This is a genomic window from Nocardia arizonensis (assembly GCF_001310275.1).
GTDB lineage: Bacteria > Actinomycetota > Actinomycetes > Mycobacteriales > Mycobacteriaceae > Nocardia > Nocardia arizonensis.
Map to the genome: position 1 here is coordinate 1 of NZ_LGYZ01000132.1, position 57,206 is coordinate 57,206.

Here is a 57,206-nt window from a genome sequence, read left to right on the forward strand (position 1 = left end):
CGATCGCATTCCTTTCCCGAAGCGCACGGTTTCCCGCGAATGGTAGGCCGCTACCTTCCGATATCACCACCACCCGACCCGAACACCTGCACGGCCACGGTTCCGTTCAACTGTGAAATTCTCCGGTCGAACTGTTCAACTGCGACATTCTTCACTCGGACGGTACCGATCCCGCATCGACGTATTGTTCGGGAATGCTCGCCGGCGATTGCTTGACGGTGGCCCTCCGGTTGTCAGATTCTGTGATCACGGAGCTGTCGCCGCCGACGGCTTACGTCATATTCTCCGACGCATCGTCGATGACCGCTGAATGCGCCGCCCGAAATAGTTGAGAATCGCGCGCCAGGGAGACCGGAATTGTCCAATCCGCCGAAAGATTTTCCCGAATCCACTGCTCTTCGATCGGAACGAATCGAATCGAGGTCGAGGAATTCCGCGTGGAAGAAACCGCCACGGCGGATCGAGTCCGCGGAATGCATCACCTGCGACAGTTGCGTGCGTAGCTGTCCCGCCGAGTTCGGCGCGATATTCGACAGTGGTCTGCGGGTCGTGATCGTGCCCGAACTCTGCTCGGGCTGCCCGAAATGCGTCGCTGTCTGCCCGGTCGACTGCATCTACCTCGACGAGGACTACGAACAGACCGGCCAGGACATGTGGGACTTCGTCGCCGCGAGCAGCGGGACCGCGCGATGAGCGAGGACACCCACGACGGGCTGTCGCGACGCGAGGCGATGGCGCTGGCCCGCCGCAGTCGCCGCCCAAGCCGTCTGCAACGCCAAGCGGGCGTCACGCCGGTCCCCGACCGTGTCCTGGACCGTTCGGCGGGGTTCCCGACCTTGCTGGCGTCGGTGTGGAAGTCCGCCGCCGCGGCGGCCGATGTCGACGCCGCGGTATCGACGTTGTTGACTCTGGACCGTCGGGTTCCCGCCGACATCGGGCTGCGGGCGCTGCCGGCCGCGGAGCGGGCGGCGTTGCAGGTGACACGCGGACTGGGCTGGGACATCGCCGATCGACAGCGATCGGCACAGGCATCGGGGTTTCTCGGTGCGCTCGGGCTGACGACGACGGGTCGGGTCGTGGTCGGGGTTCCCGACGGCCCCGGCGTCGCCGAGCGCGACGACCTCGTCGACGGCGTGTTCCATCTGCGGTGGGCCGCCGCCGATGTCGAGGCATACCGAGACCTCGCCGAGCGCGCCGCGATCGAGGACCGCGAGTCGGTGAGTGAATGTCGAGCCTGGTTGGCGGCCGCAGGCTCGCACGGCCGCGAGCAACTGCTCGACGAACTCATCGACGCCGCCCGCCGCACCGCGCCGTTCGTGCTGTACCGAGAAGATCAGCTTTACACCAATTTCCGTGAACGCAACAACCTCGCGGGCAAGACGCTGTTCGCCGGCCACCCCGACTGCGTGCTCAGCGCTCTTCGCGCGACCCCGCTTCCGGACTGGTCCGACGCCGAGGCGATGGTGGTGGTCTGCCTGAGCCTGCTGATCGGATCCGGTGGCTACGCACGGATCGAGGAAGTCAACGGAACCCAGATCGACGCGGGCAACCTCGCGGAGCTGCTCGACCGGACCCGCCGCAGCTACAACGCGGTGCCCGGCGCCACCCCGATCCCGGCGGTGACGGCCCCGCGGATCGCAGCATTGCACACCTTGGCACAGCAATTGCGCACCCGCCGTGGCGAACTGACCGGATCGGTGCAGCTCTACCGCGAGATCTACGGGCCCTTGATGCACAAGATCGAACGCGTGGCCGCCGCGCCCACCACACGCACCCGAGACCTCGAAGCGGCGCTGTGCTCACGCCTGCGCGAATGTCTGCCTCTCGAGGGCGAGACGTTCATCGAACTCGGTCACAGCCTCGCCGCCGCCCCGCAGTGGCTGATCCAGCCGCACGGTGATTTCGGCACCGGACTGGAATCGTTGATCTACGAAACCGTCGCCGCGGCCCGCGAGGGTTTCGCGGTCGACTTCGCCATGAGCCGCGGACTGCGCGGACTGAGCGCTCTGATCGAGGCCATGCGGGTCCAGGACTGGCCCACGATCGTCGGGTGGGAGCTGCCGGAGTACTTCTGCTGTGTCGTGCCCGACCCCCGCGCGCGCCGCTTCTTCGGCGACGACTCCGCGGCGTTGGCCGACATCGCCTGGTCGATGTCGGCGCGCATGCAGTACAACTCCTGGCACTTCCTGGCCGGCAACCTACCCAAGACCGACGAAGTGCTCGCGCGCGACTACTTCGTCGCGCCGGGCGTCCCCGACATCGCCTACTACTCCGACCAACACCACCACGGCCACGTCGCCGCGCGGGTGCGTTTCAGCATCCGCAGCCCCCAACCGGTCACGATCGACGGGCACCGTTTCGGCGGATTCGTCGACCTGCGACTGCTGCGCTGTGAAAGCGACCCCTTCACCGAACCCGAACTGCTGGCAGCGCACCGCACCTCGGGATTCATCGCCGCCGCCACCGGCCACGCCGCGAGTCTGTCGGCGCGCCGGCAGATTCGGGTCGCCGCCTTCGATCCGGCCTGGCACTGGGCCACGATCGCCACCCCCGCCGTCGCCTCCTTCCCCCGCTAGTCCGAGCAAAGGAACCTCATGCTGCGCCGACTCTCCGATCACGTCGAGGTCAGCACCGCCACGGGCCCGGCGGCCGCACGTCTGGCCGGGCTGGCGAATCTGCCCGCCGAACACCAGCCGCCCTGGGACCCTCGCAGCGATATCGGTGCGGTGCGAACCGATCTCGCGCAACTGCCGCCCCTGGTTCGGCCCGCCGGGATCGACGCGCTGTGCGGGGAGCTGGCTCGCGCCCAAGCCGGGCACGCGCATGTGCTGCACATCGGGGAATGCGCCGAGACCTTCGACATGGCCGGTACCGGACATATCGCACGACGCTGGGAACTGTATCGCAGTCTGGCCGATCGCCTCGCCGAACGAACCGGCCGCGAGGTGGTACTCGTGACGAGAATGGCGGGACAATACGCCAAACCGCGCAGTCAGGCAGTCGAAGCGGCCGACGACGGCACCCAGATGCTGACCTACCGCGGCGACGCCGTCAACGACCGCGACCCCGACGCGATAGCGCGACGACCCGATCCCCATCGCCTGCTGTCGGCCTATCGCCACTCCCTGGACACCCTCGCCGACCTCGAGGCACTCACCGCCGAGGGTGACCGGACGGCGTTCGTCTCCCACGAGGCGCTGCTACGCGACTACGAAGCGCCGTTGACCCAGTGCGGGGCCACGGCCTACGCCGGTACCGGGCATCTGGTGTGGATCGGGGATCGGACACGGCGACTGTGGAATTGGCACATCCAGTGGGCCGCCTCGATCACGAACCCGGTCGCGGTGAAGATCGGTCCCACCGCCACCGGATACGACGTATTCGATCTGGCCCGCGCGCTGGACCCCCGCCACCAGCCGGGGCGGCTGAGCCTGATCACCCGGTTGGGCGCCGACACGATCGCGGCACGGCTCGATCCGCTGCTGCGTATCGTCACCGAGTCCCGCGCCCCGGTGTTGTGGCAGTGCGATCCCATGCACGCCAACACCCGCGTCATCGGGGGCCGTAAAACCCGTCTGCTGCCGGATCTGCGCGCCGAGATCACCGGATTCGCGCACACGCTGCGCGCCGCGGGCGCCCACCCCGCGGGCCTGCACCTCGAGGTCAGCCCCGACGACGTCGCCGAATGCCACGAGACCCCGGAATCGAGCAGTGCGTCCAGTCCCGCGCCGCCGTGCGACCCCCGGCTCAATCCCGCCCAGGCCGCACAGATCATCGACCACTTCGCCGAGGCCGTCACCGCCTGACACCCGGCGACAAGGACTCCCCGTCTGCGACAAGGACTCTCCGATATGACGAGCACACCCGCGCGCCCCTACCTCGAACGACACTTCACCCTGGCAGTCGATCCGCTCACCGCCGTGACGAGTCTGGCCGCCGCCGGCTTGCATCGCGAGCACATCGTCTACGAACGGCCCCACCAGTGGTGCTACGCAGGCGGCGCCCGCGCCGAGATACACCTGGACCGATCCGGCGCCCACCTGACCAGCGGCACCACCCGGGTGCATTTGGAGTGGGACGGGCGGCCCCTCGACGCGGTCCGTGCTCTGCTGGCCCGGATAGAGGTGGCGGGGTGGCGCGCTTACGGGTGGGCGGCGTTCGAGCTCGCCTACGCCAAGGACGGCGACCTCTCGTCGATCCAGGACCAGCGCCTGCTGCACCTGGTCGTGCCGCACACCGAGGTCCGCATCGATGAGCGCGGTGTGCTGGTGCGCAGCGCCGACGAAGCGGGCGTGGAGGCGGTGGCCGCGTGCTTGAGCGCCGCGAGCGAACCGGTCGCCGCCCCCACCCGCCCGCTCGATGTCCGTGCCGACGGAGCCCACTACCGTCGGGCCGTCGCCGAGGCCGTGGCCGCGATCGGCGCCGAGGAATTGCAGAAGGTGATCCTCTCGCGCACCTTCGAGGTGGACGGCGACATCGACTTCGTCGCGACCTATCACCGCGGACGCCGCGGCAACACTCCGGCCCGCTCGTTTCTGCTGTGCCTGGGAGGAATCGAGGCGGCGGGATTCAGCCCGGAGGTCGTCGTGGCGGTGGACGCGAAGGGCAGAGTCATCAGCCAACCCCTGGCCGGTACTCGCGCCTTGACCGAGGATCCCGCCCGCAACCGGCGTCTGCGCGCTGAGTTGTTGTCCAATCCGAAGGAGATCTACGAACACGCCATCTCGGTGAAGATCGCCCACGACGAACTGCGCGACGTCTGCGACCACGACACGTTGACCGTCGAGGAATTCATGGCCGTGCGCGAACGCGGCACCGTCCAACACCTGGCCTCCCGGGTAGCCGGGCATCTGGCTCCCGGACGCCACGCCTGGGACGCCTTCGCCGCGGTATTCCCCGCGGTCACCGCCTCCGGTGTCCCCAAGCCCGCCGCCTACGCCGGTATCCGCGCCCACGAGTCGCATCCGCGGGGACTCTACAGCGGTGCGATCCTCACCGTCGACGACGACGGCGGCATGGACGCGGCCCTGGTCCTGCGCGCGGTCTATCGACGCGGCGGTCGGACCTGGCTCCAGGCCGGCGCCGGCATCGTGGGCGAGTCCCGGCCCGAGCGCGAGTTCGAGGAAACCTGCGAAAAGCTCGACAGCGTCGCCCGTTTCCTGGTCCCCGCCGCCGCCCCGGTCCCCGCCACCGCCGGCTGAGCGCCGACCACACCCGCCCACCGATCGAACGGAGCAAACCTCTCATGCTCGACGGCTGCACCCCGTGGCCCGCCGACGTCGCGACCCGCTACCGCGACCACGGCCACTGGAGCGGTGAGACCTTGGCCGATCTTCCCGGCGACTGGGCGCGACGCCATCGTGAGCGCACCGCGCTGGTCCACGGCGATCACCGAATCTCCTACACCGAAATGGATCTGCTCGTTCGCCGCCGCGCGGCGGGCCTGCGAGCACACGGGCTCGTCGCGGGGGATCGGGTGGTGCTCCAGCTACCGAACATCCCCGAATTCGTGATCACCTTCTTCGCCCTGATCAGCATCGACGTCAAACCGGTCTTCGCGCTGGCGGCGCATCGGGCCACCGAGATCCGCCATCTGCTCGCGATGACCGACGCGGTCGCCTACATCGTGGCCGACCACAGCCACGGATTCGACTACACCCACCTGGCTGCCACGATGGCCGCCGAACACCCCGGCCTGCGCCTGTTCGTCCACGGCGAGGACATCCCCGACGGCGCTGTCGAACTGGCACGCCTCGAGGCCGAACCGGCGGCGAGCCCGGCGCTCGACCCCGGCGATGTCGCGTTCTTCCTGCTGTCGGGAGGCACCACCGCCCTGCCGAAACTGATCCCCCGCACCCACCACGACTACGCCTACCAGACCCGGGCCGCGGCCGCGGTGACCGGGCTGAGCAGAACCGATGTCTATCTCACGGCACTGCCGGTGGCGTTCAACTTCACCTGGGGCTGCCCGGGAGTCCTGGGCACGCTCCGAGTCGGCGGCACGGTGGTGTTCGCGCAGGATCCGGTCCCCGCCGACTGCTTCGAACTCATCGAAGCCGAACACGTCACCGTCACCGCCCTGGTCCCGGCCGTGGCCAAGATGTGGCTGGACACCGTCACCGACGACACCTCGGACCTGAGCAGTCTGCGCACGATCCAGATCGGCGGAGCGCCGCTGCACCACGACCTCGCCGCCGCCGTCGGCCCCGCGTTCGGAGCGCGACTCCAACAAGTATTCGGCATGGCCGAGGGCCTGATCACCATGACCCGCGACACCGACCCCGACGACATCGTCGTGGGTACCCAAGGGCGCGCGCTCTCCCCCGACGACGAGATCCGCATCGTCGACGACAACGGAGCCGACCTCGACCCGGGAATGACCGGGGAACTGTGGACCCGAGGCCCCTACACTCTGCGCGGCTACTACCGCGCCGCCGAGCACAACGCCACCGCGTTCACCGCCGACGGCTTCTACCGCACCGGAGACCTCGCACGCCTCACCTTCACCCGAGAGCTGATCGTGCAGGGCCGCCGCAAGGACGTGATCATACGCGGCGGCAACAAGGTCTCGGCCGCCGAGATCGAGGGCTATCTTCTCGACCATCCCCTCGTCGACCAGGTCGCGGTGATACCGATCCCCGACCCCTATGTGGGAGAACGCATCTGCGCCTACATCCGAGCCACCGACACCGCACCCACGCTGTCACAGCTGCGGAAAGCGTTGCAGGAGCGCGGTATCGCCGACTACAAACTGCCTGATCGCCTCGAGGTGGTCACCGAACTGCCTCTGACCGGTCTGGGCAAGGTCGACAAGAAGGCATTGATCGCCGCGGCCGCATCCTCTTGAAATCCCGCCCTCTTCGAGCAGATCCGAGAAAACCATGTCGCTACGTCCACCCGGCCGACCACCCACCCTCGACGAAGTGCGCGCCACCCTCGCCGCCGTCCTGCAACGCGAACCCGAGCAGATTCCCGAGAACGCCGATCTGCTCGATCTCGGTCTGGATTCGCTGGGGATGCTGCGGGTGATCAATCTGTGGCGCCGTGCCGGGATCCGCATGGCGCTCGAGGATTTCACCGCCGAACCCACCCTGGCCGCGTGGGCCCGCCATACCCGCACATCCACCGACGGTCCCGCACACGAACTCGAAACGAGGACACCATGACACCGCACGAGATCCTGCGCAGCGAATACGATGCCATCGTCATCGGCGGCGGCCCCGCCGGGGCCGCTTACGCGATCACCATGTCGCAGGGCGGGCGCTCGGTTCTGCTGCTGGAGAAGGACCGTTTCCCGCGCTTCCACATCGGTGAATCGCTGCTGCCCTACACCGCCGACATGCTGGAGCTGCTCGGTGTGCTGGATCGGATGTCCGGCCACGGATTCCCGGTCAAGCGCGGCTTGGATCTGATCCTGCCCGAGGGCAACCGCTTGGTCGATCTCGAGGTCACCGGCGCCGACGGCTACCGGACCTGGACCTATCAGGTCGAGCGCGCCCGATTCGATCAGATCCTGCTCGACGCCGCCGCCGAATCGCCCGGCGTCACCGTCCTGCAAGAGACCCCGGTCAAGGAACTGCTGTTCACCGGCGAACGCATCAGCGGCGTCCGATTCGAACACGACGGCGTCACCGAGACCGCCACCGCGCGCTTCGTCGTCGACGCCAGCGGCCGCGCGGGGGTCATCCCCCGACAGTTGGGCCTGCGCTCCACCGACAACACCCTCAAGATGGCCGCGGTGTTCAAGCACTTCGAAGGGCTCGACGAACGCTACAACCCGACCCGTGAGGGCGACACCCAGATCGGTGTGCACGCCGAGGGCTGGATGTGGGCGATCCCGATCCGAGACGACATCATCAGCGTCGGGGCGATGACACCTGTGTCACTCCTTCGCGCCTCCACCGCCGAGGAGATCTTCGACCGCAGTCTGGCGCGTCTGCCCCGCATCGGCGAACGTCTCACGGGAACCAGTGTGTGGCACGACATTCGCGGCGAACGCAATTTCGAATACCACTCCGATACCGTGTCGGGACCGGGGTTCTTCGTCGTGGGCGACTCGGGCTGCTTCACCGACCCGGTGTTCTCCGCCGGTGTCTATCTCGCGCTGGCCACCGGCCGCGCAGCCGCCAAACAGACCCGCCGGATACTCGAGAACGAGGCCGGTGAAGCCGAGGCCCAGCGCCGCTACGCGAACTTCTTCAAGACCGGGTACGAGACCTACTACCGGCTCATCCGCGCCGTGTACGACACCCGCGTCGGCACCATGGGCACCTACATCCGGACCTTGTTGACCGCCGAAGGACTCGAGGAGAAGGACCGGGTCCTGACCCTGAACGGTGACTTCTGGACCGACTCGAACCGGCTGGTGAAACGACTGCGCGAACACTCCGAGTATTCGCTGTTCGCGCCGTTCGAACTCGAACTCGGGTGCCCGGTCTACGGAGTGGACGGCCCCCCGCTGCGCCTGCCCGTCGCGTGAACACGAACCGAGGTCACCGATGAGACGAGTGGTCCTGGCCTATCTTCTGGTAGTGGCACTGCCCGTCGCCGCGGCCGCGGCAGCGCTGCTGCTGGTGCCGATCGGCCATGCCGTGCTGGGCGCCGGCACGGCCACAGGGAGCAGGCCGGCTTCGCTGTTGCCGCATCTGCTGCTCGCGGTCGTCGTCGTCGTCGGAGCGGCCGCGCTCGGTGGCGCGGTCGCCGAAAAACTCGGACAGCCCAGAGTTTTCGGTGAACTGATCACCGGCCTGTTGATGGGGCCGACCGCGCTCGGGGCGCTGGCTCCGCAGGCGCAGGGGTGGCTGTTCCCGTCGATGGTATTGACCCACCTGGACTCCATGGCCCAACTCGGTGTCGCCTTGTTCATGTTCCTGGTCGGGCTCGAGGTCTCGCTCAACGATCTGCGTCGCGCGGGTGCGACCAGCATGGCCATCGGGCATTCGGCCATCGCACTACCGTTCTTCGGCGGGGTGGTCCTGTCCTGGTGGTTGTACACGCGCTATCGGCCCGATCAACCGGGCACGACCGCGTTCGCGCTGTTCATCGGATTGTGCTTCGCGGTCACCGCATTCCCGGTGCTGGCAAGAATCCTCGACGAGCAGAACCTGATGAGGACGCGGCTGGGCAGTATCGGCATGGGCGCGGCGGGGATATGCGATCTCACCGCGTGGTCGCTGCTGGCGGTCGTGGTCACCATCGCACACCAGAGTTCGGTGCTGCCGGCGGTGCGGTCGGTGGTGTTGGCGGTCGTGTTCACCGTGGCCATGCTCACCCTCGTGCGCGCCCTGTTGGCGCGGCTGCTGGCACGCATCGAGCGATCCGAGCAACCCCCGGTCGCGATATACGCGGGATTGGTGTGTTTCGTGCTGGCCGCCGCGCTGGCCACCGAAGCGATCGGTGTGCACGCCATCTTCGGCGCCTTCCTCGCCGGAATCGTGATGCCGCGCGATTCGGCGTTGGTGACCGGTCTGGCCACCAAGCTGCACGGTGTCACGATGTGGGTGCTGCTGCCGCTGTTCTTCGTCGTGGTCGGTGTCCGCACCGATCTGGGGCTTGCCGTGGGCACCTCCACGATCCTGGCCACGGCGGTGATCATCACCGTCGCCGTGGCCACCAAGGTGATCGGCGCCGCCGGTGCGGCCCTGGTGGTCGGTGAACAGCGTCGTGACGCGCTCGCGCTGGGAATCATGATGAACTGCCGGGGCTTGACCGAGCTCATCGTGCTCAACCTCGGCCGGCAACTGGGCATCCTCAATTCCACCCTGTTCGCGATATTCGTCGTCATGGCTGTGGTCACCACGGGTCTGACCGGTCCGCTGCTGCGCGCGGTGACCCGCAGCCACAGCGCCCCGAAACCACTCTCCCCGTCCGCCACAGCCGATCTCTCGCAGTGAACGGAGCGCTCGTGTCGACAACGGTTCACCCTGTGCACGGACTCGACGAGCCCGTGGAGATCCTCATCGACACCTGGGGGATCGCCCACATCTACGCGGCATCGACCGAGGACGTGTTCTTCGCCCAGGGCTACAACGCCGCCCGCGAACGCCTGTTCCAGCTCGACCTGTGGCGCCGCCGCGGTCTGGGACTGATGGCCGAAGCGTTCGGTCCCACCTACATCGACCACGACCGCGCGGCCCGCCTGCTGGCCTACCGCGGTGACCTCGACACCGAATGGGACGCCTACGGCGACACCACCCGCACCGCGGTCACCCGGTTCGTGGCCGGGATCAACGCCTACATCGACCGACTCGACACCCATCCCGAGGACCTGCCCCCGGAATTCGCGCTCACCGGCCATCGGCCCGCGCGGTGGGCACCCGAGGACGTGGTACGCCCACGCGCCCACGCCCCGGTGTTCAACCTGATGTCCCAGGTCCACCGCGCCAGGGTCGCCGCGGTCGCCGACCTGGACGCCGACACCCTGCGCCAAGGGCTGGCCCGCGAGCACCGCGCCGGTATGCCCGAGGGCATCGACCCGGATCTACCCGCGCAGGTACTCGCCCCGTATCTGCTGGCCACCGGCCGAACGTCGGTGCCGGTACCGAAAGACGTGGTGGAGGGCAGCAACTGCTGGGCAGTGGCCGCGGACAGGACCGCCACCGGCCGACCTGTCCTGGCCGGGGATCCCCATCGCGGCTACGCCACCCCCTCCCTGCGCTACATCGTGCACCTGTGCGCGCCGGGCCTGGACGTCATCGGCGCGGGTGAACCCCACACCCCCGGTATCGCGTTGGGCCACAACGGCACCGCCGCCTTCGGGTTCACGGTGTGCCCGATCGACACCGAGGATCTCGTGGTGTGCGATCTGGGCACCGAACACCTGGACACGGTCACCGAAACCATCCCCGTGCGCGGCGGCGACCCGGCGCAGGTCGAATTGCAGTTCACCAGGCACGGTCCGGTTCTGCACGTCGACCACCACCACGGCAACGCCTATGTGTTGCGCTCCACCTGGTTCCAGCCCGGCACCGCCCCCTACCTGGGCAGTCTGGAGTCCATGACGGCCACGACGTGGCCGCGGTTCGACGCCGCGCTCCAACACTGGCGGGCACCGGGAGAGAACCACGTCTACGCCGACATCCACGGCACGATCGCCTCCCGCAGCGCGGGACTGGTACCCCGCCGCGTCGGCTACGACGGCTTGCTGCCCGTGCCCGCCGATCCCCGCTACCGCTGGAACGGGTTCCTCGCCCCCGACGAGTTCGCCACCACGCTCGACCCACCCACCGGATTCATCGCCAGCGCCAACGAATTCAACGTCCCCGACGGCTACCCGCTACCGAGCTACGAATGGCCCGGCCCCGACCGCCACACCCGCATCGTCGAAGTCCTCGCCCAGCAGCGATCCCACACACTCACCGACAGCGCCACACTCCAGAACGATCTGCTGTCGGTCAGCGCCCGCAGCATCATTGAACTCCTGCGCGCGACACCGCCACCCGACAACGACACCCCCGCCGCCGCCGCCCGGGAACTGCTCGAGCCATGGGATGCGGTCGAAACCGCGGACTCCGCCGCCGCGGCCTTGTTCGAACTCTGGTCGACTCACCATCTGGGACCGGCGGTCCTGCGGGCGGCGACCTCACCGCAGGCCGCCGCGCTCATCGCCTACCCCGACCCGGGCGCTGTCCATCACTGGCTGCGCCACCCACCCACCACCGGCCACCGCGACCGACTGCTGCACACCACCCTCGCAACCGCGTTCGACGACCTCACCACCCGGCTGGGCCCGGACCCGCGCACCTGGAGTTGGGGGGCGCTGCACCGCAACACCCAACCCCACCTCCTCGGCCACCTCGAGCACGCCTTCGACGTCGGCTCGATACCGATCGGCGGCTCGAACACGACGGTCGCCTCCGGCGCTTACTGGCCGCAGGACTTCTCCCCGTTCCTGGGCGCCTCCTTCCGCATGATCATCGACGTCGGCGGATGGGACAACAGCCTGTGTGTCAACACACCCGGCCAATCCGGGGATCCCCGCAGCCCCCACTACCGCGACCTGCTCGACACCTGGGCGCGAGGCGGATACGTCCCCCTGCTCTACACCCGGCCCGCGGTCGAACGCCACACCACCCACCGCATCCGACTCGAGGCGAAGGCCCCCCAGTGACGATCACCCGCTTCTGCACACCCGAGATGGCACAGTTGTGGTCCGAGCAGAACCGCTACGACACCTGGACCCGGGTCGAGGTCCTGGTCACCGAAGCACAGTCGCGCCTGGGCACAGTGCCCGCCGCGGCACTGCACCACATCCGCTCGGCGCCACCGCCGAGCGCGGCGCGGGTCGCGCGATTGGAAGCAGAACGCGACCACGAGGTCCTGGCATTCCTGGCCGCCTACTGCGAAACGATCCCCGACGACGCCGCACGCTGGGTCCACCTCGGAATGACCAGCTACGACCTGGTCGACACCGCGCTGGGCGCGACACTGGCGACCGCGAGCGATCTGCTCCTGGACAGCGCGCGAGCACTGCTGCGCGTGCTGGTCGAGGGCGCGTTGCGGTACTGGGACACCGTCTGTATCGGGCGAACTCACGGCATCCACGCCGAACCGACGACCTTCGGACACAAACTCGCCGGATTCGGGTTCGCGATCGACCGCGGCATCGCCCGCCTTTCGACCGCGCGTCAGGCCGTGGCGGTCGGCACCATCTCCGGCGCGGTGGGCACCTACTCGCTCATCGACCCGTTCATCGAGCAGTACGTGTGCCGGGAACTGGGCCTGGGTGTCGAACCGGTCCCCACCCAGGTCGTTGCCCGCGACCGGCACGCCGAGCTGGTCTGCGCCGTCGCCACACTCGCGGCCTGCGTGGAAGCCATCGCCCTGGAACTGCGGCTGCTGCAACGCAGCGAGGTCGGCGAGGTGGCGGAACGACGCAAATCCGCCTACCAGGGCTCGAGCGCCATGCCACACAAACGCAACCCCACCGCCAGCGAACGGCTGTGCGGGCTGGCACGAGTGCTGCGCGGACACATCGGGCCCTTCCTGGAGAACGTCGCGCTCTGGCACGAACGCGACCTCGCCCACGCCGCTGTCGAACGCCTCGCGCTGCCCCAGGTCCTCGGTGTGGCCCACTACCAACTCACCCTGGCCACCGACGTCGTCGCGACCCTCGAGGTCTCACCCGATCGGATGCGCGCCAACATCGACCACACCGCCGGAACCGTGTACAGCTCCCTGGTCCTCGCGCGACTGCTCGCCGACGGCGTCGAACGCGAGCACGCCTACCGCCTGCTGCAAACCGCCGCCGCCACCACCGACGACGCCGGCAACGCACGCTTCGAAGAAGTCCTGGCCGACCAAGGGATCGAGGTCGACGGCCTGGACCCGCACCGATTCCTCACCCGCCACGACGTGGTCCTGCAACGACTGAAAACACTCGCCGACACAGGAGAAAACATCTCATGAGCACCGCCGACGCGAAAGACTGGTTCGCCCCGATCACCCTGACCGGCAGCCGTGTCCGGCTCGAACCGTTGACCAGCGCCCACACCGAAGCGCTGCTGGCCATCGCCGACGACGAGGTCTTCGAACACATGACCAGTCCACGACCCCGCACGATCGAGCAGGCCGCGCGCATGGTCGAGACCATGACCGCCCCCGACGTCCCCGGCGGGCGAGTGTGCCTGGCCCAGATCGACATCCGCGACAGCGCGGCCCCTCGGTTGGCCGGCACCACCTCCTACTACGAGATCAACCCCGCCACCGGATCGCTCGCCATCGGCTACACCTGGCTGGGCCGCGACTGGTGGCGCACCGGCATCAACGTCGAAGCGAAACTGCTGCTCATGCAGCACGCCTTCGACGAACTCGGCGCCGTGCGGGTGGTATGGCACACCGATATCCGCAACACCCGCGCCCAACAGGCCATCGCCGATCTCGGCGCCGAACGCGAAGGCGTACTGCGCAAACACAAGCGCCGCGCCGACCGCAGCTGGCGCGACACCGTCCAGTACGCCGTCATCAACGACGACTGGCCCACCGTGCGCGACACCCTCACCAAGCGACTGCACCGGTGACAGGAGCCGCACTGGTCACCGCGTCCAACGATGTCTCGGCGCGTGGGCGCCGTCCACGGTTGGCCATCATCGGGATGGGCCCGCGCGGGCTGACCGTCTTCGAACGCTTGTGCGCCAACCTGCGCCGCACCCCGGACGGCACCACGGTGGAGGTCGTGCTCGTCGACGCGGTCCGGATCGGCACCGGCGGTGTCTGGCGTGTCGATCAGCCCCGGCACTTGCTGATGAACACCGTCGCCTCCCAGATCAGTGTGTTCACCGACGAATCGGTGGACATGTGCGGCCCCGTCCAGCTCGGCCCGAGTCTCTACGACTGGGCCCGCTACATCCGCGACGGCGGCGAATCCGAACTCCCGCCGCGCCCGGTGCGAACCGAAGCCGCGCGCTTGACCCCCGATTCCTACCCGACCCGCGCGTTCTTCGGCCACTATCTGCTGTGGTCCTATCAGCACCTGCGACGGCTCTCACGCGGTTTTCTCGAGGTCACCGAAATCCAGCAGACCGTGGTGGACATCGTCGACGAGGACGGTGCCCAGCAGATCCGACTACGCGACGGGCGCCGCATCGGCGGCCTCGACGCGGTGCTCCTGTCCCAAGGGCATCTGCCCGCGACGCAGGACGAGCCGCCCCCGGAGCCCGAGTCCGGCGAGCACGGCCCCCGAACCCGACGCCTGGGTCCGGGCAACCCGGCCGATCTGCCCCTGGGCGAGGTCGCCGCCGGTGAAGCGGTGATCGTGCGCGGACTCGGGCTGTGCTTCTTCGATCACCTCGCGTTGCTGACCGAGGGCCGCGGCGGCAGGTTCGTCGAGGACGACGCCGGACTGCGATACACGCCCTCGGGACGGGAACCGCTCATCCTCGCCGGTTCCCGACGAGGTGTGCCCTACCAGGCGCGCGGAGAGAACCAGAAGGGTGTCAGCGCTCGGCACACACCGCTGCTGTTGACCCCTGCCCGGATCCTCGAGTTCCGCGAGCGCGCCCTGCGGCGCGGCGATCTGGAATTCCGGCGCGACATCTGGCCCCTGATCGCGACCGAGGTCGAGACCGTCTACTACACCCGCCTGCTGCACGAGCGCCTCGATGCCACGGCCCTGCACAGCTTCCGCGCCGAGTTCCTGCGCGCGCCGTGGAACAGCCCCGACACCATCGATCTGCTGAACCGGACCGCTGTCCCCGCCGAGTGGCGCTGGCACTGGGAACGGGTCATCGATCCGGCTCGCGGGCGGCGCTTCGCCGATCCGAACGCGTTCCAGCAGTGGCTGTTGCACCACTTGGACGACGACGTCCGAATGGCCCGACAGGGCAACCTCGACGGCCCGGTCAAAGCGGCCCTGGACGTGCTGCGCGACCTGCGCAACGAAGTCCGCCTCGTGGTCGACCACGCCGGGATCACCGGGTCCTCCTACCGCGAAGACCTCGACCGCTGGTACACCCCGATGAACGCCTTCCTGTCCATCGGGCCGCCCGCACACCGCATCGCCGAAATGGCGGCGCTGATCCGCGCCGGAATCCTCGTCCTGATCGGCCCCGGCCTCCGCGTCCGACGCGAGGACGACCGGTTCGTCGCCGACTCACCGACCGTCGGCGGCTCACGGGTCTCGGCGCGATGTCTGATCGAGGCCCGCCTGCCCGAACCCGATATCCGGCGCACCGACGATCCGCTCATGCGAAGCCTGTTGGGGCGCGGGGAATCCCGCTGCTACACCGTGCCCGACCCCACCGGCCGCGACTACCGCACCGGTGGTCTCGAGGTCACCACCGGCCACCGGGTGGTCGATCACTCGGGCCGCGCCCATCCACGGCGCTTCGCCCTCGGCGTGCCGACCGAGAAGGTCCGATGGGTCACCGCCGCCGGGCCACGCCCCGGAGTGAACTCGGTGACCTTCGCCGACGCCGACCACGTGGCCCGCTCGATGCTCGCCTCGGCCTCGGTTCCGCTGGAACCCGCCGCCTGCCTCGGATGCCCTACCTGACCGCTTTCACTCCCACCGACGATCGGGACACCTTCATGCGCGACACAGGACTGTTCACCCCGGTGCGAGCCGGGCAGATCATCACCTCTCACCTCGACGACGACGCCTGGGTCACCGCCATGCTCGACGCCGAAATCGCCCTCGCCCGCGCACAATCGCGAGTGGGCATGATCCCCGAAACCGCCGCCGCGGCCATCACCACGGTCGCCAGGCAACACCGTTTCGACGTCGCCGCGCTCGCGGTGGCCTCGCGTGGCGCGGCCAACCCGGTCGTCGCCCTCGTCGAGGAGCTCACCGCCGCGGTCGCCGCGACCGATCCCGAGCTCGCCAACTACGTCCACCGCGGGTCGACCAGCCAGGACATCCTCGACACCGCCACCATGCTGATCACCACCCGCGCCTGCCGCGCCGTTCTCACCGACCTCGACCACATAGCCGCCGCCTTGGCCTCGACGGCTCGCCGACACCGCGACACCCCCATGGCGGGCCGGACCCTGGGCATGCACGCCGTACCGACCACCTTCGGCGCCAAGACCGCCGCCTGGCTCAGCGCCGTCCTCGACGCCCGCGACCGCATCGCGCCACTGGCACACGGGGCACTGCCGGTCCAACTCGGCGGCGCGGCAGGCACGCTGGCCGCCTACCTGCAAAGCGCACGGTCCTCCATCCACGCAGGGGCCGACATCGACACGCGGCAACTGTGTGGCGCGTTGACCACCGAATTCGCCGCCGAGCTCTCCTTGACCGCGCCGGCCGTCCCCTGGCACACCAACCGCACCCCGATCGTGGACATCGTCGCCGCGCTGGTCGCCACCTGCGGCGCTCTGGGAAAGATCGCGATCGACGTCATGGACCTGTCCCGCACCGAGATCGCGGAGCTGAGCGAACCCGTCGCCGCCGGGCGCGGTGAGTCCTCGGCCATGCCCCAGAAACGCAATCCCACCCTCAGCACCCTCATCCGCTCCGCGGCGCTGCAAATACCGGCGCCCGCTTCGACACTGCACCTGTGCCTGCTCGCCGAACACGAACGCCCCGCGGGTGCCTGGCACTCGGAATGGCAGCCGCTGCGCGACTGCCTGCTGCTGGTCGGCGGCGCCGCCGCGACCGCGGTCGAACTCACCGGCGGCCTGATCGTCGACCCCGACCGCATGCGCGCCAACCTGGCCCTGACCAACGGCCAGATCGTCAGCGAGCGAACCACCGCCGTGCTGACACCACTGCTGGGCAAGAAACTCGCCAAGACCAGGTTGCAGGCCGCCGCGTTCGACGCCGCCGCCACCGCACGACCGCTGACCGCGATCCTGGCCGCCGACCCCGAGATCCGTCGACATCTGAGCATCGAGGACATCGAGTGTCTGCTCCGACCGCAGGACTATCTGGGCGCCGCCCCCACGATCGTGGACCTGGTACTCCAACGCCACGACCGCACCCTCGCCGCGCCCGGAATCGACCACGCCGCCACATCCACCACGCCCTGACCGCAGTCACGAACACCCGCCGGAGGCTCAGCTGCGGGGGTGCAACCCGTCCACGACGACCCGCACCAACCGATCGATAGCGGCGTCGCCGTCCAATGCATCCGCCGCGCTCAACGCATGCAGACAATAGGTCGCCAACTCACCGGCACCGACGTCCTCGCGCACCAGCCCGGCGTTCGCCGCATCCGCCACCAGGTCCCGGATCAACGCGTGCAACTGCTGCTGAGCCGCGTGCACCTGCGCATCGGCGCGATGCAGCAGGATCGCCAGCTCCGCGCCGTGCGGCTGATGTCGCTCGTGGCGGGCACGCTCACGGTGATGGCGACAGTAGGCCACGAACACCGCACACAGCCGATCCACGCCATCACCGGCCCGGTCACGGGTCGCGATCAGATGATCGAGGTAGTCGGTGATGTGGCGATGATGCCAAGCGGCCAGGACCATCTCCACATCGGCGAAGTACTTGTACAGCGTCGCACGCCCGATCCCGGCCCGCTCCGCGATCTCCGACATCGTCACCGACGCCGGACCGCGCTCGTTCACCAGCGTCCACGCGGCATCGAGGATCGCCTCGCGAACCCCACGCCTATGGGCCTCGACCGTCTCGTTCCACACCCTGGGCATACCCCCAGTATACGAACCGACCATGTGACAACGATATGTATTGACAGAGACAACTTGTATAGAAAAAGATGGCCGGGTACACCCCGACCACCAGGAGGCGACATGACCGACAAGCCCACACGACAAGCACCACCCACCCGCCGCGGCGCCATCCCCCGCTGGGTGGTGATCAGCGCCGTCGCGGTCGCGGTCCTCGTGATCGCCGTCGTGGTCATGATGCTCGCCGGCGGCGGACAACACGGTCCCGGTAGGCACACCCAGAACGGGGGCAGCCACACCAGCCACGTACCCCCCTCCGGAGGGCATCAGCCAGGCGCCGCGCCGCAGACCTCCGCGGCGGTCCCCGCGCCCTCGACCGATACCGCGACGACCGGCGCGCCGCCGACGCACTCGGGCGCGCACAACTGATCGGCAAGCCGTCACCGGCGTGTGTCGAACACGAGTACGCGGCGCCCGCGCCCCGCGCGCTACTCGGCGCCGGGGACTCGCAGGCCCGCGACGGTGACCGCGACCAGTCGGCGCACAGCGGCTTTGGAGCGCAACATGTTCGAGGCCGACAGCGCCGACACGCAGTACTGTGCCAGTTCCTCGGCCGGCACGTCCGCGCGGACGTGGCCCGCCGTCGCTGCTTCGGCGAGCAGATCCCGCAGCAGTGCCTGCACATGCCGTTGGGCGTGGACGGCGTGCGCGCCCTGGTGCAGCGCGGCCGCCACTTCGCCGCCGTGGTGGGTGTGGTCGATCATGGCGTAGGCGTCGAGCACCTTCTCCAAGCGTTGTCGGACACTCCCCGCACGCGACGCGATCGCGACCAACTGCTCGAGATGGTTACCGATGCGACGTTCGTGCCAGGCGGTGAGGATCGACTCGACATCCGGGAAGTACTTGTACAGCGTGGCCCGGCCGATACCGGTGGTCTCGGCGATCTGGGTCATGGTCACCGCGGCCAGACCGTGCTCGGCCACGAGCTCGGCCGTCGAATCCATCAGCGCGTCACGCACGGCCCGGCGATGCGCGCTGACGGTCTCGTTCCACAGTTTGGGCACCGTCGGATTATATCGAGTCCTCGTGGCGGATCTCGGCCGCAACGGCGACGAACCGACCGGGCGGTGACCACCGTTTCGCATCCCGACACACCGAACCGGACACAACGGGTTGTCGCGAAACACGCGCGCCCACCTGTGCGCGAGCAGCGCAGCCAAGGGGGCCGGACACGGGTGCCCACCCCCCACATTTTGCGATACACTCCGTATCAGTACCGACGCTTTGTATTTTTCAATCCTATGAACGAGAAAGCGATCCCCGATGTCCCTCGCACCGCGCTCGCGGCGTTTCGCCGTGTTGGTTCACATCGTGTCCTCGGTCGGATGGATGGGCGCGATCGCGCTCTACATCGCCCTGGCCGTCTCCGTGGTCGCCGACAACGATCCGATGGTGGTGCGGGGGGCGTTGACCTCGATGCGGATCGGTATCTGGTATGTCATCGTGCCGCTGGCCGCGCTGTCGCTGCTCACCGGTCTGGTCGTCAGCCTGGGAACCAGTTGGGGACTGGTGCGCCACTACTGGGTGATCTTCAAGCTGGTGCTCAACCTCGTCGCGGTCACGGTGCTGGTCCTCTACACCAACAGTATCGACTACTTCGCCGACCTGGCCTCCTCGATCTCCGCGTCCGAACCCGTGGGCGCACTGCGCAACCCGACCCATCTGGTGCACTCGATCGGCGGGTTGGTGATCCTGACCGCCGCGGCGGTGCTGTCGGTGTACAAACCCAAGGGCATGACCGGCTACGGTCAGCGCCGCGCACAACGCGTCTCGCAACGCGAACCCGCCGCCGATCCCGTCATCGCGGCGCGATGACGGGATCGGTCCCCCCGAATCGGTGAGGACGTCTCCGCAATGCCAGTGATCCGAGCGCGCATCGCCACCGACCGTCCGTCGCGCTATCTGACCCAGTTCTGCAAACACGCCGCCGCGATGGGCGAGCGCCGCGCGCGCGGCGCCCGGCCGCTGCGACGCCGCGACGAGCATCACGACGCCCCGCCCGAGCGCGCGCGCCCGCTCGGGGCCGAAGGGATACGTGTCGAATCGGTCTGGGCGCAGACCTCGGGGTCGGTCACCTTCGGTGAGCTGGGGCGCTGTGTCCTCGACACCGAAGATCAGGCTCTGATGGTACGCATCGAAGCCGCGGACGCGGCCGTGCTGTCGAGGATCCGCGAGATCGTCACCCGCGATTTCGATCGCTTCGGTCGTGGTCAACTCACCGTCGAATGGCTCCCCGCCGACGACACAGGCGCCGACACTACAGGCGCCGACACTCCCCTCCCCGACCCGTGAGCATTCCCTGAGAGACCCTCGCGACACCGTCCGGTGGCGGCTGGGTCGGCCGTGCTCGCCACCACGGTTCGACTTCGTGATCATCGTGCGCGGCGGTGCCCGATCTACCGCTCTACCAGCGCCACCGCGGCAACTGGGCAAGGACACCGCTGCGCGTGGAGAACACCTTCGCGATCGTGTCGCGTCGATACCGCGATCGGTAGAACCCTTCGGCGGACGAGGAAAGGTCCTCGGTCACCGCTGCGCACGACACTGTCCCATGACGAAACCCGGCGAGCCGGAGCACAGTCGAGACAGGTCGCACTGCCCGTGCGTCGGCACCGGTCTCGACACAACGATGCCGCCGTGCCCTGGCGAACGATCACCGTGACCGCACTCGGCAGAGATGGCGACGCCGATACCGGACGGGCCGGACGTGGAAAGGTAGGACTGCTCGATGATGTACTGGAGTGATACCGACATGAGTGGTTGGGGATATGCGCTCATGTCGGTCAATATGATCGTGTTCTGGGCGTTGCTCGTCGTCGGCGGCGTCGCGTTGTTCCGGTATGCGGGGCGAGCCCGCCCGGTGGACGACTACTCCGCCGGGCGTCCGACATCCGAGCAACTGCTCGCCGAACGGTTCGCCCGAGGCGAAATCGACCACCAGGAATACCGCGACCGCGTACGCACCCTGCGCGACCCGACCGGATCGACCAGTACTGTCCTCGGCAAGGACAGGCCCTCGGCCCCACCGGACCGGACACCGTGATCTCGTGCAGACCCATCGACCGCCACACGCATGCAACAGTCCGGACGCGCACGGGCGAGCGTCGTCGGAGCCATGAGTCTCCGCACGGCCCGACACAGCCGGTCATCACGATGCTCGGCACCGAGACGACCCCGAGTTCGACGAACACGCCGAGCGGAGCGCGGCGACCGGACACCGTGGTGGCTGCGCCGACACGCCCGGTCGACCGGAGGAATCTCAGCGCGAGACGACATTCAGGGCGGGTGCGATCGTGTCGGGGTGCAGGTCGAGTCGTCGTAGGAGTTGGGCGTTGAGGGCGACGACGACGGTGGAGGCCGACATCAGGAGTGCGCCTATTTCCATCGGGAGGGTGATGTTCCAGTGGGCGAGGATTCCGGCGGCCAGGGGGACGGCGATGATGTTGTATCCGGCTGCCCAGGTCAGGTTCTGGATCATCTTGCGGTAGGTGGCTTTCGACAGGGCGATGATCGACAGGACCGAGCGGGGGTCGTCGCTGGCGAGCACGACACCGGCGGAGGCGATCGCGACGTCGGTGCCCGCGCCGATCGCGATACCGACATCGGCGCGGGCCAGCGCGGGGGCGTCGTTGACGCCGTCACCCACCATCGCAACGGTGCGCCCGGCCTGTTGCAGGGCGTGGACCTTGCTGCCCTTGTCCTGGGGCAGGACACCGGCGAAGACTTCGTCGATGTTCAGGCTCGCGGCGACGGTGCGGGCGACGGGTTCGGCGTCGCCGGTGATCATCGCGACGTGTATCCCTCGCTCGTGCAGGGCCTGGACGGCTCGGGCGGATTCGAGGCGGATCTCGTCGGCCAGGGCAAGCGCGCCCAGGATCTGACCGTCGCGCACGACGTGCAGGACGGTGGAGCCCTGTTCGGCCCAGTGGTGGGTCTCGGGCAGGGCGGTGAGCTGGTGTTCGGCGAGCATGCCGGGGCCGCCGACAGAGACGGTGGCGCCGCCGACGACGGCGGTGACACCGATGCCGTTACGCGCGAGGAAATCCGACGCGGTCGGCACCGTCAGGTGACGGTCGGTGGCGGCGGCCACGATGGCGCGTCCGAGGGGGTGTTCGCTGTCGGCCTCCACAGCCGCGGCGAGCGCGACGACCTCGCCTGCGGTGCTGTGCGCGACCGCGGCGGCGTCGGTGAGTGCGGGTTCGCCGCGGGTGAGGGTGCCGGTCTTGTCGAACAGGACCGCGTCGACGGTGCGCATGGCTTCCAGGGCGCGGCGGTCGGTGATCAGTACCCCGGCTCGGGCGGCGCGTTCGGTGGCGATGGCGATCACCAGGGGGATGGCCAGCCCGAGGGCGTGGGGGCAGGCGATGACGAGCACGGTGATGGTGCGGCTGATCGCGGATTCGGGTTCGCCGAGCAGCAGCCACACCGTCGCGGTGATCGCGGCGCAGGCCGTGGCGAACCAGAACAGCAACGCGGCGGCGCGGTCGGCCAGCACCTGGGCGCGTGAGCTGGAGTTCTGGGCTTCGGCGACCAACCGCCGGATTCCGGCCAGGGCGGTGTCCTCGCCGACCGCGGTGACCCGCACCCGCAGAGCGGAATCGGTGGTGATGGTTCCGGCCACGACCCTGTCACCGGGTGCGCGCCGCACCGGTTTGGACTCTCCGGTGATCATGGACTCGTCGAGGTCGGCGGTGCCGGACTCCACGGTGCCGTCGGCCGGAACGCGCCCGCCCGGCCGCGCCACGACCAGATCCCCGGCCTGTAACTCGCTCACGGCCACGGTCGTGACCGCCCCGCCCTCGCCGAGGAGTTCGGCTTCATCGGGCAGCAGAGCGGCCAGCGATTCCAGGGCGCTGGAAGCCTGGCCGAGCGAACGCATCTCGATCCAGTGCCCGAGCAGCATGATCACGATCAGCAACGCCAGTTCCCACCAGAAGTCCAGGTCGTGGGCCAGGAGGTCGAGGGTGGCGCCCCACGAGGCGACGAAGGCGACCGTGATCGCGAGCGCGATCAGCAGCATCATGCCCGGTCGCCGGGCACGGATCTCGCGCAGCGCTCCGGTCAGGAACGGGCGCCCACCCCAGAAGAACATGATCGTGCCGCCGAGAGGCGAAACCCAGGACAGGGTGTCGGGGACGCTGTAGCCGAGCAGGTCGGCGAACATCATCGAGGTCCCCACCACCGGCACCGCCAGCACCAGCATCACCCAGAACAGCCGCCGGAACATCCCCACGTCGTGACCGGCATGGCCGCCACCGTGGTCCCGGTGTCCGTGTTGTCTCTCGCGCGTGTCGTGGCTCGCGTGCCCAGCGTGTTCACCGTGCGCGGCGTGGATGTCCGGGGCGGTCTGCGTACCGGTGCCGGGCTGGGTGTGGTGGTCGTGGCCGCCTGCGGAGTTCTGATCGCTGGACATACCCGGACAATATACCCCATGGGGGTATATGTAAAGGTCCGGGTCGCGTGCCCGCTCAATCCGGCGCCGGATCGAATCGGGTGTATGGATACGGGGTGGGGGTAGTTAGGCTTGCGCGCGTGACGGGACACAATGACGGCTGGTCGCGGCGCGGCGTGCTGAGAATGGGCCTCGCTGCGGCGGCCGCGGCCGTGGCGGGCTGCTCGGGCGGTCCGGACCCCACGACCGCGGTGGCGGTGGATTCCGAGGCCGTGCGGGTGGCCGAGGCGCGACGCCGCGCCGCGACGGCCGTGGTGCGGCGGTTCGGGTTGCGCGCCGAGGCGTCGGTGGTGGACCTGGGCGGGGTGCAGGTGCCGACCTGGACCTACGGTGGTCGCCTGCCCGGCGCCGAGATCCGGCTCGCGCGCGGTGAGGTCGCCGCGGTGCGCCTGGACAACGCGCTCGCCCAGCCCACCACGGTGCACTGGCACGGGTTGGCGCTGCGCGCGGACATGGACGGTGTCCCCGGCCTGACCCAGGCGCCGATCCCGGCCGGGTCCGGCTACGACTACGAGTTCACCGTCCCCGACGGGGGAACCTACTGGCTGCACCCGCACACCGGCGTGCAACTCGATCGCGGACTCTACGCCCCGCTGATCGTGGAGGACCCCGACGACGGCGACGACTACGACCTCGAAGCCGTGGTCGTCCTGGACGACTGGCTCGACGGGATCGACGGACGCGACCCCGACACCGAACTGGCGCGGCTACGCGCGGCCGGAATGCACGACATGGACGCCCACCCCGACACGGCAGGCGGGCACGGTGGCCACGGCGGTCACGGTGCCGCACAGACCACGCCGCTGGGCGAGCACGGCGGCGACGTCGAGCACCCCCTGTATCTGATCAACGGTCGCGTCCCCGCCGATCCGGTCACCTTCACCGCCCGCCCCGGTCAGCGGATACGGTTGCGGATCATCAACGCCGCCGCCGACACCGCCTTCCGCTTCGCGCTCGGCCGACACCGGATGCGCGTCGTCCAGTCCGACGGCTACCCCGTCTTCGCGGTCACGACCGACTCGTTGCTGATCGGCATGGGCGAACGCTACGACGTCATCATCGATCTCGACGAGGGCGTGTTCCCCCTGATCGCCGCCGCGGAAGGCAAAACCGGTCGAGCGCTGGCACTGATCCGCACCGGCCCCGGCCAGGCACCGGACCCGCAGGTGCGCGTGCGGGAGCTGGCCACCGCGCCGCTGACCGCGACCCGCCTACGCGCCGAGGACCGCGCGCGCCTGCCCGCGCGTGCGCCCGAGCGAGTACTCGACGTGCGACTGGGAGCCGACGTCAGCCGGTACGTGTGGACCATCAACGACCACGCGCCCCTCGACGGCGCGGTCCACCAGAACACCCACACCGTGTTCGAAGTGACCCAAGGCCAACGGGTTCGGTTGCGCTTCGCCAACGCCACCACCATGTTCCATCCGATGCATCTGCACGGACACACCTTCGCCCTGGCCGACGGCACCGGCAACGGGGCACGCAAGGACACCGTGATCGTAGGCCCCTCCGCCACCGTCGACGTCGACTTCGACGCAGCCAATCCGGGGCAGTGGATGCTGCACTGCCACAACGCCTATCACGGCGAAGCCGGGATGATGAGCGTGCTGTCCTACCGGCATTGACCCACCGCTGCCTGGCCGGGTGCGTCCACACCTCTGACCCACACCGGTGGCGCGCTCCTGGAGCGACAGCGCGCACAGCCGATCATCGCCGTAGCGCGGAGGCGGAGGGACGGCGTGCGAACATCGGGCCCCGCGCAGTCGCGGTGCGCTCAAACCGCATCGGCCGCACCGCGAACCGCCAGCACCATGATCGGTATCGCAGCCAGAGCCGCGACAACGGCCGCCACGACGAAACCGCGGGTGTATCCGGTGGTGGTGGTGCCGACGAGGCTGGCGGCGGCGACGCTGGAGGTGACCGCCGCGCCGAGGGAGGCACCGAATTCGTGGAAGGTGCTCACGATGCCCGAGGCGATCCCGGCCTCGTGTGGAGCAACCTGTCCGAGGGCGGTGGCCGAGGCGACCACGAACAACGCGCCCGTCCCGGCTCCGGCCACGGCCACTCCGACCACGACCGGTACCGATCCCAGCCAGATCGCCGGGATCGTCAAACCCACCGCGGCCACCAGCAGACCCGCGACCGCAAGTCGGCTGGCCTCGATCGAGGCCAGCGCGCGGCCGGTGAGGTCGGCACCGGCCATCGTGGCCAGTGCCACCGGTAGGAACAGCAGCCCGGTGTGGGCGGCGTTGTAGCCGTGGTGGTTCTGGAAATAGAAGGTGCCCAGGAAGAACACCGTGATCATCAGCACCGTCGCCATCAGGATAAGGAACGTGCCCGTGGCCACGGGGCGGCGCACCAGCAGCCGGATATCCATCAACGGCGATGCGTTGTGGCGCTGCCATGCCACGAACCCCAGGTATCCGAGCGCGGCCACACCCACCAGCACAGCGGTGAGCGCATCGACCCAGCCACGATCACCGGCCCCGACCAGCGCGTAGATCAGGGTCGCCGAGGAAGCGGTGACCAGCACCGCCCCGAGAACATCCAGCCGAGGACGAGGGTGCGGGCGTGCGGAGGCGGGCAACAGCACCGCCAGCGCCACCGCGACCACCACACCGATGGGGACGTTGACGTAGAACACCCACGGCCAGCCCGGCCCGGCGGTCAGCAAACCGCCCGCCAGGACCCCGATCGCCGCGCCGCCGCCACCCAGCGCCGACCACACCCCCAGCGCCCTGTTGCGCTCGACGCCCTCGAACAGGGTCACCACCAGCGACAGCGCCGCCGGTGACAACAGCGCCGCCCCCACACCCTGACCGATCCGCCCACCCAACAGCGTCAGCGCCGAATCCCCCAACCCCGCCGACAACGAGGCCACGGTGAACACCGACAGACCGGCCAGCACCACCGGTTTGGACCCGAACAGATCGGTGACCCGCCCGCCCAGCAGCATCAATCCGCCGAAGGTCAGCGTGTACGCCGACACCGTCCAGGTGAGCGCCTCACGACCCAGCCCCAGATCCTGCCCTATGTGCGGTAACGCCAACGCCACCACGGTCACGTCGAGGATCAGCATCAACTGCCCCAATCCCAGCAACGCCAGGATTCGCCACCGCAGCGGGTGCCCACCTCCCGGCTCCGGCCCGGCCGCACCCTCCGACCGCACGGGCTCGACTTCGCGGTCCGTCATCACTACCTCCAACCGGATAACTCGTACATGACTGTACGAGTTATATCACCGGAAGGCGCAACCCGTACATACCTGTACGAGATAGGATGTGGTGTGACCACCGCCGACGCCCGTCCACGCCGCCGCGCCGACGCCCAGCGCAGCATCGCCGCGATCGTGGCCGCCGCCCGCGCGCAACTGAGCGCCGATCCCGAGGCCGGCGTCGAGGACATCGCCCGCGCCGCCGGGGTCGGCCGCCAGACCCTCTACGGGCATTTCCGCACGCGCGCCGACCTCGTCGACGCCGCCCTCACCGATGCCCTCGCCGAGGGCGAGAAGGCCCTCGCCGTACTGGATCTCGACGGCGACGCCGACCACGCCCTGACCACCCTGCTGACCTCGAGCTGGGCACTGGTCGCCGAATCGGCGGCGCTGCTCACCGCCGTGCAAGCGACCCTGGGACCCGACCGGGTCAGGGACCTGCACGCCGTCCCCGCGCAGCGGCTCACCGCTCTGCTCGACCGAGGCCGAGCTCAGGGCGTCGTGCGCACCGATCTCCCCGTGGAATGGCTGGTCAACCTCGTGCACTACGTCCTGCACGGCGCGGCCACCGAACTGCGCGCCGGACGGCTGACCGCCGACCAGGTCCCCGGTGTGGTCACCGCCACCATCCGCTCCGCGCTGCGCCCCGACCACACCCGCCCCTGACCCCTTCGGGCGAACGAACGCGGCCCCGCCCCGACGTCATCGAGGCAGGGCCACCGGATCGACCGCGAGCTCAGCCCGCCAGCAGGCCCTGCATTCGGGTGATCTCGCTCTGCTGAGCGTCGATGATCCGCTGGGCCAGCGCCTTCGCCTCCGGATCGGCTCCCGCCCCCAATTCGGTGCGCGCCATCTCGATCGCCCCTTGATGGTGAGCGATCATCGCCGTCAGCCACATACGGTCGAACTCGGCGCCGGTAGCGCCACGCATCTGCGCCATCTGCTCATCGCTCATCATTCCCGGCATCGCACCGGAGGTCATCGGCATGGAACCGGGTGTCATCGGCATACCGCCGTGATCCATTCCCCCACCGGTGGTGGGGGTCGCCGATGCTCCCCAGGACTGCAACCAGCCGGTCATGGTCGCGATCTCGGGGTCCTGGGCAGCCTGGATCTGCGCGGCCAACTCCAACACCTCCGGGTTGGTCGAACGCGACGGCGCCATCGCCGCCATCTCCACCGCCTGGCGGTGATGCGGAATCATCTCCCGAGCGAAGGCGACATCGGCGTCGTTGTGCGCACCGGTGACCGTGCCGCTGCCGGTCGACGCGGGCGCGGTGGCGGTGGCCGCGGTGTCGGTGTGCCCGTTGTGGCCACCAGCGGAATCGTCGTCGCTACATCCGGACAGCACAGCGGCCGAGGCGAGGATCGCCAGCACGGCCGAGGCAAGGGTCTTCTTGGACATCGATACTCCTGAAGTTCTCGAGCAGTGAAGGGACGTGACGGGTCAGCGCCGCGACCGGGGGAGGGAACTCACCGGTCCGGCGGACGTCGATCACTGCCGCAGCACGCACAGAACAGCCAGGCGCCGCAACGTCGGCCCCGGCGGCGGACGCGCGGCGGCCCCCGCACCTGAGGGCCACCGCTCCCGCCTGATCCCCACAGAAGACGGCCAGATCACCGCGACCAACACCAGCGCCACACCCGCTAGTGCGGCCATGATCGCCAGACACAGGTGCAACAGATCGTGACCGCCGTGCTCACCCACGGGAGTATGACCTGCACCGCCCGCCCGGTCTTCACCGAGCACGACCGTCGGCGCAGCACAGCAAGCCCCGCGCGTTCCGGCTTCGATGAGAGTCGGATCCGAGGTCGCCGTGGCGTCGGCAGACCAGGCATGATGGGAGCCCATCCCGTGCGCAGGACTCTCGGCTACCGAAAACATCAGGTGATGCATGCCCAGCACGGCCACCACCAAGGCGACCATCAGCAGTGGACGCGCCAACGCCCTCGTACAGCCGAACAGCACACCTCCAAATCTAGCAGCGCCGACCCGCGCGTCGTCGCGGTGATCACTGCCGCACGGGGTGGGCTCACCGGGATGGCAGAATGTAGAGCGCGGTGGTGGCGACAACGGTGACTCCCAGGGCCTAGCTTGAGTTTTAACCTGTGCGGCGTGGTCGCGGCCCTGCCGGTGTTGGTGCGCGAGTGTTGCTGGCGGTCTTCATGTGGACGTCATAGCGGGGTGCGGGCCGCTGGTTGCTGCGGCCCGCTGGTCGGCCTGGACCCGGTCGTGAGGGTTTCGGCGCGCTGGCCGGACAAGCGATGTTCGGGCGTAGGTGCCGAAACACCCGACGGACGCGTGCGGGTGTGAGTCGTTGCGCGGCAACAGGTTTCTCCCATGGTCGCCGCTGATCCCGGGCGAGTCCGCGCGCCAGGCGAAGCTGGGTGTAAGCGGCAAACAGCATCCAGGTCCACCGGTCCGCTCCAGCGGGATCGCGGGGTTTCGGTGCGGTCCAGCCGAGGGTTTGCTTGAGCATTCGGAAGGTGTGCTCGATGTCGAACCGGCGCAAAAACGCCTGCCAGAGCAGATCGACGGTCCTGGTGTCCAGATCGGTGCCCGAATGCCACAACCAGACCGGTTTCGGTATCGCGCCGCTGGGGAGCCGCGCGACGTCGAGCCGGATCACAGCGCCTTCGATGACGGGGAGTTTTCCGGCGGTGGCGACCCAGGACGAGCGGTGGGTCAGCCGCGGATGCAACCGGTCCCACGACCGGGCGTGCGCAGGTCCGTAAAGCCTGGTCTCGGTAAGTGTTTCGGTCGCAGGTTCGCCCCAGGTCCCAGGGTCGCCGAACACGAACTCGCCGCCGTGGCGGGGTGGGCGGCCCGTGGTGCCGGGCAGCCATGACGGTGCTGGACGGCGCAAGACACGGTCCGATCGCATCCGCGCCAGCACTCGCACCGGCAGATCCGACAGCAGGAACGCCAGCCGGGGCCCGTCGTAGCCGGCGTCGGCTACGACCCAGATATCGGGATCACCAGACCGCCACTGACCAGCGGTGATCAGATTGCCGATCACCGAACGCAACTGGGCTGCGGTGACCTCGGCCGCGTCGTCACCGGGCGCGAGCCGGACCGCGTCCAGCGGTGCGGTCCAGGAACTGCGGCCGGTCTCGAGCGCGACCACCACCGAGAACGGCCAGCCCGGGATCATCTGGTGAGTGTTCTTGGCTCGGCCGTAGGTGTGACACAGGATCCGCTGCGGGCAGGTATGCGCTTCGGGCCGCAGCCAGCAGGTGATGTCGACCGCCAGCACCAGCCTGCCGTCCGCGGCCCTGGGCAGCGGGACCGCGGTCAGCGCCCGCCGCAGCCGCTCCACGTCGATGCGGCCGCGATCCAGTGCCGCATACACGCTGCCGTGACCACGACGATGCTCGGCGAGCAGGGACAATTCCGGCAGCGAACGCACCGGGCCGTCCGCGCACAATACCGCGTCGATCAGTTCGAACACCGCGTCGGCTCGTGCGGTCACGCACCGATACATCTCCTGCCGGAACGCCGACAGGTCCCTGCGAGCACCGGCGGCGCCGGAGTCGTGCACACTGTTCAACTGAAGCCCTTGGTCGAGATTCTCTCTGTCGCAAGATGAATCATCAACCAAGGGCTTCGTTCAAGATCGACCGGGGCCCGTCTGGCCAGCCCCGAGCTTAAAACTCAAGCTAGGGCGTGTCCTCAAAGCCAGATGAGGAGGGTCGCGAGGTCGAGCATCCCTCGGTAGGAGACGGCGGTCTTGTCGTAGCGGGTAGCGATGGCTCGATACTGTTTGAGCCGGTTGAAGCAGCGTTCGACGACATTACGGCGGCGGTAGATGTTTCTGTCGAACCTCGGTGGTCGTCCACCGGCAGTTCCGCGGCGGCGTCGATGCGCTTGCTGGTCGATACGCTCGGGAATCGTCGCGGCGATACCGCGGCGGCGCAGGTACTCCCGAATCGCGCGCGTCGAATAGCCCTTGTCGGCCAACACCCTGCGGGGCCGCGTCCATGGCCGACCACATCCCGGACGCGGCATCCTGATCCCGGCCAAGACCCGAACGAACACCGTGCAATCGTTGACATTGCCGCCGGTCAACACCACCGAGACCGGACGACCCAGACCGTCGCAAGCCAGATGGATCTTCGTGGACAGGCCACCACGCGACCGGCCGATCCCATGATCGACCGGTTCGTCAACGGCGTCGTAAAACCCTCTCCCCACCGGCGAGCACGACCCGCGCGCCCGCACCGTGCTGATGAACCCGCACGATCGTGGAATCCACCGACACCTCACGATCGAGCTCGGCCACCGCGTCGGCGACCACCCGCACCCTCGCCACCAGCACCGCCAGGGTGCCGTTACGCGACCACCGCCAGAACCGGTTGTAGACCGTCTTCCACGGTCCATACCGCTGCGGCAGATCCCGCCAGGCCACCCCCGTCCTCGCCTTGTACAACATGCCGTTGATCACCCGCCGGTCATCCACCCGAGGACGACCCTTCGCACCCGAGACCGGCAACAACGGCTCCACCACCCGCCACTGATCCTCGGTCAACTCATGCCTACGCACCACGACCGAGCATCAAACCACACCAGCCACAATCACTTTGAGGACAGGCTCTAGCGCAGTCCTCGTTCAGGCAGCGCCAGCCGCAGCTGCTCGCTGATGTATCCGCTGACCAGTCCGCTCGCACCGGCAGCCGATCCCGATGACCCAACCGCAAACGTGGCTGCGACCGCGGCCGCCTCGACCTCATCTGTCGCCGAAAAACACTCCCGGAAAAGGGAATACCACGGATTCATCGTCACCGTCTCGGGCCGCCCCCTCGGCCGCCGCCCGAACACGGCCAGATCAGCCGTCGCGGTCACGCAGCAGGCGCAGCTCGTCGTCAAGCCGTCGGAGGCAGGTCGGGCGCTCGCTCAACGGCTCACGTTGCCGTCCGCCGACGTCATTGCCTCCAAGGGCGGTACTGCGTCGGTGATCGCGGCGCATCGCCCTCCGCGCCGCGCGCCCCGGCGTCATGAAAATCCCGGCGCGGGTGGTTCACAACCGTCGAACACGCCGTGACGAACGGAGTCTTCACCCCCGCGACCTGCCATCGGTCTCCGTTGACAAACGAATCATCAACTCACAGGACGTTCGTGCCGTATCTGGCCAGCCGCACCCACCACCCGCCAACCCGGATTCCGGCAACTGAGCCCTGGCAGGGTGCTCGCCGTCGTCCTCCCCGGTGGCCGCCTATAGAAACTGAGATCCGCTCGTGCGGGGTAGGTCTTAGCAACGAGTCGCAGCTCAGGCTCGGTCAGGTTCGAAGCGTGCTACGGGCTGAAGGCGCCTATAGGTCCGGGCAACACCGATTCGCTCAGCCATAGCGGCGATCTCAACGTGCACTCGGACCGAGAACCTGATTGGATAAGTCTTGCGGCCGAGCTCGTGCCCAGTCGTCCTTGGGCGATCAGTGGAGTGTGCTGAGTTCGGTGAGGAGGTCGTGGATGCGGGCGGCGACGTCGTCGCGGACCAGGCGCATGCGCTCGATGCCCTCGATGCCGCGTTCGAAGGGTTCGTCGGTGTCCCAGTTGACGATCCGAACGCCTTCGACCGGGTCGATGTGGGCTTCGCGGCCGAGGGTGACGACTACATCGACCGCGCGCAGCAGGCGCGGATCGATCGGCTTGGGGGATTCCTGGCTCAAGTCGACCTCGACTTCGTGCAGCGATTGCACCGACATCTCGTTGAGTGCGGTGCCGGGGCGAGTGCCCGCGGAGTAGATGTCGACCCGGTCGCCCGCGGCCTTGCGCATCAGCCCGGCGGCCATCTGTGACTTGCCGCCGTTCTTCACGCACACGAACAACACTGCCGGTTTCGTGCTCACTGCTCTCGTGGCCCTTTCGGTTGAAGTCGTTGTTGCCCTGTGGGTATCGGCGATAGGCGATACCCCCGAGACGATGCGAACAGGGGACACTGCGCCCCACTCCGCGCCGTCACCGAGCGGGGCGGGGCGGGGCGGGGGTGCGGGTTACTGTCCGGCGGTTTCGACGATGTCGGCCAGTTCGGCGCGGGCCTGGGACAGTTGCGGGCTGGTCATCGGGATGAACCCCGCAGTGTCGACGATCTTGGCGTTGCTGTTGATGTAGAACTCGGCGAACTTCTCCACCTGCGGCTTCTTCAGCGCGGTGTCGGTGAGGTAGATGAACAGCGGCCGGGCGAGGGGCTTGTAGCTGCCGTCCTGAGCGGTGGGCACCGACGGTGCGATGCAGCCTTTGCCGTTGTCGATCGCGACCGCGCGCAGCTTGTCGGTGTTGTCCTCGAAGTAGGAGTAGCCGAAGTAGCCGAGCGCGCCCTTGGCCGCGGCGACGCCCGCGACGGTGACGTTGTCGTCCTCGGTGGCCTGGTAGTCGGTGCGGCTGGCGCCGTCTGTGCCGGTGATGGCCTGGGTGAAGTAGTCGAAGGTGCCCGAGTCGATGCCCGCGCCGAACAGGCTCAGCGGCTCGTTCGGGAAGGCTGGGTCGATCTCGTTCCAGTTCCTGACCGTCGAGCCGGGCTCCCACATCTTCTTCAGCTGCGCGACGGTCAGGCAGGTGGCCCAGGTGTTGTCCTTGTTGACCACGACGGTGAGCGCGTCGTTGGCGACCTGCAACGCGCTGAAGATCACCCCGTGCTGCCCGCACGCGGTGGATTCGGCACCGCTCATCGGCCGTGAGGCATCGGAGATGTCGATCTGTCCGGCGCAGAACTTCTTGAACCCGCCACCGGTACCGGAGGCGGTGACCTCGACCTGTACCTGCGGGTGTTCGGCGGTGAAGAGTTTGCCCGCGGCCACCGACAGCGGTTCGACCGTGCTCGATCCATCGATCACCACCGGCCCCGACAACATCACCTCCGGCTGCGGATCGCCGCCTCCGCAGGCGGTCAGGGTCAGCGCGGTGAGCAGGGCGAGCGCGGGAACACGCAGGCGGCGGGCCTGGCGGACAGTCATGACGAGGAGAGCCTTCCTGATCGGTCCCGCACCGGCCGGCCACAGGCGGCCGAGCTCGGGGGGACAGAATGTAGGTCGAAGATTTGCGGGCGTGGCAGGGCGCTGCGGTCGCAACGACAGCGCGAGGGGACGGCCGATCCGGCCGGTTGTCGGTGATCGATTCCGGTTGCGCCTCTGCGGATTTCGCCATGCTCGTTCCGTGGAGGCGTGTGCGTTCGGGCGGTGCGGGCCGGTCGGCTCGACGACGGACCGGATGTCTTTTTCCGAGCCTTCCCCCGTGCGCTTGACCCACGATATTGGATCAGCGATCATTGAGTCAATGACTACTGAGGAACTATGGTCGGTGGCGCGGCGGGCCGAGGTGCACGCCGCGCTCGCCGACATCACGCGGATACAGATCGTGGACATACTGGCCACCGGCGACATGGCGTCCTCGGAGCTGTGCGCCCGGCTGGGCCTGTCGACCAACCTGCTGGCCCACCACGTCCAGGTCCTCGAACGCGCCGGGCTGGTGCGCCGCGACCGCTCCGAGGGGGACCGTCGCCGCAGCTACCTGCGCCTGGTCACCGACTTCGGCGCGAATCTGCTGCCGCGCAGCGTGATCCCCGCCCAACGGGTGGTATTCGTGTGTTCGCGCAACACCGCGCGCTCACAACTGGCGGTCGCCGCCTGGGCCCAACGCAGCCAGGTCCCGGCCACCTCGGCGGGCACCCATCCCGCCGAACGGGTGCATCCGGGCGCGGTCGCCGCCGCGCGCCGTCACCGCATCCCCCTGCGTCCCCGATCCCCGCAGTCTGTCGAGGGGCTGGTGCGGCCGGGGGATCTGGTGATCGCGGTCTGCGACAACGCCCACGAGGAGCTGCCCGCCGACCTCGCACGTCTGCACTGGTCGATCCCCGACCCGGTCCCCGCCGGAACCGAGGACGCCTTCGACCTCGCCCTGGATCAACTCCGTCAACGCATCGACCGCATCGCGGTCACCGTCACCACCGACCCCGCCTGACCCGACCTCATCCGAAAACACTTTCACTGCTGCATGTTTGGAGTCCTGCCATGCCCGAAACGCCTCTGGCCCGCACCACCTACGCGCGAGAGGATCTGACCATCGATCAGCAGTTGGCGCTCAAGACCGCTGCCACCCGGTTGCAGACCGAGTTCACCGACACCTTCGGGGTGGAGACGATCGAACGGTTCTTGCATTCCTCCTACGACCAGTTCGCCGGGCGCGCGACCGTGGTCAACTACCTACCGCTGCTGGCCGAGCGCTTCGCCCGCCAACGCCTGCGCGCCCTGGCGCGGGTGGAGGGCAAGATCGTCGACAGCAAGCCCACGGTGTTGTTCGTGTGCACCCATAACGCCGGACGCTCCCAGATGGCACTCGGGTTCTTCACCCACCTCGCCGGTGAGCAGGCGGTGGCCTGGTCAGGGGGCTCCGAGCCCGGTGACTCCATCAACCCCGCCGCCGTCGAGGCGATGGCCGAGGCCGGTATCGACATCACCGGCGAATTCCCGAAGCCCTGGACCGAGGAGATCGTCCAGGCTGCGGATGTGATCATCACGATGGGCTGCGGGGACGCCTGCCCGGTCTATCCGGGGCGCCGCTACGAGGAATGGGTCCTGGAAGACCCTGCGGGCCACGACGTCGAGGCGGTACGCCCCATCCGCGACGAGATCGAGGAACGAGTCCGGCGCCTGCTGGCCGAACTCGAAATCACCACGGTCGGCTGACCTTTCTCCTGTCCGCGTCTCTCACCAGCTGAGGAGTATCCGCCCGTGTCCGATCGCCATGTCATCGCGATAGGTGGCAGCGATGCCGGTATCAGCGCGGCGTTGCGCGCCCGCGAACTCGACCCCGCCACGAACGTCACGGTCGTGGTGGCCGACAACTACCCGAACTTCTCGATCTGCGGCATCCCCTACTACATCTCCGGCGAGGTCACCCACTGGCGCGACCTCGCCCACCGCAGCGCCGCCGATCTGGCCGCCACCGGCATGACCGTGCTCACCGACACCCGCGCCACCCACATCGACCCCGCCAACCAGACACTGACCGTCCTCGACCCGACCGGGCAGACCCGCAGCCTGGACTACGACGCGCTGATCGTCGGCACCGGCGCGGTCTCGGACCGCCCGTCCATCACCGGACTCGATGTCCTGGGTCCCGGCGACGGGGTGCACCTGCTGCACTCGATGGGCGACACCCACGCCCTGACCGCCAGCCTCGACAACCGAGATCCGAAGCGGGCGATCATCATCGGCGCGGGCTACATCGGCCTCGAGATGGCCGAAGGACTCACCACCTGCGGTATCGCGGTGACCCAGATCGAAGCCCTGCCCGAGGTACTGCCCACCGTGGACCCCGAACTCGGCGCACTCGTCCGCACCGAACTCCAATCCCACGGTGTCGAGGTCATCACCGACACCACCGTCACCGCGATCGAGTCACGCAGCGATACCGGCGAACTCGTGGTCACCACCGTCCACGAGGGTGAACCCTTCACCCGCACCACCGATCTCGTGCTCGTGGTCGTCGGCGTCCGGCCGGACACCGAGCTGGCGGCCGCGGCCGGGGTCGAGCGCACCGCGCGCGGGGCGATCGTGGTGGACGAGGGGATGCGCACCAACCTCGCGGGTGTGTTCGCCGCCGGGGACTGCGTGCTCACCCACCACCGCCTGCTCGGCCCGACCTGGCTGCCCCTGGGCACCACCGCGCACAAGCAGGGCCGCGTCGCCGGAGAGAACGCCGTCGGCGGCAACGCCCGCTTCGCCGGAAGCCTCGGCACCCAGGTGGTCAAGGTCTTCGACCTCGTCGCCGCCCGCACCGGCCTGCGCGAGCACGAAGCCCACACCGCCGACCGTGGCTGGCATCCCGCCTCCACGACCTCCACACCCGATGACCACAAGGCGTACTACCCCGGCGCCACCCCGATCACCATCCGCATCACCGGCGACACCCGCACCGGACGACTGCTCGGCGCACAACTCGTCGGCCGCCGCGGCGCCGAGATCGCCAAACGCGTCGACACCTACGCCACCGCCCTGTTCCACGACATGACCGTCGAGGCCGTGAGCGAACTCGACCTGTCCTACACCCCGCCCCTGGGATCACCCTGGGACGCCACACAAATCGCTGCACAAGCCTGGGTCCGCGAACACCGGCTCACCGCCGACCGTCAGTCCCTGACCATCTGACCATCCGCTCTCGGCGCGAAGATCGGCATCAGATCCGCGCCGGGGGCGGGGTCACCGGCGGGGTGCGTACATGATGACCGCCACCCCGGCCAGGCACAGCAGCGCGCCGGTGAGGTCGTGGCGGTCGGGCCGGAAACCGTCGAAGGCCATTCCCCACAACAGCGATCCGGCCACGAACACCCCACCGTAGGCAGCCAGGATGCGCCCGAAATGCGCGTCCAGTTGCAGCGTGGCCACGAATCCGTAGAGCCCGAGCGCGATCACCCCGGCCCCGATCCACGCCCAGCCGCGATGCTCGCGCACGCCTTGCCACACCAGCCACGCGCCGCCGATCTCGGCGACCGCAGCCAAGACGAACAACAGGACAGAACGGGCAACGGTCATGGTCGGGCAGCCTACGGTGCCGATCCCGCCGAGGTCGTCGCGGTGGCGCAGCCACATCCCGCGCTCTCGCACCCCACCTCGGCGTCGCTGCCCGCGCCGCAGGTGTCGCCTCGGCGGCGAGTACGTGACCAGATCAGCCCGGCCACGCCGACCCCCAAGAGGATGAAGCCGAGGGGTTCCAGCCACGACAGGCCGACCAGCAGCGCTCCACCGCCGATTACCCCAGCAGCGATGAGAATCGGAGCCAGACAGCACGCCACGCACACCGCCGCGCCGAGCCCGATCGGCGCCCACCAGCGGCGGCCGGTGCCGGCGGGGTCAGCAGCGACAGCGACCACTCGTCTCGGTGGCGATGATCGGGAGGTCGCGACCGTCGCGGTCGAACGGGACCGGGCAGCAGGGGCTTTCGCTGCACTCGAGCAGGTCGTCACAACCGGCGGCCAACGCCGCGCGCAGGGTGTCGCGGACGGCGGTGAGCTCGGCGAGTTTGGCGTCGACCTCGGCGAGTTTGACAGCAGCGCGGGCCGCCAACCCGGCATCGGCACGGGGATGGCCGTAGCGGGTGGCCTCCAACAACTCCGCGACCTCATCGAGGGTGAACCCGAGCCCCTGGGCGGCCTTGATCACCCGCAGCACCGTCACCGCCTGCTTCGGATAGAGCCGGTGCCCGCCCAGGGAGCGATCCGGCTCGGCCAGCAGCCCGCGCCGTTCGTAGTAGCGCAACGTCTGCGCGTTCACTCCCGCCGCTGCCGCCAATTGCCCGCTACGTAACCCGGTAGTCATCGACCCGCCCGCCCAACAGCGGCGTCGGCGCGCGCGGCGAGAGTATCGAGCACCTCGACATGGAGAGCGGGAACCTCGATCCGCATGAGGGTTCCCGCGGGTGCCGGGGCGAAGGTGAAGGTGAAGAACGAACAGCACGCCGACTCGCGGGCAGCCAGATCCCGTCCGACCCGCTCGGCGTCGCCCTCGCCGGTGAGGTGCAACTCGAGCCGGGTCGGGTTCGGACGGGCGGTCGCGGTCACGGCGTCGGTGAAGAACTGGTCGAACTCGGCCAGCCGGGTCGGGCGTTCGGTGGTGGGCAGGGTACACGCGGACAGGTTCATCATCTGTTCGCGCAGGTCGTCATCGGTCATGGATTCACGGTAAGCCTGTACCCCGGTACCGGATGCAACCCCGAATCCGCCGAACACCACAACAGATCGCACCGGTCGGACCGGTGTCCACGAACGGCCGGTACGCAGGGCGTGAGGTGCTTCAGGTCCGCGTGGGCAGGAGTTCGGTGATCAGCGCCTCGACCCGTGTCCGGATCTCGTCGCGGATCGGGCGCACCGCCTCCACACCTCGCCCTGCCGGGTCGTCGAGTTCCCAGTCGCGGTAGCTCACTCCCGGCAGGACCGGGCAGGTGTCACCGCAGCCCATCGTGATCACCACGTCGGAGGTCTCCACCGCGTCGTAGGTGAGGACCTTCGGGAACTGGGCGGTGATGTCGATGCCGAGTTCGTCCATCGCCGCGACGGCGGCGGGGTTCAGGGAGTCGGCCGGGGCGCTGCCCGCCGAGCGGACCTCGATCTCGTCCCCGGCCAGGTGGGTCAGGAAACCGGCGGCCATCTGCGAACGACCGGCGTTGTGGACACAGACGAACAACACACTGGGCTTGGATGCCATGAGACGAAAGTCCTTTCAACGAGCAGACAGATTGTCGGCGTCGACGGTGGGAGCCTCGTGCGGCACCACGACATTGTCCGCCGAGGCGGCGGCACTGCCGGGGTAGAGCCACACGCTCAACCCCAACCCGAGCACCGCGCCGAGCAGCTGCGCGCCGACGAACGCCGGAACCGAGCCCGGCGCGATCCCGGCGAAGGTGTCGGAGAACATCCGCCCCACCGTCACCGCCGGATTGGCGAACGAGGTCGAGCTGGTGAACCAATACGCCGCACCGATATAGGCCCCCACCGCGGCCGCCGACATCCCCGCGCGTCCCGTCCGCGCGAGGGCGAAGATCACCGCCAGCAGACCTGCCGTCGCCACGACCTCGCCGACGATGTGGCCGTCGCTGACCCGGTCGTGGACCGAGACCTGGAACGCGCCGACCTCGAACATCACATTCGCCAGCACCGCACCCGCCGAACACCCCGCGACCTGCGCACCGATATAGGCCCCCAGCTCCATCGCGCTCAGTCCGGTCCCGCTACGCCGACCGAGCCACCAATCCGCGAGCGAGACAACTGGGTTGAAGTGCGCGCCCGACACCGGCCCGAACACCAGGATCAACACCGCCAGCCCGAACACCGTCGCAGTCGAGTTCTCCAGCAACTGCAACCCGATATCGCCGGGAGACAACTGCTGAGCGGCGATCCCCGAACCGACCACCACCGCGACCAGCAACGCACTGCCCACAAACTCCGCGACCAGCCGCCGCGCCAGCGCGCTCACCGCGCGTCCTGCGGAGTCACCACGGTCAGGAACCCCGACACCTGCCGCAACACCGCAGGCTCGATGCGGTAGTAGACCCAGGACGCACGCCGCTCGCTGCTGAGCAACCCGGTCTCGCGCAACACCTTCAGGTGGTGAGAGATCGTCGGCTGGGTCACGTCGATGCCCTCCGACAGGTCACACACGCACGCCTCGTGGTTCGCCCGCGCCGCGACCGCGCTCAACACCCGCAACCGCACCGGGTCCGACAACGCCTTGAACACCCCCGCCAACCCTGCGGCGGCCTCACCCGAGAGCGGTTCCCGCACCAGCGGGGAGGCCGCGCATTCCTGGACCGGCGCGACCGCGGACAGCGACTTAGACATACGTCGATATTCACCACCATCTAACTCGACCGCAAGCAAACAACGAGTGAACACGCTCGCGGTAGACGTCGGCGCCGATTCCTGCACGGCCGCCCGCTTGACGACGACTCATATTAGTACAACCATCATTGAGTCAATAATCGCTGAGTCAAGGGCCGGTCGAGGAGGGTGGCGCCGAACATGTCACTACCGAAATCAGCGGGACAGACCACCCCCGCGATGTCGCGATATCCGGTCGAGGCGGCCCCGCCTCCCGCGCCCGTTGTTCGGGCGCCGTCGTGCCGGGCCCGCCGCCATCCCCGTCGGCGGGCACGGTGAGATCCGCCGACGCGACCGGCGGCGACCGTGTCGGCAGCACGCGGTGGCTGGAAAGCGCGGACAGGTGCGCGCGGACCCTGCTGCGCTGGCTGCGCGCGGGCTATCCCGGCGACGCGCCGCGCACCGGATATGTTCCGCTGCTCGCACTGTGTTCGCGGCCCGGCCTGTCGGCGGCCGAGATCGCCGCCGCCGTCGAGGTTCTCGCGGCCGGTCCGGCTGTGGTCACCGACTTCCAGATCCAGCGCGTCATTCTCGAACACGCCGATTCGCTACCCGACGCGACCGACATCGACACCGTCGCCAAACTTCTCGGGGATCGCCGAAGGCATGCGCGGTGAATGGCGGCCGCGGGCACGATGGCCCCCCCGGCAGAAGGTGACGTATTACCCGCGCCGACAGGCGAATCGGACGGGTCAGTTCACGGGGCTGCGGCGTTCGAGCAGGACGGTGTCACGCCACACGCCATGATGCTGGGCGATGCGTTCGCGCAGGCCGATGGTGCGGTATCCGGCGGAGTGGTGCAGGGCGATGCTGGCGCGGTTCTCCGGGAAGATCGAGGTCTGCAACGTCCACAGCCCGGCGTCGTCGGCGGCGATGACCTGCTTGTGCAGCAACGCCTTTCCCACACCGCGTCCGCGCATGTCCTCGGCGACATAGACCGAGTTCTCCGCCACGCCCTGGTAGCAGTCGCGCCCCGAGACCGGGCTCAGTGCGGCCCATCCGACCACGGTGCCCTCGATCTCGGCGACCCACCGGTGCTCGGGCAGCCACTGGGCCTCGAGAGCGTCGCGGTCGGGGACCTCGGTGGCGAAGGTGGCATCGCCGGTCGCGATGCCCTCTCCGTAGATCCGCAGCACCGCCTGCCAGTCCGCATCCGTCATGGCGCGGATCGCGACGTCCTCGGGCAGGTCGCTGGGGCAGCACGGGCGTTGGGTCAGCACGCCCATGACCGCGTCGGCGGCGTGCGGCAGGCCCGTGCAGCAGGCGGGGTTGACCATGACCACGGTCGAGGTGCGGTCCTTGTGGAGGCTGACGAACCCGACATCGGCGAGTTTGCGGACGTGGTGGGAGACCGTGGGCTGGCCGATGCCGAGGGCTTCGGCGAGCTCGCCGACGGTGATCCCGGCCGGACGGGTCGCGACCTGGTGCAACAGCCGCACCCTGGTCGGATCGGCCAGGCACGCGAACCACGCCGCGTAGGTCGTCGCGTCGGCGGTCGAGAGCACATCGACGCGCTCGGTGCGCAGGACGGGCATCTCGAGATCGGTCATCACACGATTATATCGGCGTTCATCGATGGTTGCATTCATCGATGAACGTCGATACAGTTCGAGTGATTGATCGATGACTGTCGATGAAAGGAACCTGGGTTATGAACGAGCTGCCCGTCGTTGTCGTAGGAGCCGGACCGATCGGCCTGGCCGCCGCCGCCCAACTGCGCGAACGCGACGTCCCCGTCCTCGTGTTCGAACGCGGCGCCACCGCCGGTGCGGCGGTGGCGCAGTGGAACCACGTCCGTGTGTTCTCCCGCTGGGGCGAACTCATCGACCCCGCCGCACGCCGCCTCCTCGACACCACCGGCTGGAGCACCCCCAACCCCGACGCCTACCCGACCGGGCAGGACTGGACCCGCGACTACCTGATCCCCCTGGCGGATGCGCTCGGCGATACCGTCCGCCTCGGCACCGAGGTCGTCGGCGTCGCCCGCCGCGGCCGCGGCCGCGTCGTGGACTCCGGCCGCGACACCGAACCCCTCTCGGTGCACCTGCGCCGCGCCGACGGCACCGAAGACCGCGTCCTCGCCCGCGCGGTGATCGACGCCTCCGGCACCTGGGGCACTCCCAACCCCCTCGGCGGCGAAGGACTTCCCGCGCTCGGTGAATCCGCCGCCGCCGAGGTGATCGAGTACCGGGTCCCCGACCTCGACGATCCGCAGGTGCGCGCCCGCTACGCCGGACGCCACATCGTCATCGCGGGCAGCGGGCACTCCGCACTCACCGCCATCATCGCCTTGGCCGGACTCGCCGAGAAGGAGCCGGACACCCTGATCAGCTGGGTCCTGCGCCGAGGCGACACCACCAACACCTTCGGCGGCGGCGACTCCGACCAACTGCCCGCCCGCGGCGCACTCGGACAACGCGCCAAGGCCGCCGTCGAGGCCGGACATCTGCGGGTGGTGACCGGATTCCGCACCGCCGCCATCGAATCCGACACCAGCGACCGGCACACCCTCATCTCCGATGGCGGGCAACGCCTCGAAGACGTCGACCGGGTCGTGGTGCTGACCGGATTCCGGCCCGACCTGTCCTGGCTGTCGGAAATCCGCCTCGGCCTCGACCCCGTCCTGCAAGCCCCCACCCAGCTCGCCCCGTTGATCGACCCGAACGTGCACTCCTGCGGCACCGTCTACCCCCACGGCGTCACCGAACTGTCCCACCCCGAACCCGACGTGTTCCTGGCCGGGATGAAAAGCTACGGCCGCGCACCGACCTTCCTCGCCATGACCGGCTACGAACAGGTCCGCTCCATCGCCGCCGCCCTCGCGGGCGACCACGAAGCCGCCACCCGCGTCGAACTCACCCTGCCCGACACCGGAGTCTGCGGCGGCGCCGGAGTCTTCGACGACCCCGACACCACCGCAGACGCCGCTAGCGGCGGCGGCTGCTGCGGCGCACCGTCGCAATCGCAACCCGAGCCGGAATTCATCACCCTCACCGCTCCCGCGCGGGTGTAGAAACCGTTGAGCGAGACCATCCTCACCCCGCAGACCGGCGGCCTCACCGCCGTCGGTCTGCGGCGAGTGCTGGTGATCCTGTGTCTGACCGAGATCACCAGCTGGGGAATCCTCTACTACGCCTTCCCCGTCCTGTCCGTATCCATCACCACCGACACCGGCTGGTCCGCCTCGACCATCACCGCCGCGTTCTCCCTCGGCCAGCTCGCCGCCGCGCTCACCGGCATCCCCGTCGGACGCCTGCTCGACCGCACCGGCCCCCGCGCCATCATGACCGGCGGCTCCATCCTCGCCGTCCCGTCACTGCTCGCGGTAGCGCTCGCGCCGAACCCGGTCGTGTTCTTCCTCGGCTGGCTGACCGCGGGGATCGCGATGGGCGCGGTGCTCTACCCGCCCGCCTTCGCCGCGCTGACCCGCTGGTACGGCGACACCCACGTCAAGGCGCTGATGATCCTGACTCTCGCCGCCGGACTGGCCAGCACCGTCTTCGCGCCCTTGACCGCAGCGCTGGTACAGCACACCGATTGGCGGGCAACCTATCTCGCCCTCACCGCGGTCCTCGCCGTGGTCACCATCCCCGCACACTGGTTCGGGCTACGAGGGGACTGGCCGCCGCCACCGGCACCAATCAGCGACTTCCACGACGACCACACCGCCATCGCCCGTAGCCCCGCCTTCCTCGCTCTGGTCCTCGGGTTGAGTCTGGGGGCGTTCACCGCGTTCGCCGGAGTGTTCAACCTCGTACCTCTACTGCTCGAACGCGGATTCTCCCCTTCCCTGGCCGCGCTCACTCTCGGCCTGGGCGGAGCCGGGCAAGTCCTGGGCCGCATCGGCTGCCTGCCACTCGCCGCCGCCACTGGCCCCCGCGTCCGGATCGTCGTGGCCTTCGCCGCCACCGCGATCACCACCGCGTTGCTCGGGCTCGGCACCACCGTCGCGGTCCTGATCGGGGTCTCGATCGGGGCCGGGCTGGTGCGCGGGATCATGACCCTGATCCAAGCCACCGCGATCACCGAACGCTGGGGCGCAACACACTACGGACGCCTCAACGGACTCCTGTCCGCACCCGTGGCCATCGTCATGGCCCTCGCGCCGTGGATGGGCACGGCTCTGGCCACAGCGACCGGCAGCTTCGCTCGCTCGTACCTCGTCTTGGCTGGACTCGCCATCGTCGCTGCAATTGTCGTGTTCGTCCCCACATCCGGCGAATCCTGAACGTCGCTCGGCGAACGATGCGGTGAGAAGCGTTGCTGCCAGCATGCGGGTCGATCATCGAGCGATCGATCACTACTGCGAACACCTTGAAAGATCCCCGCGTAGAAGCTCTGACCGGCTAATCTGCGTGAAGTCGCTCGGAGAGTGCTCAGCGCCTACCTCCAGCGTTGTACCTGTGGGAGGAAGTCGTTCAATGCGTTACCTCGACAGCGTTCTCGGGGACCAGCCGCGACTCGAGCAGTGGCTCCGCAGCCAGTTCGACAGCGCTGAATCGATCGCGATCAGAACAGGATTCCTCACATCTCCAGCGGTCGAGCAGGTCAGGAAATCGATGACTGGTTTCCTCGACCGTGGGGGGAGTCTCTTGATCGTCGCCGGTGGCGCACCGGATCAAGCCGATCCCGACGCACTGATCGCTCTTGGCGCATTGCTTCAACCGTATCCGCACGCCGCCCTGCGCGTTGTCGTGCAACCCGACGAATTTCAGAACGCGAAAACCTACCACGCGAGCTTCGCCGACGGACATGCCGAAGCGCTCATCGGTTCGCCCAATCTGACGATGGGCGGAATGCGTTCCAACCACGAGGCGTCGGTGGTCCTCGACTCCCGCGATCCCGCCGAGTCGGAGATAGTCGCGGCCGTACTTCGAGGCATCGAAGCCTTCCGTGACCGACCCGGCAGTACCGCGGTCAGCGAAGAGACCCGGCTGCTGTTGTCTGGCCGCGCGTCGACATCGCTGCGACGCCGTCGCAGCAAGCCCGGCCGGACGATGCTGCCGACTCACCGATTGGACGACATCCTTCAGGACACGATGGAGGAGATCGACACGACAGCCAGCGGCTATTCAGTCGGTGTGCCGACGGGATTCACAGAGTTGGACGAGCTCACCGGCGGGCTGTCCAGCGGTTCGCTCACCGTCATCGCCAGCCGACCCGGCGTCGGGTCTTCGACGCTGCTACTTGATTTCGCGCGGTGCGCGGCGATAAAGCACCAACTGCGCACCGCAGTGTTCTGCCTGGATCGCCCGGTGACCGACGTGATATCCCAAATGCTCTGCGCCGAGTCGAAAATCAAACGGTGGGACCTTCGTACCGGGCGGATGTCCGATGAGGATTGGTCACGGCTGGCTCATCGCATGGCCGAAATATCGGATGCACCATTGCTCGTCAACTCCACTCCCGGTCCAACGCTCGACGAGTTCTGCGAGCACGTGAACGAGCTCGATCGCGCCGAGCAGCTGTATCTGATCGCGATCGATCCCATCAACCTGATCGACGCCAACCTCGGCCTCGACGCAAGCCGCGAACGAGAACTGTCGGTCATCACGCGGCGGCTCAAGCTTCTGGCCCTCGAACTCAACATCCCCATCGTGGTGACCGCAGAACTCGGGCGCGGAGTCGAGGCACGAACGGACAAACGGCCACTTGTCACGGATCTGCGTGATTCCGACACCCTCTCCCAAGTCGCCGACAATATCCTGCTCATTCACCGGCCCGATGCCTACGACCGCGACGACTCCCGTGGCGGAGAGGCCGACCTGATCCTCGCCAAACACCGGCTCGGCCCTACCGCGATCACCACCGTGGCCCACCAACTCCACCTCGGTCGCTTCATCGACATGGTCGGGCCGGTCAGACCAACCAACGCCCTCCCGTTGAGTCAAACCGAACGACCTGTCCAGATCAGTAACGCCGCTCGACCACGGCATCCCATAGGGCCGAGGCCACACGGGGCACCATCTCGCACGAAGGCATCGGCGAGGTTTCGATCAGCAGGAGGCTGAACGCCGTCGCCTCGATGACAGCCGGGTCTGAGATCCACCCGCCTGACGTGCACTCCTCGTCCACGAACCGAGACGAGCCGCACGCGAACAGGCGCGGGGGAACCCGTCACGGTGAGTTCACACGCCTATCGCCTTCAGCAGGCTCACCCCACCCTGGTTGACGCAGTCCTGGGCGAAATCGCGTAGCTGCTCGCCGAACCGCTGATCGTCGGCGCCAGCGTCGATCGTGGCGTCGACGGGCACGTACCGCGTGAGCGGGTGGGAGTTGCCCGCGAAGTCGAAGCCGTGCTGGTCGGTGGTCTGGACCAGCAACGGCTCTGTCCCGGACCATTCGATCCCGACGCGCACCTCGTACTCCGTCGTTCCGCGGTGTCGGTGCGCGACCCTGATCAAGGCGAACAGATCCGCGATCATGCATTCGAGATTGTAGGAATAGACCACCGAGCCCGGCCGTGTCTCGCCGTTGGGATAGCCGCGGTGACCGCCCACAGCGGCCGCGACCGATATCGATCCGTCGTGATGGATGCTGGCCTGGGCTTCTCCCCAGCGGGCTCGATCGGTCGTGGTGGGTGCGATCCAACGGCGCAGTCCTGGACGGGGATTGTGGCGATCGATCGTCTCGAAGATGTGGGTGCCTTGATTTCGGCCCGCGTAGACCAGGGACTGGTCCGCCGCCTTGTCGAACAGGTCGCGTGCGTATTGGCGGTCGATTCGTTCGGAGGTCTGGGCGGGGATGCGTGGATGCGCCACGGCGATCAACCATGCGCGCTCGGTCGTGTCCCGTGCTTGGGCCAGTTCGTCATAGAGGGTGGTCAGCCTCTCGGCGATGTGGCGGCGCTCATCGAAGCGAGCCCGATACATCGCCTCGATCTGGCGTTCCTTCATCCACTCGGTATCGGCGTCGTTGCGGACCGGAGCCCCGAAGCACTCACCCCGATAGATCAGATGAGGCCCGTCGATGCTGGCCGGAACGACGACCACTGCGGCCCGCATGCTCGGGTCGCCCAGCGGGTAGACCTTCACCCCGAACACCGGTGGATGGATCGAGGCCACCGGAACGCGCACCAGGGTGCGCTGGTAGTTCTCATCGACTTCACCCACATCGACTCGGCCCGATGCCAGCTTGTTCGTCTCCGCCACACCGAACACGATCGTCCCGCCGCCGCTGTTGGCCATCGCCGCGACGTCCTTCGGATAGTCCGAGGTCGCGAGTTCCTTGGCGGCGGGCAGTTTCCGCTTGAAGTCCAGATCATCGGTCTCGGCGAGCTGCGCAGCGACAGCGTCATTGATCAGCCGGTCGACGAGCGGTCCGGCCGACAGTCCCAACGCCCGGTGCAGGGCCGTGAATTCCATACCAGGATGTTGCCACCCAAGCAAGTCGATGTGGCGATATTCGAGCAGCGCAGACCTGTGGATCGGCCCTCCTGCCCTGGCGACCAGTAGACCTCAGATCAGCGTGGAGCGAATCTCCACACGCTCAGGCGCAGTGCCACCCAAGCGAAACCAGTGGTCGTCAGGGTAATCGCCTCGCGGCGATCCCGTGGTAGCCGTCTGCTTCTGCGGTCTGCCATCCGAAGCCGCGACCACTCGTCACGGGGATAGGCTGACCTCGTGATCTCCGATAGCCACGCATCTGCCAGCGTGCCCGATCTCGGCAACTCCGATTTCGCTGCGATCCGATGAAACGAACGGTCCGCCTCACCACGGCCACGATCGCCGACCTGGAAGCCGTCGAGTCCTGGCTACGCGACGGCCGAGTCCGCCGGTGGCTCGGTGGCATCCAAATCATGAGAACCAGCTACATGCAAGACGTCCGAAGAGACCCCAACGGTCCCGGATACGTAGCGAGAATGCACAAACTGGCAGTGCGCGAACTCGGCCGTGACGGCGAGCCGCCCGTCGGCTGCGTCGTTGCGACCGTCTACGGCGTCGGTGACACCACCAACAGCTGGACAGTACGTGGCCCCTACTACGCGACATTGCTCTACGCTGTCGACCCCCACCGCCACGACGGCGGGATCGGCACCGCGATGCTACAGGCCGCGATCGATCATCCCGAGCTCATCGACGTCGCCGAGTTCCGCTGCGGAATCGCGGTCCGCAACCTCGCGAGCAGGCGAATCGCCCGAAGGGTCGGCTTCGTGAAGCAACCAGAACCTCGGCCAGAACGGAGAAGGCGCCGCCGTATGCTCACCTACGTGCATCACCGCCCGATCTGAAACGACAACCAGCACACGTACATCCGCAGCTTCAGAAGCTGTCGATCGTCGTTCGATCGAATCAGGTGCAGCAGTTCGGATCGAGGACTGCACACAGTGCAGACAAGGCGTCACGGCGTGCGCGATGGAAGGTGTTCATCCCGCGGCGCTCCGTCTCGATGATCCCAGCTTTTCGCAGTTGCCCTAGATGATGGGAGACCGTGGACTCCGACAGGCTCACCTTCTCGGCCAGGTCGCCCCCGTTCTCCTCGCCCGCCGGGCTGGCCAGCAGCAGAGACAGCAGCTTGACCCGTACCGGATCGGCGAGTGCCTTCAGCCGTAACGCGACCTCGAGCGCGGCGGCGTCGCCGACCGGGCCTGCGGCTACCGGCGCACAGCAGACCGGGGCGGACATGTCGATCACGGGTAGCGCCTTGGGCATACGGATCACTCTACCCACCCTGTTGACTTATGTCGAAAAGGTGGCAGACTCGACACCGCAAGGCTTTCGACATATGTCTCACAAGTGGAGGTTCGGTCATGTCCCGCATCCAGCTCGCCCTCAACGTCGACGATCTCGACCAAGCGGTCACTTTCTATACGACCCTGTTCGGTGTCGAACCCGCCAAGCGCAAGCCCGGCTACGCCAACTTCGCCGTGACCGAACCCCCGCTGAAACTGGTGCTGATCGAGAACCCCGGCCTCGGCGGCAGCCTCAACCACCTCGGCGTCGAAGTCGAGACCTCTGAGCAGGTGCACGGCGAGATCGCCCGGCTGTCGGAAGGCGGGTTGTTCACCGAGGAGCAGATCGCGACCACCTGTTGTTTCGCCACCCAGGACAAGGTGTGGGTCACCGCGCCGGACACCGAACGGTGGGAGGTCTACACCGTCCTCGCCGACTCCGAAACCTTCGGCACCGCACCCACCCTGGCCGCCAGCGAACCGGTCGGCGATAAGCGTGCCGGTGGGGTGTGCTGCGGCACCGCCGAACAGGCCGCGGCCGAGGGCGCGTGCTGCGGCAGCGACGCCAAGCAGAAGGCGCTGGCCTCGGGCGCCACCTGCTGCAACTGAACATCGAACACCGCGCGGCCCCCCGGATGCGCTGTCAGCACCGGTCCCGGTACCGAGGTTTGCCACTTCACGACAGCGAGGGGCCCTCTGCTCTGCGTCTATTCGACGGGTATGACACGAGTACACCCGCCTCCCCTGCGGACCGGCTTCGACGAACCCGAACAACCTGCGACCGGTCGCCACCGAGATCCCATATCTTCATGGCATCGGCCCCCTGGGCAGGGACCGCCCTGTCGGCCGCAACCGACAGCTACGCCAACACCGACCTCGTCCTGACCGGACTCGCCATCGCCGCCGCCATCGTCATCATCGCGTTCGCCTCCGCACCACGACCCATCGCCGACATTGCCCGAGATCGACCTTCGGTCCCGATTTCGGCTCACGGTGGTGCGTCACACATGATGCCGATGATCGCTTGTGCAGGTCGGAAACCGCAGCACCTGGCGCTGACTCAGTATTTCGGTTGGTCGTTGGCGGTGAAGGAATTCGGTGACGACGGCGATGTAGTCGTCGGGGCGGGCGAGCAGCAGTGAGTGTCCGCCGTCGGGGAAAACGTGGTATTCGGCGTCGGGGTGCAGGTCCCGTAGTCGTTGGGTGTGGGCGGGGGTGATGAGGGGGTCGTCGTCGGCGCGGACGATCAGGACCGGTCCGTGCCAGGCTGTTCCAGCGTGCCATCGGTCCATCTTCTCCGCCGCGTCGAGCAGGCGCTGGTAGGAGTTGATCGCACCGTCGTGTCCGCCGATGCGGGTGGCGGTGTCGACGCGTTCGATCCAGAAGTCGGCGTCGGCGGCGTCTTTCCAGGTGTTGCGCAGTGATGCGGCGATCGCGGTGAGGGTGTTCTCCCAGGGGGTGTCGCGGGTGCGTTCGAGCGAGGCGCGCAGGCGGTCGAGGTCCTCGGGGCCGTAGAGGCCGGTGCTGGTGAGGGCCAGGGACCACACCCTGGTGGGTGCGCGTTGGGACAGGATTTCGGCGAGCATGCCTCCAGCGGATTGTCCGACGACGTGAGTGGTGTCGATGTGCTCGGCGTCGAGGATGGCGATCAGGCCGTCGGCGAGTTCGTCGAGGGTGGTGGGACCGGGCGGGTAGTCGACGGCCAGGACGCGATAGCCGGGGTGCAGGGCGGGGGTGAGGTCGAGCCAGCCGCTGGCGATCCCCGCACCTCCGGGCAGCAGCAGTACCGGTGTGCCGTCACCGCCGAGGTAGTAGGTCCACTCGTGGCCCGCTACCGGCAGGGTCTTCTTCTCGTGGTCGCGGTCGAACACCGCGGCACGGCCGAGAACGGATGTCATGACGACTTGCCTTTCGGGTGGACAGAATTCGGGTCGATGCCGGTTGCTCTGGCACGGCCGATGCCGGGCAGGAAACGACCGATGGTGCGGGTGTAGTCGCGGTAGTCTTCGCCGTGGCTGCCGGTGAGGTAGGGTTCCTCGACCACGCGGACCTGGAGTTCGATCGTTGCCAGCAGCAGCAAGAACGCGGCGATCGCGACCGGATTCGCAATCATGAGGGTGACACCGGCGCCGAAGACCAGCATGGCGGTGAAGATCGGGTTGCGCACCATCGCGAAGACGCCGTCACGCACCAGGGTGGTGGATTCGCCCGCGTCGACGCCGATGCGCCACGACTCGCCCATGTCGTTCTGCGCGTAGAGGGTCGCCCCGATCCCGGTGACCGCTACCACGACACCGAACCACTGGATCCAGCCGGTGTCGAGCACCTCGACGGGTGAGACGGTCCCGACCAGTTGCACGACCGGGGCGGCCACACCGACGATGATCGCGACGACGAATCCGGCTCCGGCGCACCATTCCAGCGAGCCGGGACGTCCGCTGATGCCGCGGAATCCGCTGGACCCGGTCCGCCGGCGCTGTTGCCAACTGCGCCACCCGAAGCCCAGTGCGCCGAAGACGAGGTAGAGGAGCAGAGCGAGGGTTGCCATGCCAGGGATTCCTTTCTGAGCTGGATTTCGGGCTATCGACGGCTGAGGGCGGGACTGTGATGGGCGGGGCCGTGGGAGTGTTCGCAATGTGCGTTCTGCTCGACTGCGCCGATGTACAGGAGTTCGGGTGGGGCGTGGTCGATCTGGAGGGTGACGTGGTGCAAGTGGTAGTGCTGGTCGAGCACGTCGGCGACCGCGGCGCGGGTCGTGTGGCAGTCGGCGCCCGGTTCGACTAGCACATGTGCCGACAAGGCGGGCTGTCCGGAGGTGATCTCCCAGATGTGCAGGTCGTGTACCTCGACCACGGTGTCGATCGCGGCCATCGCCGCTCCGATCTCGGTCGGGTCGAGGTCCGGCGGTGCGGCTTCGAGGAACACGCGCCCGGAGGCGAAGACCAGGCCGAACCCGGCTTTGATCATGAGCGCGACCACGATCAGGCTGGCGATGGTGTCGGCGCGGGCGTATCCGGTGGTCATGACGATCAGGCTGGCCAGGGCCGTGGCGATGAAGGCGTAGAGGTCGTTGAGGATGTGCTGGAACGCGCCCTCGACGTTGAGGCTGGTGCGGTTGGCGCGGCTGATCATCCAGGTCGCGGCGATATTGACCACAACACCGACCAGCGCGGTGACGAACACCAGCGTCCCGTGGACCTCCGGCGGCTCGAACAGTCGCCGGATCGCCTCGTAGCCCAGCCAACCAGCCAACCCGAGCAGGGTCAGGCCGTTGGCTTGGGCGGACAGGATCTCCGCCCGCCGCCACCCATAGGTCATCGCACCGGCCGCGGGGCGCGCGGCTAGCCGGATCGCCGACAGCGCCAACATGATCGAGGCCGCGTCGGTGAGCATGTGCGCGGCATCCGACAGCAACGCCAGCGATCCGGCGATCACGCCAACGACCACCTCGCCGAGTAGAAACGCCACCAGCACCGCCAATGCGCCCGACAGCCACACCGCTTGTCACTGTCGACACTCGCGCCTGGGCATGTCCGTGAGATCCGTTGCCCCCGTGCCCTGCACCCATCTCCAGTCCTCCTCCTGAATCGACGGTTCCGCCAAATCATATGCATACATTACTATATATGCAATGGACAGGCGGGTTACTCGCAGCCCGACGACGAGCGGGGCGAAGCCGGCTGGACCCGGCGCCCTGACTCGGGTCCAGCCGCGCCACGTCCGGAGCGGATCTTCGTGCAAGAAGCGACACGGGCCGCACTTTGGGCAATTGAAAGAATTTGTTCGGGATGCCAAACTATGCTGATAGTTCAACCTGAATCACGAGGCTGGGATGACTTCTTCGATGGGGCGCCGGTACATGCTCGGCGGTGCGGTAGCGGCATCGACCGGTCTGGCCCTGGCCGCGCTACCGGTCGGCGAGTCCGGTCCCGCCACGGCGCAGACACCGGGCTCCCCCGGATCGCATACCGACAACCGCTCGGGCGGGCACGGTGGTGTCAGCGGTCCGACCTTCCGCAAGGGATCGACGGTCGACCACCGTCGCAACGGGTTCAACCCGACCGATGTCCTGCGCGACTTCGACTACGGCCGGACCACGACCCGACCCGACGGCCGGACGCTGCGCGAGTGGGACGTCTTCGCCAGTGACGAGGACATCGAGATCGCGCCGGGTGTCCGATTCCCGGCGTGGACACTGAATTCGCGAATTCCCGGCCCCACCCTGCGTTGCCGGGAGGGTGATCTGCTGCGGGTGAATTTCACCAACGGGTCGAAGCATCCGCACACCCTGCATTTCCACGGTATCCACCCGGCCGAGATGGACGGTGTCCCCGACGTCGGTCGCGGTGTCATCGCGCCGGGTGAGAGTTTCACCTACGAGTTCGACGCGACACCGTTCGGCCTGCACCTGTTCCACTGCCATGTAGGCCCTTTGGCCGAGCACATCGCGCGTGGTATGTACGGCACGTTCATCGTCGACCCGCCCCAGCCGCGCCCGGCCGCCGACGAGATGGTGATGGTCCAGCACGGCTACAACACCACCTTCGACGGTGAGGGCAACCAGCTCTACGCGGTCAACGGCATCCCGTTCCACTACATGCACGAACCCATCCGTGTCACCCAGGGCGAGCTCGTGCGGATCTACCTGGTCAACGTGCTGGAATACGACCCGATCAACAGCTTCCACGTGCACGGGAACTTCTTCGACTACTACCCGACCGGAACCCGTTTGCAGCCTGCCGAATACACCGACACGATCGTGCAAGGGCAAGGCCAGCGCGGCATCTGCGAGCTGCGGTTCCCCCACCCGGGCCAGTACATGTTCCACGCCCACAAGACCGAGTTCGCCGAACTCGGCTGGATGGGCATGTTCGAGGTGGTGGCGCGGTCATGACCGACGCCACCTCCACCCCCGGCAAACCCTGGCTGCTCGGAGGGGCGGTCCTCGCGATCGTCGCTGCCGCGCTGACCGGGCTCGCCCTGCTGGGCGGGCGGTCGCTGCCCGAACGCTCCGGCCCGCCCGTGGAGCAGATCGCGGTCGAACACACCGTGCTCGAGGCGGGCACGATCGAATTGCGGGTGCGCAACACCGGACCCGACCAGGTCACGATCGCCCAGATCTTCGTCAACGACGCCTACGTCGACTTCACCGGGCCCACCGACCCGATCGGACGGCTCTCCTCGGCACGACTGCGGCTGGACTATCCCTGGCAGGACGGTCAGCCCTACACGGTCTCGATGCTCACCTCGACCGGGCTGGTGATCACCCACGACATCCCCGTCGCGGTCACCACCCCGCGCCCGGACGCCTCGTTCTTCGGATTGATGGCGCTGCTGGGCACCTACGTCGGCATCGTCCCGGTCGTGCTGGGCATGCTGTTCCTGCCCGTGCTGCGGGCCGCGGGCGGGCGCGTCGTGCGGGTGCTGCTCGCCGCGACGGTCGGTCTGCTGGGCTTCCTCGCTTGGGAAGGCATCCGTGAAGGATTCGAACTCGCCGAGCGCGGCGGCGGCGCGTTCGGCGGCACCGGCGTGGTCGTGCTCGGCGCGGGCCTGGCCTTCCTCGGCCTCACCGCGATCAACCAATGGCTGCACCACCGCCGACCCGATACCGACGGTGCCGCTGGTTCCGGGCTGAGGCTGGCGGTGATGATCGCGGTCGGGATCGGACTGCACAATCTCGGCGAAGGCTTGGCCATCGGATCCGCCTACGCCATCGGCGAACTCGCACTCGGCGCCTTCCTGGTCATCGGGTTCACCGTCCAGAACACCACCGAGGGCCTGGCCGTCGTCGCCCCGCTCACCCACCGCCGCCCCTCTGTCCCGGTCCTGCTCGGCCTCGGACTGATCGCCGGAGCCCCCGCCATCGCGGGCGCGGTCCTCGGCGCCACGGTCAACAACGCCGAACTCTCCGCGCTGCTCCTCGGCATCGGGGTCGGGGCCATCATCCAGGTCATCGTCCAGATCGCCCCCAGCCTGCGCGAACACCACCACGGCAGACCCAGCGCGCTCACCCTCGCCGGGATCGCCGCGGGGATCCTGGTCATGTACGCCACCGGACTGCTGGTCACCGGATGACCGAACACTCCCTGTGCGCGGGGTGCACCCGCCGCGCGATGCTGCTCACCGCCGGGGCGGTCGCGGCCGTCGCGGTCACCGGGTGCGCCGACAGCAACGCCGATCCCGAACCGCTGCGCATACCGGTGGCCGAGATCCCCGTCGGTGGCGGGCGCGTCTACCCGCAGCAGAAAGTGGTCGTGACCCGACCCGCTCCCGGTGAGATCCACGTCTTCTCCGCGACCTGCCCGCACCAGGGCTGCCTCGTGAGCAAGGTCGACGCCGTGGCCATCGAGTGCGCCTGCCACGGAAGCAGATTCAGCCCCACCGACGGATCGGTACTGCGCGGACCCGCCCGCGAGCCCCTGAGCGTCCGTACCGCCGCGGTCGAGGCCGGCGAGATCGTCGTGCGCTGACCTCGCCGAGTCGGGCCGAGTGCGGACCTGTTCCGGAATAGGTGTGTTCATCGCGTCGGTGAGGACAGATCGACGCTGGGCGGATCAGTGTTCGGCGGGGCCGTGGTTCAGGAGGTCAGGCCGGTTCGTCGGGCGAGCCAGGGTAGTTCGAGTCGCAGGGTGTTCGACCAGACGCGCCAGTCGTGTCCGCCGGGTGGTTGTCGGTAGCGGATCTGTGCGCCCGCGGCGGTGAGGGCCGTGGCGATGGTGCGTGATTCGGGGATCGTGTCGGTGTCCTGGTCGCCGACGGCGACGACACCGGCGGTGCGGGGGTAGGGGCGTGTGCGCAGCAGCGCGAGTGGGTCGGCGCGGGCGAAGGCCGCGGTGTCGCCGTCGAAGCCTTCTTCCAGGGTGCGGGTGGGGCTGCCGAGGCTGGGGCGGGATTCGCCGGACATGCTCAGGAAGGTCGGGTAGGTCTCGGGTGCGGTCAGCGCGAGCTGGATCGCGCAGGTCGCGCCGTAGGAGGCTCCCGCGACCGCCCACGCGGCGGGATCCGGGTCGACGGCGAGATTGGCACGGATCCAGTCGGGGACATCGACACCGAGGTAGGTGGCCGCGCGGGCTCGCCGCGTGTCGGCGCACAGGGGGTTGTTCCACAGTCCGCCCGTGCCGTCGGCGACGACCACGATCGGGGCCAAGCCGCGATGGCGGGCGGCGAAGGTGTCCATCGTCGACACCAGGCTCCCGGACACGAGCCAGTCCTGCGGGGAGCCGGGCTGGCCGGGCAGCAGCACCAGGACCGGCAGCAGCGGGCGCGGGTCGGTGAAATATGCGGGAGGTAGATAGATTTCGGCGGTTCTGGCACGAAATCCCGAGCGGGTGCCGGGTATTCGCGCGTGGGTGATCCGTCCGGCGGCGGGCAGGTCCGGCGGCGGCTGCCATCGAGTCTCGACCGGGCCCTCGGTGCGGGGCAGCGACGCCGCGGAGGTGATCCGGTCGAAGGCGATCTCGCTGGGGTGGGGTGATCGGATCGCCGCGCGCAGAGTCGGATACGCCTGGAACTCGGTGTTGATCTGGTTCGCGCTCGCCGCGACCACGATCGTCGCGGCGAGCACGGTCAGCGTCCGGCCCCGTGGTCGCACGGGGATGCGGGTCGTGGCGAGAACGATCGCGAACACCGCGAACCCGGACCAGAAGTAGGTCTCGGGTTCGAGGTCCTCGGCGGGGAACAGCTCCCACACATCGGTGACGAGCCGACCCGCCACCGCCGTGGAGGCGGCCGCGATCACGAGGCAGCCTGTGACCGATACCCGGCGCGCGGGTACCGGTCGGACCAGCAACCACGCCAGGGCCGCCATCGCAACGACCGACAGGAGCGTCGGGACGGGCCCGGCCAGCAACGGCAGGTCCAACACCGCACCGTCTCCGCGTCACACCGGCAGGGGCATCGTCCGCGCCGAGACCGCCTCGGACGGGGCAGCGCGCACCCGCGTCGGGGGTGGTACGGGCCACGCCCGGCGTCGATGCATGCATCCGTTCACAGCGTGGCCGGTTGCGTGAGCGCGGGCGTGAACTCGGCGATGTCGGTGTCGCTGATGTGCAGCACGCGCGCGGAAGCGATGTCGAAGAACAGCCCGACCACTTCCAGCGCGCCGGTGCCGACCGCGGGCGCGACGGTGGGATGGCCGGTGCGCAGGGCGTGGACCCCGACGGCGACGTTGACCATGCCGAGCTGGTCGATCTCGTCGAATCCGGCCGCGGCGGCGGCGCGACCGACGGAGTGCCCGCCCAGGAACGCCTCGCGGGTGGTGGCGGCGTGGGTCAGCCACGTGGAGACGGGATCGGTTCGGGGGTGGTGTCCGGCGCCGGTGTCGGCCAGTGCCTTCATCGCGCCGCATCCGGAGTGACCGCACACGATGAC

Annotated in this window: 56 protein-coding genes and 1 pseudogene (1 of these 57 running past the window's edge); 32 read left to right on the forward strand and 25 right to left on the reverse strand. The window is 68.3% G+C overall.

Annotation, left to right across the window (positions count from 1 at the left end; genetic code table 11):
* The first annotated feature begins 357 nt into the window (after positions 1–357).
* From APZ21_RS36100 to APZ21_RS30760, 13 genes are all read left to right on the forward strand, one after another.
* On the forward strand, positions 358–693 hold the full coding sequence (locus tag APZ21_RS36100; RefSeq protein WP_040714271.1) for a 4Fe-4S dicluster domain-containing protein: 336 nt from the start codon (positions 358–360) through the stop codon (positions 691–693).
* Positions 690–2,576: a hypothetical protein gene (locus APZ21_RS30705; RefSeq protein WP_040714272.1), complete on the forward strand. Its 1,887-nt coding sequence runs from the start codon at positions 690–692 to the stop codon at positions 2,574–2,576. The genes APZ21_RS36100 and APZ21_RS30705 overlap by 4 nt, the downstream gene beginning before the upstream one ends.
* An 18-nt stretch (positions 2,577–2,594) precedes the next feature.
* Positions 2,595–3,806 (forward strand): 3-deoxy-7-phosphoheptulonate synthase, encoded by a 1,212-nt coding sequence (locus APZ21_RS30710; protein WP_051030352.1) that lies wholly within the window; start codon positions 2,595–2,597, stop codon positions 3,804–3,806.
* Between the two features lie 45 nt (positions 3,807–3,851).
* The gene (locus APZ21_RS30715) at positions 3,852–5,201 is read left to right on the forward strand and encodes a salicylate synthase (protein ID WP_040714273.1); all 1,350 of its coding nucleotides are present in this window, start codon (positions 3,852–3,854) and stop codon (positions 5,199–5,201) included.
* Positions 5,202–5,245: 44 nt separating this feature from the next.
* Complete coding sequence (locus tag APZ21_RS30720) at positions 5,246–6,847, forward strand: (2,3-dihydroxybenzoyl)adenylate synthase (protein WP_040714274.1); 1,602 nt, start codon at positions 5,246–5,248, stop codon at positions 6,845–6,847.
* Positions 6,848–6,923: 76 nt separating this feature from the next.
* The gene (locus APZ21_RS30725; RefSeq protein WP_051030353.1) at positions 6,924–7,166 is read left to right on the forward strand and encodes a phosphopantetheine-binding protein; all 243 of its coding nucleotides are present in this window, start codon (positions 6,924–6,926) and stop codon (positions 7,164–7,166) included.
* Entirely contained in the window at positions 7,163–8,479 is a 1,317-nt protein-coding gene (locus APZ21_RS30730; protein ID WP_051030354.1) for an NAD(P)/FAD-dependent oxidoreductase, read from the forward strand. Before APZ21_RS30725 ends, APZ21_RS30730 begins: the two co-directional genes overlap by 4 nt.
* A gap of 19 nt (positions 8,480–8,498) precedes the next feature.
* Complete coding sequence (locus APZ21_RS30735) at positions 8,499–9,893, forward strand: cation:proton antiporter domain-containing protein (protein WP_082393586.1); 1,395 nt, start codon at positions 8,499–8,501, stop codon at positions 9,891–9,893.
* Between the two features lie 11 nt (positions 9,894–9,904).
* A complete protein-coding gene (locus APZ21_RS30740; protein WP_204249188.1) occupies positions 9,905–12,109 on the forward strand; it encodes a penicillin acylase family protein in 2,205 nt (734 codons plus the stop codon).
* Positions 12,106–13,407, forward strand: a complete 1,302-nt coding sequence (gene purB, locus APZ21_RS30745) for an adenylosuccinate lyase (protein ID WP_239476923.1) — start codon at positions 12,106–12,108, stop codon at positions 13,405–13,407. The genes APZ21_RS30740 and purB overlap by 4 nt, the downstream gene beginning before the upstream one ends.
* A complete protein-coding gene (locus APZ21_RS30750; protein WP_040714277.1) occupies positions 13,404–14,018 on the forward strand; it encodes a GNAT family N-acetyltransferase in 615 nt (204 codons plus the stop codon). The genes purB and APZ21_RS30750 overlap by 4 nt, the downstream gene beginning before the upstream one ends.
* Entirely contained in the window at positions 14,015–15,991 is a 1,977-nt protein-coding gene (locus APZ21_RS30755; protein WP_239476925.1) for an FAD/NAD(P)-binding protein, read from the forward strand. The genes APZ21_RS30750 and APZ21_RS30755 overlap by 4 nt, the downstream gene beginning before the upstream one ends.
* Before the next feature lie 35 nt (positions 15,992–16,026).
* Positions 16,027–17,469 (forward strand): class-II fumarase/aspartase family protein, encoded by a 1,443-nt coding sequence (locus APZ21_RS30760; RefSeq protein ID WP_051030375.1) that lies wholly within the window; start codon positions 16,027–16,029, stop codon positions 17,467–17,469.
* Between the two features lie 27 nt (positions 17,470–17,496).
* Here APZ21_RS30760 and APZ21_RS30765 read toward each other — a convergent pair whose 3' ends face one another.
* Positions 17,497–18,093, reverse strand: coding sequence for a TetR/AcrR family transcriptional regulator (locus APZ21_RS30765; RefSeq protein WP_040714280.1), 597 nt, complete (start codon positions 18,091–18,093; stop codon positions 17,497–17,499).
* 102 nt (positions 18,094–18,195) lie between these two features.
* On the opposite strand from APZ21_RS30765, the gene APZ21_RS30770 reads away from it, so the two are divergent.
* Entirely contained in the window at positions 18,196–18,501 is a 306-nt protein-coding gene (locus tag APZ21_RS30770; protein WP_051030356.1) for a hypothetical protein, read from the forward strand.
* 59 nt (positions 18,502–18,560) lie between these two features.
* Here APZ21_RS30770 and APZ21_RS30775 read toward each other — a convergent pair whose 3' ends face one another.
* The gene (locus APZ21_RS30775) at positions 18,561–19,136 is read right to left on the reverse strand and encodes a TetR/AcrR family transcriptional regulator (RefSeq protein WP_040714281.1); all 576 of its coding nucleotides are present in this window, start codon (positions 19,134–19,136) and stop codon (positions 18,561–18,563) included.
* 307 nt (positions 19,137–19,443) lie between these two features.
* On the opposite strand from APZ21_RS30775, the gene APZ21_RS30780 reads away from it, so the two are divergent.
* The 3 genes from APZ21_RS30780 (at position 19,444) to APZ21_RS30790 (ending at position 21,175) form a co-directional block, all read left to right on the forward strand.
* Complete coding sequence (locus tag APZ21_RS30780; protein WP_239476926.1) at positions 19,444–19,947, forward strand: DUF2269 domain-containing protein; 504 nt, start codon at positions 19,444–19,446, stop codon at positions 19,945–19,947.
* Positions 19,948–19,986: 39 nt separating this feature from the next.
* The gene (locus tag APZ21_RS30785) at positions 19,987–20,424 is read left to right on the forward strand and encodes a DUF2218 domain-containing protein (RefSeq protein ID WP_082393587.1); all 438 of its coding nucleotides are present in this window, start codon (positions 19,987–19,989) and stop codon (positions 20,422–20,424) included.
* Between the two features lie 436 nt (positions 20,425–20,860).
* The gene (locus APZ21_RS30790; RefSeq protein ID WP_051030357.1) at positions 20,861–21,175 is read left to right on the forward strand and encodes an SHOCT domain-containing protein; all 315 of its coding nucleotides are present in this window, start codon (positions 20,861–20,863) and stop codon (positions 21,173–21,175) included.
* A 216-nt stretch (positions 21,176–21,391) separates the two neighbouring features.
* Here the strand turns inward: APZ21_RS30790 and APZ21_RS30795 are convergent, their stop codons facing one another.
* Positions 21,392–23,545 (reverse strand): copper-translocating P-type ATPase, encoded by a 2,154-nt coding sequence (locus APZ21_RS30795; protein ID WP_082393588.1) that lies wholly within the window; start codon positions 23,543–23,545, stop codon positions 21,392–21,394.
* A gap of 164 nt (positions 23,546–23,709) precedes the next feature.
* On the opposite strand from APZ21_RS30795, the gene APZ21_RS30800 reads away from it, so the two are divergent.
* The gene (locus APZ21_RS30800) at positions 23,710–25,209 is read left to right on the forward strand and encodes a multicopper oxidase family protein (protein WP_051030358.1); all 1,500 of its coding nucleotides are present in this window, start codon (positions 23,710–23,712) and stop codon (positions 25,207–25,209) included.
* A 149-nt stretch (positions 25,210–25,358) separates the two neighbouring features.
* Here APZ21_RS30800 and APZ21_RS30805 read toward each other — a convergent pair whose 3' ends face one another.
* Positions 25,359–26,777, reverse strand: coding sequence for an MFS transporter (locus APZ21_RS30805; protein ID WP_040714285.1), 1,419 nt, complete (start codon positions 26,775–26,777; stop codon positions 25,359–25,361).
* Between the two features lie 93 nt (positions 26,778–26,870).
* Between APZ21_RS30805 and APZ21_RS30810 the strand changes: the two genes are divergently transcribed.
* The gene (locus tag APZ21_RS30810; protein WP_040714287.1) at positions 26,871–27,464 is read left to right on the forward strand and encodes a TetR/AcrR family transcriptional regulator; all 594 of its coding nucleotides are present in this window, start codon (positions 26,871–26,873) and stop codon (positions 27,462–27,464) included.
* A 70-nt stretch (positions 27,465–27,534) separates the two neighbouring features.
* Here the strand turns inward: APZ21_RS30810 and APZ21_RS30815 are convergent, their stop codons facing one another.
* The 4 genes and pseudogenes from APZ21_RS30815 to APZ21_RS33465 all read right to left on the reverse strand — a co-directional run bounded on the left by APZ21_RS30815 (position 27,535) and on the right by APZ21_RS33465 (position 31,345).
* Positions 27,535–28,203, reverse strand: coding sequence for a DUF305 domain-containing protein (locus tag APZ21_RS30815; protein ID WP_040714288.1), 669 nt, complete (start codon positions 28,201–28,203; stop codon positions 27,535–27,537).
* Between the two features lie 90 nt (positions 28,204–28,293).
* Positions 28,294–28,767: a DUF6153 family protein gene (locus APZ21_RS30820; RefSeq protein ID WP_156371417.1), complete on the reverse strand. Its 474-nt coding sequence runs from the start codon at positions 28,765–28,767 to the stop codon at positions 28,294–28,296.
* Between the two features lie 133 nt (positions 28,768–28,900).
* A complete protein-coding gene (locus APZ21_RS30825; RefSeq protein WP_305781649.1) occupies positions 28,901–30,340 on the reverse strand; it encodes an NF041680 family putative transposase in 1,440 nt (479 codons plus the stop codon).
* A 131-nt stretch (positions 30,341–30,471) separates the two neighbouring features.
* Positions 30,472–31,345, reverse strand: a pseudogene (locus APZ21_RS33465) (IS5 family transposase).
* A 93-nt stretch (positions 31,346–31,438) separates the two neighbouring features.
* On the opposite strand from APZ21_RS33465, the gene APZ21_RS34540 reads away from it, so the two are divergent.
* Positions 31,439–31,840, forward strand: a complete 402-nt coding sequence (locus tag APZ21_RS34540; protein WP_156371418.1) for a hypothetical protein — start codon at positions 31,439–31,441, stop codon at positions 31,838–31,840.
* Between the two features lie 388 nt (positions 31,841–32,228).
* Here APZ21_RS34540 and APZ21_RS30840 read toward each other — a convergent pair whose 3' ends face one another.
* Both APZ21_RS30840 and APZ21_RS30845 read right to left on the reverse strand, forming a co-directional pair.
* Positions 32,229–32,645, reverse strand: a complete 417-nt coding sequence (locus APZ21_RS30840; protein WP_275426236.1) for an arsenate-mycothiol transferase ArsC — start codon at positions 32,643–32,645, stop codon at positions 32,229–32,231.
* A gap of 144 nt (positions 32,646–32,789) precedes the next feature.
* Positions 32,790–33,749 (reverse strand): PstS family phosphate ABC transporter substrate-binding protein, encoded by a 960-nt coding sequence (locus APZ21_RS30845; RefSeq protein WP_040714290.1) that lies wholly within the window; start codon positions 33,747–33,749, stop codon positions 32,790–32,792.
* Positions 33,750–34,068: 319 nt separating this feature from the next.
* Between APZ21_RS30845 and APZ21_RS30850 the strand changes: the two genes are divergently transcribed.
* From APZ21_RS30850 to APZ21_RS30860, 3 genes are read left to right on the forward strand one after another with little or no spacing between them, the layout of a single operon-like run.
* Entirely contained in the window at positions 34,069–34,752 is a 684-nt protein-coding gene (locus APZ21_RS30850) for an arsenate reductase/protein-tyrosine-phosphatase family protein (protein ID WP_040714292.1), read from the forward strand.
* A 50-nt stretch (positions 34,753–34,802) separates the two neighbouring features.
* On the forward strand, positions 34,803–35,477 hold the full coding sequence (locus APZ21_RS30855) for an arsenate reductase ArsC (protein ID WP_040714293.1): 675 nt from the start codon (positions 34,803–34,805) through the stop codon (positions 35,475–35,477).
* 45 nt (positions 35,478–35,522) lie between these two features.
* Positions 35,523–36,941 (forward strand): FAD-dependent oxidoreductase, encoded by a 1,419-nt coding sequence (locus APZ21_RS30860; protein WP_040714294.1) that lies wholly within the window; start codon positions 35,523–35,525, stop codon positions 36,939–36,941.
* Positions 36,942–36,992: 51 nt separating this feature from the next.
* On the opposite strand, the gene APZ21_RS30865 is transcribed toward APZ21_RS30860, so the two are convergent.
* The 7 genes from APZ21_RS30865 to APZ21_RS30890 form a co-directional block, all read right to left on the reverse strand.
* The gene (locus APZ21_RS30865; RefSeq protein ID WP_040714366.1) at positions 36,993–37,325 is read right to left on the reverse strand and encodes a YnfA family protein; all 333 of its coding nucleotides are present in this window, start codon (positions 37,323–37,325) and stop codon (positions 36,993–36,995) included.
* 11 nt (positions 37,326–37,336) lie between these two features.
* Positions 37,337–37,663, reverse strand: coding sequence for a hypothetical protein (locus tag APZ21_RS34545; RefSeq protein WP_156371419.1), 327 nt, complete (start codon positions 37,661–37,663; stop codon positions 37,337–37,339).
* Entirely contained in the window at positions 37,644–38,108 is a 465-nt protein-coding gene (locus APZ21_RS30870) for a MerR family transcriptional regulator (protein WP_040714295.1), read from the reverse strand. The genes APZ21_RS34545 and APZ21_RS30870 overlap by 20 nt, the downstream gene beginning before the upstream one ends.
* On the reverse strand, positions 38,105–38,461 hold the full coding sequence (locus tag APZ21_RS30875; RefSeq protein WP_239476929.1) for a hypothetical protein: 357 nt from the start codon (positions 38,459–38,461) through the stop codon (positions 38,105–38,107). The genes APZ21_RS30870 and APZ21_RS30875 overlap by 4 nt, the downstream gene beginning before the upstream one ends.
* 121 nt (positions 38,462–38,582) lie before the next feature.
* Positions 38,583–38,993, reverse strand: coding sequence for an arsenate reductase ArsC (locus tag APZ21_RS30880; protein WP_054816784.1), 411 nt, complete (start codon positions 38,991–38,993; stop codon positions 38,583–38,585).
* Positions 38,994–39,008: 15 nt separating this feature from the next.
* Positions 39,009–39,761 (reverse strand): aquaporin, encoded by a 753-nt coding sequence (locus APZ21_RS30885; RefSeq protein WP_040714298.1) that lies wholly within the window; start codon positions 39,759–39,761, stop codon positions 39,009–39,011.
* Positions 39,758–40,126, reverse strand: a complete 369-nt coding sequence (locus APZ21_RS30890) for an ArsR/SmtB family transcription factor (RefSeq protein ID WP_040714300.1) — start codon at positions 40,124–40,126, stop codon at positions 39,758–39,760. The genes APZ21_RS30885 and APZ21_RS30890 overlap by 4 nt, the downstream gene beginning before the upstream one ends.
* 314 nt (positions 40,127–40,440) lie before the next feature.
* Here APZ21_RS30890 and APZ21_RS30895 point away from each other — a divergent pair, with 314 nt between their 5' ends.
* On the forward strand, positions 40,441–40,782 hold the full coding sequence (locus tag APZ21_RS30895; RefSeq protein WP_051030361.1) for a DUF3349 domain-containing protein: 342 nt from the start codon (positions 40,441–40,443) through the stop codon (positions 40,780–40,782).
* Between the two features lie 75 nt (positions 40,783–40,857).
* On the opposite strand, the gene APZ21_RS30900 is transcribed toward APZ21_RS30895, so the two are convergent.
* A complete protein-coding gene (locus APZ21_RS30900) occupies positions 40,858–41,715 on the reverse strand; it encodes a helix-turn-helix domain-containing GNAT family N-acetyltransferase (protein WP_040714301.1) in 858 nt (285 codons plus the stop codon).
* A 101-nt stretch (positions 41,716–41,816) separates the two neighbouring features.
* Here APZ21_RS30900 and APZ21_RS30905 point away from each other — a divergent pair, with 101 nt between their 5' ends.
* The 3 genes from APZ21_RS30905 (at position 41,817) to APZ21_RS30915 (ending at position 46,176) form a co-directional block, all read left to right on the forward strand.
* On the forward strand, positions 41,817–43,178 hold the full coding sequence (locus APZ21_RS30905) for an FAD-dependent oxidoreductase (protein ID WP_040714303.1): 1,362 nt from the start codon (positions 41,817–41,819) through the stop codon (positions 43,176–43,178).
* 6 nt (positions 43,179–43,184) lie between these two features.
* Positions 43,185–44,393, forward strand: a complete 1,209-nt coding sequence (locus APZ21_RS30910; RefSeq protein WP_051030362.1) for an MFS transporter — start codon at positions 43,185–43,187, stop codon at positions 44,391–44,393.
* Between the two features lie 127 nt (positions 44,394–44,520).
* The gene (locus tag APZ21_RS30915) at positions 44,521–46,176 is read left to right on the forward strand and encodes a DnaB-like helicase C-terminal domain-containing protein (RefSeq protein WP_162240398.1); all 1,656 of its coding nucleotides are present in this window, start codon (positions 44,521–44,523) and stop codon (positions 46,174–46,176) included.
* A gap of 117 nt (positions 46,177–46,293) precedes the next feature.
* Here APZ21_RS30915 and APZ21_RS30920 read toward each other — a convergent pair whose 3' ends face one another.
* A complete protein-coding gene (locus APZ21_RS30920) occupies positions 46,294–47,529 on the reverse strand; it encodes an RNA-binding domain-containing protein (protein ID WP_040714305.1) in 1,236 nt (411 codons plus the stop codon).
* 326 nt (positions 47,530–47,855) lie between these two features.
* Between APZ21_RS30920 and APZ21_RS30925 the strand changes: the two genes are divergently transcribed.
* Complete coding sequence (locus APZ21_RS30925) at positions 47,856–48,395, forward strand: GNAT family N-acetyltransferase (protein ID WP_051030364.1); 540 nt, start codon at positions 47,856–47,858, stop codon at positions 48,393–48,395.
* Between the two features lie 61 nt (positions 48,396–48,456).
* Here APZ21_RS30925 and APZ21_RS30930 read toward each other — a convergent pair whose 3' ends face one another.
* Positions 48,457–48,816: an Rv2640c family ArsR-like transcriptional regulator gene (locus APZ21_RS30930; RefSeq protein ID WP_040714307.1), complete on the reverse strand. Its 360-nt coding sequence runs from the start codon at positions 48,814–48,816 to the stop codon at positions 48,457–48,459.
* Positions 48,817–48,914: 98 nt separating this feature from the next.
* Here APZ21_RS30930 and APZ21_RS30935 point away from each other — a divergent pair, with 98 nt between their 5' ends.
* Positions 48,915–49,445, forward strand: a complete 531-nt coding sequence (locus APZ21_RS30935; RefSeq protein ID WP_040714309.1) for an ArsI/CadI family heavy metal resistance metalloenzyme — start codon at positions 48,915–48,917, stop codon at positions 49,443–49,445.
* A gap of 392 nt (positions 49,446–49,837) precedes the next feature.
* Here APZ21_RS30935 and APZ21_RS30940 read toward each other — a convergent pair whose 3' ends face one another.
* The 3 genes from APZ21_RS30940 to APZ21_RS30950 are packed head-to-tail and all read right to left on the reverse strand — an operon-like array spanning position 49,838 to position 52,334.
* On the reverse strand, positions 49,838–50,734 hold the full coding sequence (locus APZ21_RS30940) for an alpha/beta fold hydrolase (protein ID WP_040714310.1): 897 nt from the start codon (positions 50,732–50,734) through the stop codon (positions 49,838–49,840).
* Complete coding sequence (locus APZ21_RS30945; RefSeq protein ID WP_040714311.1) at positions 50,731–51,384, reverse strand: methyltransferase family protein; 654 nt, start codon at positions 51,382–51,384, stop codon at positions 50,731–50,733. Before APZ21_RS30945 ends, APZ21_RS30940 begins: the two co-directional genes overlap by 4 nt.
* Positions 51,385–51,416: 32 nt before the next feature.
* Positions 51,417–52,334: a cation diffusion facilitator family transporter gene (locus APZ21_RS30950; protein WP_239476931.1), complete on the reverse strand. Its 918-nt coding sequence runs from the start codon at positions 52,332–52,334 to the stop codon at positions 51,417–51,419.
* Positions 52,335–52,668: 334 nt separating this feature from the next.
* Between APZ21_RS30950 and APZ21_RS30955 the strand changes: the two genes are divergently transcribed.
* From APZ21_RS30955 to APZ21_RS30965, 3 genes are read left to right on the forward strand one after another with little or no spacing between them, the layout of a single operon-like run.
* Complete coding sequence (locus APZ21_RS30955; protein WP_040714312.1) at positions 52,669–53,730, forward strand: multicopper oxidase domain-containing protein; 1,062 nt, start codon at positions 52,669–52,671, stop codon at positions 53,728–53,730.
* Positions 53,727–54,911, forward strand: coding sequence for a ZIP family metal transporter (locus APZ21_RS30960; RefSeq protein ID WP_051030365.1), 1,185 nt, complete (start codon positions 53,727–53,729; stop codon positions 54,909–54,911). Before APZ21_RS30955 ends, APZ21_RS30960 begins: the two co-directional genes overlap by 4 nt.
* The gene (locus tag APZ21_RS30965; protein WP_040714313.1) at positions 54,908–55,306 is read left to right on the forward strand and encodes a QcrA and Rieske domain-containing protein; all 399 of its coding nucleotides are present in this window, start codon (positions 54,908–54,910) and stop codon (positions 55,304–55,306) included. Before APZ21_RS30960 ends, APZ21_RS30965 begins: the two co-directional genes overlap by 4 nt.
* A gap of 107 nt (positions 55,307–55,413) precedes the next feature.
* Here the strand turns inward: APZ21_RS30965 and APZ21_RS30970 are convergent, their stop codons facing one another.
* The gene (locus APZ21_RS30970; protein WP_239476932.1) at positions 55,414–56,697 is read right to left on the reverse strand and encodes an alpha/beta hydrolase; all 1,284 of its coding nucleotides are present in this window, start codon (positions 56,695–56,697) and stop codon (positions 55,414–55,416) included.
* 125 nt (positions 56,698–56,822) lie between these two features.
* A protein-coding gene (locus tag APZ21_RS30975; RefSeq protein ID WP_051030366.1) for a SulP family inorganic anion transporter crosses the window boundary here: on the reverse strand, positions 56,823–57,206 show its 3' end. 1,866 nt of this gene lie beyond the right edge of the window; only the last 384 of its 2,250 coding nucleotides appear in the window; its start codon lies beyond the right edge, outside the window; it ends in the stop codon at positions 56,823–56,825.

What these genes read in the sequence shown, in the direction of transcription:
- APZ21_RS30705 (WP_040714272.1), top strand. Translation starts at nt 690, where the DNA reads ATGAGCGAGGACACCCACGACGGGCTGTCGCGACGCGAGGCGATGGCG.
- APZ21_RS30710 (WP_051030352.1), top strand. Translation starts at nt 2,595, where the DNA reads ATGCTGCGCCGACTCTCCGATCACGTCGAGGTCAGCACCGCCACGGGC.
- APZ21_RS30715 (WP_040714273.1), top strand. Translation starts at nt 3,852, where the DNA reads ATGACGAGCACACCCGCGCGCCCCTACCTCGAACGACACTTCACCCTG.
- APZ21_RS30720 (WP_040714274.1), top strand. Translation starts at nt 5,246, where the DNA reads ATGCTCGACGGCTGCACCCCGTGGCCCGCCGACGTCGCGACCCGCTAC.
- APZ21_RS30730 (WP_051030354.1), top strand. Translation starts at nt 7,163, where the DNA reads ATGACACCGCACGAGATCCTGCGCAGCGAATACGATGCCATCGTCATC.
- APZ21_RS30735 (WP_082393586.1), top strand. Translation starts at nt 8,499, where the DNA reads ATGAGACGAGTGGTCCTGGCCTATCTTCTGGTAGTGGCACTGCCCGTC.
- APZ21_RS30750 (WP_040714277.1), top strand. Translation starts at nt 13,404, where the DNA reads ATGAGCACCGCCGACGCGAAAGACTGGTTCGCCCCGATCACCCTGACC.
- APZ21_RS30760 (WP_051030375.1), top strand. Translation starts at nt 16,027, where the DNA reads ATGCGCGACACAGGACTGTTCACCCCGGTGCGAGCCGGGCAGATCATC.
- APZ21_RS30765 (WP_040714280.1), bottom strand. Translation starts at nt 18,093, where the DNA reads ATGCCCAGGGTGTGGAACGAGACGGTCGAGGCCCATAGGCGTGGGGTT.
- APZ21_RS30770 (WP_051030356.1), top strand. Translation starts at nt 18,196, where the DNA reads ATGACCGACAAGCCCACACGACAAGCACCACCCACCCGCCGCGGCGCC.
- APZ21_RS30785 (WP_082393587.1), top strand. Translation starts at nt 19,987, where the DNA reads ATGCCAGTGATCCGAGCGCGCATCGCCACCGACCGTCCGTCGCGCTAT.
- APZ21_RS30790 (WP_051030357.1), top strand. Translation starts at nt 20,861, where the DNA reads ATGATGTACTGGAGTGATACCGACATGAGTGGTTGGGGATATGCGCTC.
- APZ21_RS30795 (WP_082393588.1), bottom strand. Translation starts at nt 23,545, where the DNA reads ATGTCCAGCGATCAGAACTCCGCAGGCGGCCACGACCACCACACCCAG.
- APZ21_RS30800 (WP_051030358.1), top strand. Translation starts at nt 23,710, where the DNA reads ATGGGCCTCGCTGCGGCGGCCGCGGCCGTGGCGGGCTGCTCGGGCGGT.
- APZ21_RS30805 (WP_040714285.1), bottom strand. Translation starts at nt 26,777, where the DNA reads ATGACGGACCGCGAAGTCGAGCCCGTGCGGTCGGAGGGTGCGGCCGGG.
- APZ21_RS30815 (WP_040714288.1), bottom strand. Translation starts at nt 28,203, where the DNA reads ATGTCCAAGAAGACCCTTGCCTCGGCCGTGCTGGCGATCCTCGCCTCG.
- APZ21_RS34540 (WP_156371418.1), top strand. Translation starts at nt 31,439, where the DNA reads ATGTATCCGCTGACCAGTCCGCTCGCACCGGCAGCCGATCCCGATGAC.
- APZ21_RS30845 (WP_040714290.1), bottom strand. Translation starts at nt 33,749, where the DNA reads ATGACTGTCCGCCAGGCCCGCCGCCTGCGTGTTCCCGCGCTCGCCCTG.
- APZ21_RS30850 (WP_040714292.1), top strand. Translation starts at nt 34,069, where the DNA reads ATGACTACTGAGGAACTATGGTCGGTGGCGCGGCGGGCCGAGGTGCAC.
- APZ21_RS30855 (WP_040714293.1), top strand. Translation starts at nt 34,803, where the DNA reads ATGCCCGAAACGCCTCTGGCCCGCACCACCTACGCGCGAGAGGATCTG.
- APZ21_RS30865 (WP_040714366.1), bottom strand. Translation starts at nt 37,325, where the DNA reads ATGACCGTTGCCCGTTCTGTCCTGTTGTTCGTCTTGGCTGCGGTCGCC.
- APZ21_RS30870 (WP_040714295.1), bottom strand. Translation starts at nt 38,108, where the DNA reads ATGACTACCGGGTTACGTAGCGGGCAATTGGCGGCAGCGGCGGGAGTG.
- APZ21_RS30875 (WP_239476929.1), bottom strand. Translation starts at nt 38,461, where the DNA reads ATGACCGATGACGACCTGCGCGAACAGATGATGAACCTGTCCGCGTGT.
- APZ21_RS30880 (WP_054816784.1), bottom strand. Translation starts at nt 38,993, where the DNA reads ATGGCATCCAAGCCCAGTGTGTTGTTCGTCTGTGTCCACAACGCCGGT.
- APZ21_RS30890 (WP_040714300.1), bottom strand. Translation starts at nt 40,126, where the DNA reads ATGTCTAAGTCGCTGTCCGCGGTCGCGCCGGTCCAGGAATGCGCGGCC.
- APZ21_RS30900 (WP_040714301.1), bottom strand. Translation starts at nt 41,715, where the DNA reads ATGACCGATCTCGAGATGCCCGTCCTGCGCACCGAGCGCGTCGATGTG.
- APZ21_RS30905 (WP_040714303.1), top strand. Translation starts at nt 41,817, where the DNA reads ATGAACGAGCTGCCCGTCGTTGTCGTAGGAGCCGGACCGATCGGCCTG.
- APZ21_RS30920 (WP_040714305.1), bottom strand. Translation starts at nt 47,529, where the DNA reads ATGGAATTCACGGCCCTGCACCGGGCGTTGGGACTGTCGGCCGGACCG.
- APZ21_RS30925 (WP_051030364.1), top strand. Translation starts at nt 47,856, where the DNA reads ATGAAACGAACGGTCCGCCTCACCACGGCCACGATCGCCGACCTGGAA.
- APZ21_RS30930 (WP_040714307.1), bottom strand. Translation starts at nt 48,816, where the DNA reads ATGCCCAAGGCGCTACCCGTGATCGACATGTCCGCCCCGGTCTGCTGT.
- APZ21_RS30935 (WP_040714309.1), top strand. Translation starts at nt 48,915, where the DNA reads ATGTCCCGCATCCAGCTCGCCCTCAACGTCGACGATCTCGACCAAGCG.
- APZ21_RS30940 (WP_040714310.1), bottom strand. Translation starts at nt 50,734, where the DNA reads ATGACATCCGTTCTCGGCCGTGCCGCGGTGTTCGACCGCGACCACGAG.
- APZ21_RS30945 (WP_040714311.1), bottom strand. Translation starts at nt 51,384, where the DNA reads ATGGCAACCCTCGCTCTGCTCCTCTACCTCGTCTTCGGCGCACTGGGC.
- APZ21_RS30955 (WP_040714312.1), top strand. Translation starts at nt 52,669, where the DNA reads ATGACTTCTTCGATGGGGCGCCGGTACATGCTCGGCGGTGCGGTAGCG.
- APZ21_RS30960 (WP_051030365.1), top strand. Translation starts at nt 53,727, where the DNA reads ATGACCGACGCCACCTCCACCCCCGGCAAACCCTGGCTGCTCGGAGGG.
- APZ21_RS30965 (WP_040714313.1), top strand. Translation starts at nt 54,908, where the DNA reads ATGACCGAACACTCCCTGTGCGCGGGGTGCACCCGCCGCGCGATGCTG.